This window comes from Nocardiopsis sp. CNR-923 (assembly GCF_001942255.1).
GTDB lineage: Bacteria > Actinomycetota > Actinomycetes > Streptosporangiales > Streptosporangiaceae > Nocardiopsis.
The window spans coordinates 1-57,671 of record NZ_MKKC01000062.1 but is presented as its reverse complement, the minus strand read 5'-3'; the positions used below and the strand labels follow the sequence as shown (position 1 = coordinate 57,671).

General features: G+C 71.5%; 45 protein-coding genes and 9 pseudogenes (1 of these 54 running past the window's edge). 30 read left to right on the top strand and 24 right to left on the bottom strand.

Going from position 1 to position 57,671, the window contains the following annotated elements; genetic code table 11:
* A protein-coding gene (locus BJF83_RS05080) for an isochorismatase family protein (protein WP_075925368.1) crosses the window boundary here: on the bottom strand, positions 1-162 show its start. Its footprint begins 444 nt before the window's first position; only the first 162 of its 606 coding nucleotides appear in the window; its start codon is at positions 160-162; its stop codon lies beyond the left edge, outside the window.
* 349 nt (positions 163-511) lie between these two features.
* Here BJF83_RS05080 and BJF83_RS05075 point away from each other — a divergent pair.
* The 3 genes and pseudogenes from BJF83_RS05075 (at position 512) to BJF83_RS05065 (ending at position 4,251) form a co-directional block, all read left to right on the top strand.
* Positions 512-1,520: pseudogene (locus BJF83_RS05075) on the top strand (NADP-dependent oxidoreductase).
* A gap of 519 nt (positions 1,521-2,039) precedes the next feature.
* A pseudogene (locus BJF83_RS05070) lies at positions 2,040-3,630 on the top strand (BCCT family transporter).
* Between the two features lie 195 nt (positions 3,631-3,825).
* Positions 3,826-4,251, top strand: coding sequence for an Hsp20/alpha crystallin family protein (locus tag BJF83_RS05065; protein WP_075925367.1), 426 nt, complete (start codon positions 3,826-3,828; stop codon positions 4,249-4,251).
* A gap of 58 nt (positions 4,252-4,309) precedes the next feature.
* On the opposite strand, the gene BJF83_RS05060 is transcribed toward BJF83_RS05065, so the two are convergent.
* The 3 genes from BJF83_RS05060 to BJF83_RS05050 all read right to left on the bottom strand — a co-directional run bounded on the left by BJF83_RS05060 (position 4,310) and on the right by BJF83_RS05050 (position 6,039).
* Positions 4,310-4,663, bottom strand: a complete 354-nt coding sequence (locus BJF83_RS05060) for an antibiotic biosynthesis monooxygenase (RefSeq protein ID WP_075925366.1) — start codon at positions 4,661-4,663, stop codon at positions 4,310-4,312.
* 46 nt (positions 4,664-4,709) lie between these two features.
* Entirely contained in the window at positions 4,710-5,150 is a 441-nt protein-coding gene (locus BJF83_RS05055; protein WP_075925393.1) for a VOC family protein, read from the bottom strand.
* 82 nt (positions 5,151-5,232) lie between these two features.
* Complete coding sequence (locus tag BJF83_RS05050; protein ID WP_075925365.1) at positions 5,233-6,039, bottom strand: SDR family oxidoreductase; 807 nt, start codon at positions 6,037-6,039, stop codon at positions 5,233-5,235.
* A gap of 158 nt (positions 6,040-6,197) precedes the next feature.
* Between BJF83_RS05050 and BJF83_RS30880 the strand changes: the two are divergent.
* From BJF83_RS30880 to BJF83_RS05030, 4 genes and pseudogenes are all read left to right on the top strand, one after another.
* A pseudogene (locus BJF83_RS30880) lies at positions 6,198-6,308 on the top strand (FAD-dependent oxidoreductase); the annotation flags it as partial.
* A gap of 1 nt (position 6,309) precedes the next feature.
* Positions 6,310-7,599 (top strand): FAD-dependent oxidoreductase, encoded by a 1,290-nt coding sequence (locus tag BJF83_RS05040; protein WP_316042209.1) that lies wholly within the window; start codon positions 6,310-6,312, stop codon positions 7,597-7,599.
* A 43-nt stretch (positions 7,600-7,642) separates the two neighbouring features.
* Positions 7,643-8,242: a TetR/AcrR family transcriptional regulator gene (locus tag BJF83_RS05035; protein ID WP_075925363.1), complete on the top strand. Its 600-nt coding sequence runs from the start codon at positions 7,643-7,645 to the stop codon at positions 8,240-8,242.
* Between the two features lie 19 nt (positions 8,243-8,261).
* Positions 8,262-8,909 carry a hypothetical protein gene (locus tag BJF83_RS05030; protein ID WP_075925362.1) on the top strand — a complete coding sequence of 216 codons (648 nt, stop codon included), beginning with the start codon at positions 8,262-8,264 and terminating at the stop codon, positions 8,907-8,909.
* Here BJF83_RS05030 and BJF83_RS28525 read toward each other — a convergent pair.
* From BJF83_RS28525 to BJF83_RS04970, 13 genes and pseudogenes are all read right to left on the bottom strand, one after another.
* Positions 8,860-9,249: a hypothetical protein gene (locus BJF83_RS28525; protein WP_262391331.1), complete on the bottom strand. Its 390-nt coding sequence runs from the start codon at positions 9,247-9,249 to the stop codon at positions 8,860-8,862. The two genes, BJF83_RS05030 and BJF83_RS28525, sit on opposite strands and share 50 nt — an antisense overlap.
* Positions 9,250-9,517: 268 nt before the next feature.
* Positions 9,518-9,679 (bottom strand): hypothetical protein, encoded by a 162-nt coding sequence (locus tag BJF83_RS28520; RefSeq protein WP_262391330.1) that lies wholly within the window; start codon positions 9,677-9,679, stop codon positions 9,518-9,520.
* Entirely contained in the window at positions 9,664-10,584 is a 921-nt protein-coding gene (locus tag BJF83_RS28515) for an NAD(P)/FAD-dependent oxidoreductase (protein WP_262391329.1), read from the bottom strand. The genes BJF83_RS28520 and BJF83_RS28515 overlap by 16 nt, the downstream gene beginning before the upstream one ends.
* Positions 10,581-12,293: an NAD(P)/FAD-dependent oxidoreductase gene (locus BJF83_RS05020; RefSeq protein ID WP_075925361.1), complete on the bottom strand. Its 1,713-nt coding sequence runs from the start codon at positions 12,291-12,293 to the stop codon at positions 10,581-10,583. Before BJF83_RS05020 ends, BJF83_RS28515 begins: the two co-directional genes overlap by 4 nt.
* The gene (locus BJF83_RS30355; RefSeq protein WP_316042210.1) at positions 12,280-12,726 is read right to left on the bottom strand and encodes a hypothetical protein; all 447 of its coding nucleotides are present in this window, start codon (positions 12,724-12,726) and stop codon (positions 12,280-12,282) included. Before BJF83_RS30355 ends, BJF83_RS05020 begins: the two co-directional genes overlap by 14 nt.
* Before the next feature lie 337 nt (positions 12,727-13,063).
* Positions 13,064-13,192 (bottom strand): annotated as a pseudogene (locus BJF83_RS30350) (phosphopantetheine-binding protein); the annotation flags it as partial.
* Positions 13,165-16,716, bottom strand: a complete 3,552-nt coding sequence (locus BJF83_RS30875; protein ID WP_394329293.1) for an amino acid adenylation domain-containing protein — start codon at positions 16,714-16,716, stop codon at positions 13,165-13,167. The gene BJF83_RS30875 and the pseudogene BJF83_RS30350, both read right to left, overlap by 28 nt.
* 141 nt (positions 16,717-16,857) lie before the next feature.
* Positions 16,858-18,836 (bottom strand): annotated as a pseudogene (locus tag BJF83_RS30870) (KR domain-containing protein); the annotation flags it as partial.
* A 218-nt stretch (positions 18,837-19,054) separates the two neighbouring features.
* A pseudogene (locus tag BJF83_RS30865) lies at positions 19,055-21,927 on the bottom strand (type I polyketide synthase); the annotation flags it as partial.
* Between the two features lie 764 nt (positions 21,928-22,691).
* Positions 22,692-24,194 (bottom strand): SulP family inorganic anion transporter, encoded by a 1,503-nt coding sequence (locus tag BJF83_RS04985; RefSeq protein WP_075925355.1) that lies wholly within the window; start codon positions 24,192-24,194, stop codon positions 22,692-22,694.
* Between the two features lie 413 nt (positions 24,195-24,607).
* Positions 24,608-25,002, bottom strand: a pseudogene (locus BJF83_RS04980) (MerR family transcriptional regulator).
* A 197-nt stretch (positions 25,003-25,199) separates the two neighbouring features.
* A complete protein-coding gene (speB, locus tag BJF83_RS04975; RefSeq protein ID WP_075925354.1) occupies positions 25,200-26,201 on the bottom strand; it encodes an agmatinase in 1,002 nt (333 codons plus the stop codon).
* The gene (locus BJF83_RS04970) at positions 26,198-27,478 is read right to left on the bottom strand and encodes a cytosine permease (RefSeq protein WP_262391328.1); all 1,281 of its coding nucleotides are present in this window, start codon (positions 27,476-27,478) and stop codon (positions 26,198-26,200) included. Before BJF83_RS04970 ends, speB begins: the two co-directional genes overlap by 4 nt.
* A 277-nt stretch (positions 27,479-27,755) precedes the next feature.
* On the opposite strand from BJF83_RS04970, the gene BJF83_RS04965 reads away from it, so the two are divergent.
* Positions 27,756-28,439, top strand: a complete 684-nt coding sequence (locus BJF83_RS04965; protein WP_075925353.1) for a TetR/AcrR family transcriptional regulator — start codon at positions 27,756-27,758, stop codon at positions 28,437-28,439.
* A 121-nt stretch (positions 28,440-28,560) separates the two neighbouring features.
* Here the strand turns inward: BJF83_RS04965 and BJF83_RS04960 are convergent, their stop codons facing one another.
* Positions 28,561-30,201 (bottom strand): glycoside hydrolase family 10 protein, encoded by a 1,641-nt coding sequence (locus tag BJF83_RS04960; protein WP_075925352.1) that lies wholly within the window; start codon positions 30,199-30,201, stop codon positions 28,561-28,563.
* Positions 30,202-30,629: 428 nt separating this feature from the next.
* On the opposite strand from BJF83_RS04960, the gene BJF83_RS04955 reads away from it, so the two are divergent.
* Entirely contained in the window at positions 30,630-31,799 is a 1,170-nt protein-coding gene (locus BJF83_RS04955; RefSeq protein WP_075925351.1) for a glycosyltransferase, read from the top strand.
* A gap of 146 nt (positions 31,800-31,945) precedes the next feature.
* A complete protein-coding gene (gene argG, locus BJF83_RS04950) occupies positions 31,946-33,397 on the top strand; it encodes an argininosuccinate synthase (RefSeq protein WP_075925350.1) in 1,452 nt (483 codons plus the stop codon).
* A gap of 59 nt (positions 33,398-33,456) precedes the next feature.
* On the opposite strand, the gene BJF83_RS04945 is transcribed toward argG, so the two are convergent.
* Positions 33,457-34,515, bottom strand: a complete 1,059-nt coding sequence (locus tag BJF83_RS04945; RefSeq protein WP_075925349.1) for a TSUP family transporter — start codon at positions 34,513-34,515, stop codon at positions 33,457-33,459.
* A 166-nt stretch (positions 34,516-34,681) separates the two neighbouring features.
* On the opposite strand from BJF83_RS04945, the gene BJF83_RS04940 reads away from it, so the two are divergent.
* From BJF83_RS04940 to BJF83_RS26540, 3 genes and pseudogenes are all read left to right on the top strand, one after another.
* A complete protein-coding gene (locus BJF83_RS04940; protein WP_075925348.1) occupies positions 34,682-35,113 on the top strand; it encodes a Fur family transcriptional regulator in 432 nt (143 codons plus the stop codon).
* Positions 35,114-35,153: 40 nt separating this feature from the next.
* A pseudogene (gene katG, locus BJF83_RS04935) lies at positions 35,154-37,356 on the top strand (catalase/peroxidase HPI).
* An 82-nt stretch (positions 37,357-37,438) separates the two neighbouring features.
* On the top strand, positions 37,439-37,735 hold the full coding sequence (locus BJF83_RS26540; protein ID WP_143831790.1) for a hypothetical protein: 297 nt from the start codon (positions 37,439-37,441) through the stop codon (positions 37,733-37,735).
* Positions 37,736-37,951: 216 nt separating this feature from the next.
* On the opposite strand, the gene BJF83_RS28500 is transcribed toward BJF83_RS26540, so the two are convergent.
* The 3 genes from BJF83_RS28500 to BJF83_RS04920 all read right to left on the bottom strand — a co-directional run bounded on the left by BJF83_RS28500 (position 37,952) and on the right by BJF83_RS04920 (position 39,650).
* The gene (locus tag BJF83_RS28500) at positions 37,952-38,230 is read right to left on the bottom strand and encodes a polysaccharide lyase (RefSeq protein ID WP_262391327.1); all 279 of its coding nucleotides are present in this window, start codon (positions 38,228-38,230) and stop codon (positions 37,952-37,954) included.
* Positions 38,227-38,832, bottom strand: a complete 606-nt coding sequence (locus BJF83_RS04925) for a polysaccharide lyase (RefSeq protein ID WP_262391326.1) — start codon at positions 38,830-38,832, stop codon at positions 38,227-38,229. The genes BJF83_RS28500 and BJF83_RS04925 overlap by 4 nt, the downstream gene beginning before the upstream one ends.
* Positions 38,833-38,975: 143 nt before the next feature.
* Complete coding sequence (locus BJF83_RS04920) at positions 38,976-39,650, bottom strand: TetR/AcrR family transcriptional regulator (protein ID WP_075925346.1); 675 nt, start codon at positions 39,648-39,650, stop codon at positions 38,976-38,978.
* Between the two features lie 99 nt (positions 39,651-39,749).
* Between BJF83_RS04920 and BJF83_RS28495 the strand changes: the two are divergent.
* From BJF83_RS28495 to BJF83_RS04865, 12 genes and pseudogenes are all read left to right on the top strand, one after another.
* A pseudogene (locus tag BJF83_RS28495) lies at positions 39,750-40,013 on the top strand (NAD(P)H-binding protein); the annotation flags it as partial.
* A gap of 119 nt (positions 40,014-40,132) precedes the next feature.
* Positions 40,133-40,483, top strand: coding sequence for a hypothetical protein (locus BJF83_RS28490; RefSeq protein ID WP_262391336.1), 351 nt, complete (start codon positions 40,133-40,135; stop codon positions 40,481-40,483).
* Positions 40,484-40,562: 79 nt separating this feature from the next.
* Positions 40,563-40,733, top strand: coding sequence for a hypothetical protein (locus BJF83_RS04910; RefSeq protein WP_187347090.1), 171 nt, complete (start codon positions 40,563-40,565; stop codon positions 40,731-40,733).
* Positions 40,734-40,886: 153 nt separating this feature from the next.
* Complete coding sequence (locus BJF83_RS04905) at positions 40,887-41,171, top strand: DUF1540 domain-containing protein (protein WP_075925392.1); 285 nt, start codon at positions 40,887-40,889, stop codon at positions 41,169-41,171.
* Positions 41,172-41,304: 133 nt separating this feature from the next.
* Entirely contained in the window at positions 41,305-42,798 is a 1,494-nt protein-coding gene (locus BJF83_RS04900) for a CYTH and CHAD domain-containing protein (protein ID WP_075925345.1), read from the top strand.
* Between the two features lie 910 nt (positions 42,799-43,708).
* Complete coding sequence (lanKC, locus tag BJF83_RS04895) at positions 43,709-45,523, top strand: class III lanthionine synthetase LanKC (protein WP_262391325.1); 1,815 nt, start codon at positions 43,709-43,711, stop codon at positions 45,521-45,523.
* An 868-nt stretch (positions 45,524-46,391) separates the two neighbouring features.
* Entirely contained in the window at positions 46,392-46,517 is a 126-nt protein-coding gene (locus BJF83_RS04890) for a SapB/AmfS family lanthipeptide (protein ID WP_075925344.1), read from the top strand.
* A 155-nt stretch (positions 46,518-46,672) separates the two neighbouring features.
* On the top strand, positions 46,673-48,430 hold the full coding sequence (locus BJF83_RS04885; protein ID WP_075925343.1) for an ABC transporter ATP-binding protein: 1,758 nt from the start codon (positions 46,673-46,675) through the stop codon (positions 48,428-48,430).
* Between the two features lie 131 nt (positions 48,431-48,561).
* Positions 48,562-50,301: an ABC transporter ATP-binding protein gene (locus BJF83_RS04880; protein WP_075925391.1), complete on the top strand. Its 1,740-nt coding sequence runs from the start codon at positions 48,562-48,564 to the stop codon at positions 50,299-50,301.
* 48 nt (positions 50,302-50,349) lie between these two features.
* Entirely contained in the window at positions 50,350-50,817 is a 468-nt protein-coding gene (locus BJF83_RS04875) for a condensation domain-containing protein (RefSeq protein WP_075925342.1), read from the top strand.
* Positions 50,818-51,030: an MbtH family NRPS accessory protein gene (locus BJF83_RS04870; RefSeq protein ID WP_075925341.1), complete on the top strand. Its 213-nt coding sequence runs from the start codon at positions 50,818-50,820 to the stop codon at positions 51,028-51,030.
* Between the two features lie 91 nt (positions 51,031-51,121).
* Positions 51,122-52,465, top strand: a complete 1,344-nt coding sequence (locus BJF83_RS04865) for an MFS transporter (RefSeq protein ID WP_143831789.1) — start codon at positions 51,122-51,124, stop codon at positions 52,463-52,465.
* A gap of 45 nt (positions 52,466-52,510) precedes the next feature.
* On the opposite strand, the gene BJF83_RS04860 is transcribed toward BJF83_RS04865, so the two are convergent.
* Together BJF83_RS04860 and BJF83_RS27805 are read right to left on the bottom strand one after the other, a co-directional pair.
* Positions 52,511-52,750 carry a hypothetical protein gene (locus tag BJF83_RS04860; RefSeq protein WP_075925340.1) on the bottom strand — a complete coding sequence of 80 codons (240 nt, stop codon included), beginning with the start codon at positions 52,748-52,750 and terminating at the stop codon, positions 52,511-52,513.
* Entirely contained in the window at positions 52,714-53,502 is a 789-nt protein-coding gene (locus BJF83_RS27805) for a protein kinase (RefSeq protein WP_187347092.1), read from the bottom strand. The genes BJF83_RS04860 and BJF83_RS27805 overlap by 37 nt, the downstream gene beginning before the upstream one ends.
* A gap of 193 nt (positions 53,503-53,695) precedes the next feature.
* On the opposite strand from BJF83_RS27805, the gene BJF83_RS25910 reads away from it, so the two are divergent.
* The 5 genes from BJF83_RS25910 to BJF83_RS04830 all read left to right on the top strand — a co-directional run bounded on the left by BJF83_RS25910 (position 53,696) and on the right by BJF83_RS04830 (position 57,072).
* Positions 53,696-54,418 (top strand): hypothetical protein, encoded by a 723-nt coding sequence (locus tag BJF83_RS25910; protein ID WP_143831787.1) that lies wholly within the window; start codon positions 53,696-53,698, stop codon positions 54,416-54,418.
* Between the two features lie 13 nt (positions 54,419-54,431).
* The gene (locus BJF83_RS04845) at positions 54,432-54,863 is read left to right on the top strand and encodes a hypothetical protein (protein ID WP_075925339.1); all 432 of its coding nucleotides are present in this window, start codon (positions 54,432-54,434) and stop codon (positions 54,861-54,863) included.
* A 14-nt stretch (positions 54,864-54,877) separates the two neighbouring features.
* Positions 54,878-55,369: a DUF885 family protein gene (locus BJF83_RS04840; RefSeq protein WP_075925338.1), complete on the top strand. Its 492-nt coding sequence runs from the start codon at positions 54,878-54,880 to the stop codon at positions 55,367-55,369.
* Positions 55,370-55,564: 195 nt separating this feature from the next.
* Positions 55,565-55,780, top strand: coding sequence for a hypothetical protein (locus tag BJF83_RS04835; protein ID WP_143831786.1), 216 nt, complete (start codon positions 55,565-55,567; stop codon positions 55,778-55,780).
* A 587-nt stretch (positions 55,781-56,367) separates the two neighbouring features.
* Positions 56,368-57,072, top strand: a complete 705-nt coding sequence (locus BJF83_RS04830; protein ID WP_262391324.1) for a thioesterase II family protein — start codon at positions 56,368-56,370, stop codon at positions 57,070-57,072.
* Positions 57,073-57,671 lie beyond the last annotated feature (599 nt).

Genomic DNA, 57,671 nt, shown 5'->3' with positions numbered 1-57,671 from the left:
GGGTTCGGTGTGCAGGACCCAGGCCACCAGGTCGCCCTGGTCGCGGGCGTGGTCGACCAGCGTGGCGATCCGGTCGGCCACGTCCGGGTCGGAGGCGGCGGTCCAGCTCTCGCGCTGGAGGAAGGACTTTTGGGCGTCGATGACGAGGAGTGCGTGTGCCATGCGTCGATCGTGTCAGTGGACCCCGGGCCGCGGCAGACACGATCGGGGCCGTTGGCGGACCGATCCGGTCACAGCAGCGGGTCCGGGCTCCATCGGCGATGGCCTTCCCGGACCGGCGGTGCGGACCGTGGCCGGGACGAGGGCGTGTCCCGTGGCGCACCCCAGCCCGACGCCCTCGCCGCGCTCGTCGGAGCGCATCCGGAGGGCCTCGGAGGACCCATCGGAAAACCTATGACCTTACCATGCATTTCTATTGGTCATGTGATCAGAGTGGGGTCTACTGTGGGCGGGTGCGCGCATTCGGACGCGTACGTCGAAATCCCAGGTCCGAAAGGTAAGAGGAAACACCATGTCCGTCACCAGCAGGGAAGTCCGTCTCGTCGCGCGTCCGGTCGGCGAGCCCAAGCCCGGGGACTTCTCCCTGGCCGAGAGCACCGTCGCCGATCCCGGTCCAGGCCAGGTCCTGGTCCGCAATGACTGGATGTCCGTCGACCCGTACATGCGCGGCCGGATGAACGACGGCGCGTCCTACGTTCCCCCCTTCCGGCTGGGCGAGGCGATGGAGGGCGGCGCCGTCGGCACGGTGACGGCCTCGGGCAGTGACGCCGTGCCCGTCGGAGCGACCGTCCTGCACATGGGCGGCTGGCGCGAGTACGCCCTGCTCGACGCGGACGCGTGACCGGGGTCGACGCGGACCGGGCACCGGCCGAGGCCTACCTGGGCGTCCTGGGCATGACCGGTCTGACCGCCTACGCGGGTCTGACCCGGATCGCCCCGGTCAAGGAGGGCGACGTCGTGTTCGTCTCCGGCGCCGCGGGCGCGGTTGGCAGCATCGCCGGACAGATCGCGCGCCACCTCGGCGCTCCCGGGTGGTCGGTTCGGCGGGCGGACCCGAGAAGAAGCGCCGCCTGCTGGAGGAGTTCGGCTACGACGCGGCGATCGACTACCGCGAGGGCGACCTGGAGGGCCAGTTGGCCGAGGCCGCCCCGGACGGGATCGACGTCTACTTCGACAACGTCGGCGGCGACCACCTGCGCGCGGCCATCGGCGCCATGCGCACCCACGGGCGGATCGCGCTGTGCGGCGCCATCTCCATGTACAACGCGACCGAGCCGGTGCCCGGCCCCGACAACCTCCACCTCGCGGTGGGCAAGCGGCTCACCCTGCGCGGGTTCATCGTGGGCGACCACTACGACCTGTTCGGCGAGTACGCCCAGCGCGCCGCGACCTGGCTGGCCGAGGGCTCCCTGCGCGCCGAGCAGACGGTGGTCGAGGGGATCGACCACGCCGTCGACGGCTTCCTGGACATGATGCGTGGAGCCAACACCGGCAAGATGCTGGTGCGTCTGGGATCCTGACGGCGCCGGCCGGGTCCGGCGACCCGGGTCCGGCCGTCCCGCCACCCCCACCTCGACAGGCGCACACGCGCGACGTCCCGCCGAACGGCGGACACGCCGTGCCCGCGGCTCGGTCTCGGCGCCCGACGGTGCTCCGAGGACGAGGCCGGGTGCCTGGACCGGCTGGTCGCCGAGGCCGACGTCTCCCCAACGGGCGACCAGATCGAGTCGCACCCCTACTCCGCCCAGGGCGCGATGGGTGCCGCCAACGTCGCGCTTGCCTTGCGAATGGCATGACATTTCCGGAAAAATCATCCACGAAATGGATGAGTGCTCCGGTAAGATTCCCTCCCCGGGGAAATGGGGTGCGATGTCCCCGGGTGTCTTTCCGCGGTTCGGGAGAGATCGCACGCGACGCCACGGCGTCGGAACGGTGTCGATTCCCCCTTCCCCGTCCGTTGTATCGTGCGAGTCCGGAGCGGATGAGCGAAACCGCTCCGGCGCGGTGGAGCTGGCCACGGACACCAGAAAGCACACTGAATGATCCAAAAACTGACAGCATGGCTGGGGCTGCGGACGGACCCCGTCATCTTCGCCGTCTCCGCCGGACTGGCCATTCTCTTCGTGGTGTCCGCGATCCTCTTCACCGACGCGTCGACACGGCGTTCGGCGCGGTCTCCGACTGGATTCTCATCAACCTCGGATGGCTCTACATCCTCGGTGTCACGACCTTTCTCATCTTCCTCATCGGGGTCGCGCTCAGCCGGTACGGACACGTCCGGCTCGGGCCGCAGGACAGCGAGCCGGAGTACCGCGACTTCATCTGGTTCTGCATGCTGTTCGCCGCGGGGATCGGGAGCATCCTCATGTTCTGGGCCGTCGCCGAGCCGATCAGCCACTACGCGGACCCGCCCCGGGGGGACGTGGCCCCCGAGTCGGTGGAGGCGGCCCGGCAGGCTATGGGCTTCACGCTCTACCACTTCGGCCTGCACACCTGGACGATCTTCTGCCTGCCCGCGCTCGCCTTCGCCTACTTCGTGTACCGCAAGGGTCTGCCGTTCCGGGTCAGTTCGGTCCTCCACCCCTTCATCGGCGACGGGATCCACGGACCCGTCGGGCGGGCCGTGGACATCGTCGCGTCCTCGGCACCCTCTTCGGGGTGGCGGTCACCATCGGCCTGGGCACGATGCAGATCAACAGCGGGTTGAACGAGCTGTTCGGAGTCCCGGAGACCCGGTTGACGCAGGTCGTGCTCATCGGTGTCGTCACGTGCATCGCCGTGGCGTCGGTGGCCTCCGGCCTGGACATCGGCATCAAGTGGCTGTCGACCCTCAACATCGTCCTGGCCGTGGCGCTGCTCGTCTTCGTCTTCGTGACGGGGTCGTCGGTGTACCTGGCCCGCGGCATCATCGAGACCACGGGCGTGTACCTGGAGGCGCTCGTCCCGCTGTCATTCTGGAACGACACCTTCGACAACACGGGATGGCAGGGCTCCTGGACCGTCTTCTACTGGGCCTGGACGATCACCTGGTCGCCGTTCGTGGGCATCTTCATCGCCCGCGTCTCCAAGGGACGCACGATCCGGGAGTTCGTGGTCGGGGTCCTGTTCATCCCCACCGCGTTCAGCATCGTGTGGTTCAGCGTGTTCGGGCTGTCGGCGTTCGACATCGAGAGGCACGGCGGCGGGGGCCTCGTCCAGGCGGTGGTGGTCGAGGAGGACCTGCCCGGGGCCCTGTTCGCCTTCCTGGAGCACTATCCGCTGACGGTGCTCCTGTCGGCGGCGTCGATCGTCATCGTGGTCATCTTCTTCACCACCTCCTCCGACTCGGCGTCCCTGGTGGTGGACATGCTGTGCTCGGGGACGGCGAAGAACCCCACACGGCAGCGCGTCTTCTGGGGCGTGGCCGAGGGGGTGGTGGCCGCCACCGTGCTCACCGCCTCCGGAGTCGGCGGACTGGACGCCCTGCAACAGACGATCATCGTGTTCGGGCTGCCGTTCTTCGTCATCGCCTTCATCATGATGGCGGCCCTCCTGCGCTCCCTCAGGAGGGAGACCGTGGCGGGCCCGGGGAGAGTGCGCCCGCTGTCGGTTCGGCGGCGCGGACGGCCCGACGGCGGAGGTGCGCCGTGATGGGTCCGTGACGGCTCCGACACGCGCCCGGCGGCCCCGGTGGACGAGCGGGCCGCCGGACGTCCCGCCGTCCCGACGACGGGACTTCACCGACCAGTGCGGGACCTTCTTACCCGCGTTCCGGTTAGTCCGACGCCTGACCCTGGAAGGATGAGGACATGAGGGCAGTCCGACACGCAGACTCTGGAGGTCGTCATGATGCTCATGCGTACCGACCCGTTCCAGGAGTTCGACCGGATCACCCAGCGTCTCCTCGGCGACGTGATGCACCCGGTCGTCATGCCGATCGACGCCTACCGCGAGGGTGACGAGTTCGTCGTGCACTTCGACCTGCCCGGCGTCCGCGCCGACTCCATCGACCTGGAGATCGAGCGGAACGTCCTGACCTGTAGGGCTGAGCGCCGGCTGTCGGTCCCGGAGGGCAGCGACGCGGTCGTGGCCGAGCGTCCCACGGGCAACTTCTCGCGGCAGCTCTACCTCGGGGAGGAGCTGGACACGGAGAACCTGTCGGCCGACTACGCCGACGGCGTCCTCACCGTCCGAGTCCCGGTGGCGGAGCGGGCCAAGCCGCGCAGGATCAGCGTCACCGGCGGTGCGGAGGCACGGCAGATCAAGGGCTGAGCGCCACGCGCGCCCGGGGCCGGAACCGACCGGGGTTCCGGCCCCGCGTGCGCGGCTGCTAAGGCCCGCAGACCCGCTGGACGACCTCGAAGCCCCACAGTTCGCTGCCGGTCGCGGCGGGCGCGGCCGCGCCCTCGCCGCCGTGCCCGTGCCCGGTCCGTCCGGATTCCCGGGCGGCTTGGGCGTGCCCGTGCCGGAAGTCCTGGCTGTTCACCCAGTTCTGGAAGTCCTCCTCCGCGCGCCACCGGGTGTAGACCAGATACCGGTCGGTGCCCTCGACCGGCCGCAGCAGCTGGAATTCCTCGAACCCCGGCTGGTTCTCCACCAGGCCGGCGCGCTTGGCGAAGCGCTCCTCCAGAGTGGCCCCCGACCCCTCCGGGACGGTCAGGACGTTGAACTTGACGACGCTCATGTCGCACCCTTCGCGTTGTTCGATCCGGGCCCAACCTATCGGCCGGTCAGCCGAAGACCACGTCGCCGTTCTCGTCGATCCGCCACCCCGGGTTGTGCGCGATCTCCCACACCACCCCGTTCGGGTCCTGCACGTGGGCGTGGAAGATGCCGCCGAACTCTCCGGGCTGGGGGCGCTTGAGCACCGTCCCGCCCGCGGCCAGCATCAGCGCCACGGTCTCCTCCACCTCCTCGGGCCCGCCGACGTTGTGCGCGAGCGTCACCCCCGACGCGCCGGTCGTCCCGGTCACGCCCGCCGCGCCGCCGAGGTCGCGGTCGAACTTCTCGGCGTCGAACAGCCCCAGCACCACACCCGGCGCGATCTGGAAGAAGACGATCTCGCCCGGCACGTCCAGCAGGCGCTGCCAGCCGAGGCCGTCGCAGTAGAAGGACCGGGCCGCGTCGAGGTCGGCGGTGGCGAGGGTGATGAAGTGGACCTGCTGTTTCACGGTGGACTCCCCGAGTCGCTGTGGGTGGCCCACCACATCCTGCCGGAGACCGCCGACGCCCCCGTGGAACCCGCCGCCCGTGTCAGAGCCCGTGCCTGCGCGCGACCATCCGCAGCACCAACGAACGCGGGAACAGCCGCCGCAGGGCGAACACCAGCGGCGCGTTGCTGCCCACGGCGTAGAACGGGCGCGGCGGGTCGGACTCGACCGCGCGGACGATCGTTCGGGCCACCGCGTCCGCCGGGATCCCCCGCGCCTCGTTGGCGTTGAGCGCGCCCAGCATCGTCCGGTACTCGTCGGCGAACGGGGAGGCCGCCCCCACGTACTCGGTGCGGCGCTCGCTGATGCCCGTGCTGATCGACCCCGGCTCCACCGTGGTCACACCGACCCCGTACGGCGACACCTCCCGGCGCAGGGCGTCGGCGAACCCCTTGAGCGCCGCCTTGGACGCCACGTACGACGACCGGAACGCCAGCGGGAAGCTCGCCAGCATCGATCCCACCATCACCACGCGACCGTACCGGCGCTCCCGCATCCCGGGCAGCACGAGTTGGGTCAGGCGCACCGCCCCGAACACGTTGATCCGGAACAGCCGCTCCACGGCGTCCGCCGGCAGTTCCTCCAGGGGGCCGCTCTGGCTCTCCCCGGCATTGTTGACCAGTACGTCGACCGGACCCGCGGCGGTCGCGCACGCCTCGATCGAGGCGGGGTCGGTCAGGTCCAGGGCCAGGTACTCCACGCCGGGGACCGGGGCCGCGACCGCCTCGGGCGCGCGGCTGGTCCCGTACACGCGGTACCCGCGCTGGACCAGGGCGGCGGCGACGGCCGCGCCGATACCGGACGACGCACCGGTCACGAGCGCGGTTCTGGCGGGGCTGGTGGGGGTCATCGGGGCTCTCCTCGGGGTCGTGGGGTGGCGGCCGGTGCGCACCGCCTCCATTCCTACCGTCCGGTAGCCCCGCCCGCGCCACCCCGAAGGGCCGTTTCCCACCCGTCCACGCGGGCACTGCACCACCACGGGGTTTGGTCACCGAAAGGATTGCTCTCATGACAGAGGGTATGAGTCGGGTGCTCGTCGTCGGCGCGGGCGTCGCCGGCCTCAACGTCGCCCACCAGTTGCGCCGCCGCGGGATCGACGTGGCGGTCGTGGAGTCCCGCCATCCGGGGGCGGCGCCTCCCACGGCAACGCGGGCTGGGTCAACCCCGCCCAGGCCGGCCCGGTCCCCGACCCCGTCCTGCTCGGCGACGCCGTGCGCGCCTTCCGCGACCCGGACGCCCCGCTGCGCATCGCCCCCGACGCGCTGCCCCTCCTCACCCCCTGGTTCCTGCGGTTCCTGCGCAACTGCACCCCCGCCCGCCACGCCCGCGCGCCCGCGCCCTGGCCATGCTGGGCAGACGCACCTTCCCCCTGCTGGACCAGCTCGCCGAGGACGGCGTGGAGTTCACCCGCACCCGCACGGACTTCCTCGCCGTCGCCCAGGACCCGCGCGCGGCCGAGGCCTACCTCGGCTCCCTCGACCCCCTGCGCCAGGCGGGATTCGACCTGCCCGCCACCGTGCTGGGCGGCGACGAACTGCGCGAGGTCGAACCGGCGCTTTCCGGCCGGGTGCGGGCCGGGGTGCTCCTGCGCGATCACGTCCAGACCGAGCCGGACAGTCTCGTCGCCGGTCTGACCGCCCACCTGCGCGCCGAGGGCGTCCGCGTGGACGAGGGCGTGGCCGTGACGGGGGTGAGCGCGCGGGGCGGGGAGGTGGAGGCGGTCACGACCACGGCTGGGGAGCGTCGGGTCGGCGCCCTCGTCATCGCCACCGGCGCCAAGGCCGGCGCGCTCGCCACCCGGCTGGGGCGGCGCCTGCCGGTGGTCGGCGGCCGGGGGTACAGCTTCGACGTGCCCGCCGAGCGGTTGCCGCACGCGTCCACCCTGCTGCTCGACGCGCACGTGGCGTGCGCCCCGATGGGCGGCAGGCTGCGCGTGTCGGGCGGGATGGACTTCCGGCGCGGTCCCGCACGGCCGGTCCCGGAGCGGATCGACGCCATCACGCGCGGCGCGGCGCCCATGGTCGTCGGGGTGGACTGGACGGACCGGCGGCACGCGTGGGCGGGGGACCGACCCCTGGCGCCGGACGGCCTGCCCGTGGTCGACCGTGTGCCCGGGTACGCCAACGCCTACCTGGCCACCGGCTACTCCATGCTCGGCCTGACGCTGTCGGGCCCGGCGGCCGAGGCGCTCGCGACCTTCCTGGTCGACGGGTGCGCCCCGCGGTCCTGGAGCCCTTCCGTGCCGACCGCTTCGGCCCCCGGCGACACACTCCCTAAGCGAACCGATCACGTCGGCGGCACGGGCGACCGGGCGACCGGGCGGCGGGGTGGCGCGCCCGGCGCGCACGCTAGCGCGACCCCCCTGACCGGTACACGCGACGCGATGCGTGCGCACCGACACCCGGAGTGACGGATGTGGTGCAATGCGGGTGTACGGGAAGGACGGGGGAGCCATGCCCAAGCAGGTCGACCACCAGCAGCGGCGGGTCCAGATCGCGGAGGCGGTGTGCGCGCTCGTCTCGGCCCGGGGGCTGGAGGCGGCGAGCCTGCGGGACGTCGCGGCCCAGGCGGGGGTGTCGATGGGCCGGGTGCAGCACTACTTCAGGACCAAGGGCGAGATGCTCGCCTTCACGCTGGAGTACGCGGGCGAGCGCGACATGGCCCGGGTCCGCGCGTCGCTGGAGGAACGGCCCGGCCCCCTCTCCCCCAGGGAGGTGGTGCGACTCATCCTCGGCGGGCTGCTCGGTGAGGACGCGCGGCGGGTGGACGGCCTGAGGGTCGGAGTGGCCTTCCAAGCGCGTGCCCTCGTCGAACCCGAGCTGGCCCGGCGCGTGCACCGCGCCTACACCGGTGTCCGGGAGACGCTGGAGTACCTCATCCGCCGGGGGACCGACGAAGGCCGGACCGGGACCGAACCGGACGCCGGTCTGGAAGCGGCCGCACTGCTCGCGCTGGTGGAGGGGATGCGCGCCCAGTTGCTCCTGGGACAGGTGACGGGGGAGGAGGCCGCTCGGGTGCTCGACTCGCGGTTGGACGCGTTGTTCGTCGACTGACAGGAGCGGAACCGGGCCTGTGGAAAGCCGTCACCGTTTCTCCTGCCTGCACGGCCTGGAGCAGGCGGGGCCGCCCGCCGACCTCAGGCGGCACGTCACGGCGGTCGTCCCCACCCGGGCCATCGCCGAACTCCTCGGTGTGCCCGCCGAGGGGCACACGGAGTTCGTCGCGCTCGCCGAGGCGGCCGTTGACCCCGCGCGGGCGGCGGAGGGCCTGCGCGCGCTCCTCGGGTACATCCACCGGTTGGTGGCGGCGTGCCGGCCCGGGGCCGGCGAGAACGTGATCTCCGGCCTGCGAGCCGCGGGCGGCACCAGCGGCGAAGGGATCGTCCGACTGGCCATGGTGCTCTTCTTCGCCGGGGAGGAGACCACCAAAATGGCCATGACGACCGGCGTCGCCCGGCTGATGGCCCACCGCGACCAGTGGGAGCGGCTCCGCAAGGAGCCCGCACGCATCCCGGACGCGGTGGAGGAGATCGTGCGCACCATGGGCCGGAACGGAGGCGGGCTGGTCCGGTACGCCCGGACCGACTTCGAGTCCCGTCACCTGGTGAGGAACCGCGGACGGCACGCCAGGGCGGCCGCGTCAGGAGACGCGGCCGCCCGGACATCCGTCGCTACGTCCGCGCCTTCGGCCTCGGCCCCGAGCGCGGTCCGACCGGGATGAGCCGGTGGGTGGGCGGGGGCGCGTTCTCGTCCACCTCCGCGCGGAACTCACGTCCGTCGTCACGGCAGACGAACTGCATCACGTGCCGACCGGCCGCGGCGGCGCGGATCAGCCCGCCGGTGGTCGCCCACACTCCGGACATGTAGAACCCCTCCAGGCCCGGCAGTCCGGGGCCATACTTCTTCACCAGCTCCTCCAGCGTCTCGCCGCCCTCCACGAACGGTTGCCAGCCGAGCACCGTTCCGTCCAGGTTGCCCGTGTAGCGGACCTGGGTGAGCGGCGTGGCGATGTCGCGCACCCTGACCGCCTCGCGCAGCCCCGGATGGCGACGGTCGACCATCTCCACCAGGCTTCGGCCACCCGTCGCTTGGCGCGGACGTAGTCCCGGCCGCGTCGCACCGGCAGCGTGTGCACCTCCTCACCCCGGTGCAGTCGGCTCGACCGTTCGGGACCGGTGCTCAGCTCGCGCCACGGTTCGATGTCGCAGAAGTACGTCGCGTAGACCACCGCCGTCCCCGGCGGCGACAGCTCCGGATAGTGGGTGCTGCGGAACTGGACGTTGACGCTCGGGTGCCGGATGCCGAGCAGCGGCGCGGCCTCCTCCTCAGTCAGCAGATAGGTCGTGCACGGGTCGCGTCGGCGAACTCCTCGCTCAGGCCCAGGAAGATCGAGAAGTACCCGGGGAAGACCATCTCCGGTTCGTGGATGGTCCGCGTGTAGAGGCGGTGGTACTCCTCGTTGAGGTAGCGGCCCTTCAGCAGCTCGTGCATGGTCGTGTACCCGTCGCACGCCGCCACCACGATGTCCGCGCGGTGCTCGCTGCCGTCGCTGAGCCGTACGCCCACGGCACGGTGGTCCTCCACCAGGATCTCCTCGACCCGGGCGTGTAGCTGATCTCACCGCCCAGCCGCCGGTAGCGGTCCTCGATCGAGCGCGCCAGGCCGAGCGAACCGCCCTCGGGGACGCCCGCGGCGCGCCCGGCGTGCGCCGCGAGCTGGAAGTAGAACGGCAGCACGGGGAAGTTGGGGTGCTTCTCGTACAGGATGTGGTTGAACGCGTCCGTGAGCAGCGGGTCGGTGAACCGCTGGGAGTAGTCGCGCATCAGCACCGTGATCGACTTGCGGATGACGTTGAAGTACGGGATGAACTTCGACATCATGCGCGTGCGCTCCACCGGACCCATCAGTCCCACCGGCTTCAGGAACGGGTAGACGCGCAGGCACCGGATGAACCGCCGCAACCCCTGACAGAAGTCGCGGATGACCCGGGCGTCGGCGGGGGACAGGTCGAGCAGGTGCGCCTCCAGCCGGTCCGGGTCCGAGTAGAAGTACACCTTCCGCCCGTCCTGCCCCCGCACGACGTTGAACACGTCGAAGTGGCGCATCTCCTTGCCCTGGAGCGCCCCCAGTTCCATCCAGATCTGGTGCATCTCGCTGCCGGGTCCGTTGCCGAGCAGCCAGCTCACGCACCAGTCGAAGGTGAAGTCGCCCTTGTCCCAGGCCGTGCAGCACCCGCCGGGGATCTCGTGCATCTCGAAGATCCGCGTCCGGTACCCGTTCATCCGCGCGTACACGCCGGTGGACAGCCCGCCCAGCCCGCCGCCGACGATGATCATCGACTCCCGGGGCCGCGCCGCGGTTCCGCCGCGCGTCGTGCTCTGACGCCGATCCCTCATCGTGCCTCCGCCCATCGTTCGTCCCACGCGTCCAGTTGGGGCAGGTCCCCCCACTTTCCGGGATGCCAGGGCTCGCCGCCCTCGCTCTCCCACGCCCGAAAGCGCAGCCCCAGATCGCGGCAGAGGAACTGCGTCGCGAACCGGCCCGAGGAGGCGGCCAGAATGAGGCTGCCGCCGCTGAACCAGTGTCCGGCCAGGGTGAGTCCGGCCAACCCCGGGATGCTCATCCGGTCCTTGTTGACCAGCTTCGTCAGCAGGTCGTCGGCCTCCGTGAACGACTTCCAGCCCAGGATGCTGCCGTGCCGGTTGCCGGTGTAACGCTCGGTCGTGACCGGGGTGGCCACGTCCACCAGCTCGATCCGCTCGCCCAGACCCGGGTGCCGGTCCTCCAGGAACGCCCGCACGAAGTCGGCGACCTCGGCCTTGCGCGCCCGGTACCCGCGCCGGTCGTTCGTGCGCAGCTCCTTCCAGTACCCGTAGTCGCTGAAGTAGGTGCAGTGGATGACCGATTTCCCCGGTGGGGCGAACCCGTCCGCGTACCGGGATCGCAGCTGCACCACGAGGCTGTTCTGGGAGCAGGACGGCAGCCGCGCGGCCTCCCGTTCAGGCAGCAGGTAGGTGGTGCTGTGCGCCGTCTCGGGGGGCAGGTCGCCCTTGAAGCCGACGAACGCGGACACCACCCCCGGGTAGAGCACCTCGGGTTGGTGCAGCAGCCGCTCGAACAGGGCGTCCAGGGTCGGGCTGGTGTGCTCGCCGCCGAGGAGCTTCTTCAGGACCGTCACCCCGTCGCACGCGCACACCACGTGCTCGCCGTAGAACCGGCGGCCGTCCCTCAGCTCGACCCCCACCGCGCGTCCGTCCTCCACCAGTACCCGCGTGGCCCGGGCGCGGTAGGCGATCTCCCCGCCCAGGGACGTGTACCGCTCGGCCACCGACCGGGCCAGCCCCAGCGATCCGCCCTGTGGGAACCCGGCGTTGTGGTGGTGGGCGCTGGCCAGGTTGAACAGGTACGGCAGTACCGGGAACACCTCGTGGTCCTGGAAGAAGATGTTCGGCAGGGCGCGGCGCACCAACGGGTCCTGGAACCGCTCCGCGAACTTCTCCATCGGTGTGGTGGCGGTGCGCCACATCAGCCGGAACCCCGGCAGGATCTCCCGGGCCGCCCTCAGCCGTTCCCGGAACGTGCGCAGCACGGGCGGGGTGAGGAACGGGTAGTGGTTGAGCCGGACGAACCCGCGAAGGTCGCGGCAGAGCTCGCGGATCGGACCCGCGTCACCGGGGGACACCTCCAGGAGGTGTTCCTCCAGCCGGTCCGGGTCGTGGTAGAACACCACCTCCCGGCCGTCCTCGCCGACCACCCGGTTGAACATCTCGAAGTCCGTGACCGTCTTGCCGTCCAGGGCTCCCAGCTCGCGCCAGATACGCGCCGCGTCGTTGCCCCGACCGGTCCCGGTCAGCCACTCGATCGTGTAGTCGAAGACGTAGCCCTCCCGGGACCAGGCCGTGCAGCATCCGCCGGGCAGGACGTGCTTCTCCAGGATCAGGGTCCGTGCCCCGCTCATCCGGGAGTAACAGCCGGTGGACAGGCCACCCATGCCGCCCCCCACGATGAGCACCCGGGGCGGCGTACCCGCGTCCCGTTCACGGCGGGTCCAGTCGGTGGCCGCGGTTCCGTCCGCGGCCGGGTTCGGAGTCTCAGACGGTGCCATGGTCGGCCTCCTCGGCGAGGACCTCGCGGATCAGCCCCGCGTTGAACCGCAGGTGTTCGTCGTCGAGCATGTCGGCGTGCTCGCCGGACCCGGCCAGCACCACGGTGGCCGTGGACGAGGACCCGTGCCAGGCCCCCTCCTCGCCCTCCGCGAACAGGTCGGCCTTCTTCTCGTCCGCCACGACCGTGATCCGCGCCGCCACCGTTCCGGTGTTGGGCCTGCGGGCGCAGAAGCCGATGTACTCGCGTGCCTGCTCCAGCGTCTCGGCCGCCACGACCTCCGACCCGGTGTGCTTGCGCAGGTGCTCGCCGAGTTCGAGCTCGAACACCGCCAGGTGCTCCTCGCCGAACTCGAACTCCTCGCGGACCCGGTAGGCGTCCACGGCGACCACGTCCCGTACCCGCCGCCCGCGGCTCTCCAACTCCTTGGCCACCTCGAGGCCAGGTTCCCGCCGAGCGAGTAGCCGAGGAGGCGGTAGGCCCCCCGTCCTGGACGGACTCGACGAGATCGGCGTAGCGGGCCACCTTGTCGTCGCCTCCCAGGTGGTTGAACGCCACCAGGCGGTGGTTGGGCAGGTGCTCGGCCAGACGCCGGTACACCAGCCCGTGGCCCCCGGCGGGCGGGAAGCAGAACACGTGCGGCCCGTCCACGTCCCTGTTGAAGTCCAGATAGGGTCCGGCCCCGTCGATCCGCCCGGTGACCACCCCCTCCAGGGTGGCCGCCATACCGTGCAGGGTGGTGGCCCGGAACAGGTCGCTGACCAGGATCGTGGCGTTGAACTCGTGCTGGAGGCGGTGGACCAGTTCGATCAGCAGGACCGAACCGCCGCCGAGTTCGAAGAAGTCGTCCCGCTGCCCGATCTCCCCGACGCTCAGCAGCTCCCGCCAGTGCTCGGCCATCCGGGTCTCGTAGAGGGTGACGGGTGGTTCGTGCGCCCGGTCGCGGGTCTCGGGCGCGGGGCGGGTAGGGCGTTGGTGTCCACCTTTCCGTTGGCGGTCACCGGCAGCTCCGCCATCTCCACGAACGCCGCGGGGATCATGAAGGTCGGCAGCGTCGCCGCCAGGTGTCGGCGCAGCTCCCGTACGTCGAGGACGGTCCCCGGCATCGGGACGCAGTACGCGCGCAGGCTGGTGTTTCCGGCCGCGTCGGCGCGCACCGTCACCACCGCCTGCTCCAGCCCGGGCCAGGCGGCCAGCCGCGACTCGATCTCACCGATCTCGATCCGGTGGCCACGCACCTTGACCTGGGAGTCGGCCCGGCCGATCAGGTGCAGGACTCCGGTGGCGTCCCATCGGGCGAGGTCGCCGGTCCGGTACAGGCGCACCCGCTGCTCCGGAGCGTCCCCCTGGGCGGTGGAGGGAGAGGGGAGGGGGAGGGCGACGAACCGCTCCCGCGTCAGCTCCGGGTCACCCGCGTACCCGTGGGCGACGCCGGTCCCCCCGACCCACAGCTCCCCGGTCACGCCGGGCGGCACGGGTTCGCCGCCACCGTCCAGGACGTAGACCGCGCTGCCGGGGAAGGGCCGTCCGATCGGCACCGTCCTGCCGGGGTCGGCGGAGTCCACCGCCCCCTCGAACCATGTGGTGTCGATGGTCGCCTCGCTCAGCCCGTAGGAGTTGACCACCCGGGTGTCGCGCCCGCACACCGCTCGCAGCCGCAGGTACTCCTCGTTCTTCCACACGTCGGAGCCGACCACCAGCAGCCGCATGAAGTCCAGGGAACGGCCGTCGCGCTCGCAGTGCGCCATCAGTCCGCGCACCACCGAGGGGACGAACTCACCGCAGTCCACCCGCTCGCGGACCATCGTGTCGTAGAGCAACGCCGAGTTCAGCAGGAGTTCGCGCGAGGCCAGCACCAGCGTTCCGCCCGAGCACAGGGCCCGGACCAGGTCGCCGGTGAACACGTCGAACGCCGGGCTCGCCATCTGGAGATGGACGCGCGCGTCATCCTCCAGACGGTAGGCGTCGCGCCAGCCCGCGTAGGCCGCGGCCAGGTTGGTGTGGCCGACGCGGACCAGCTTCGGCCGGCCGGTGGAGCCCGAGGTCGACACCAGGTAGGCGGTGGGGTCCTCGGAGTCCTCGTCGGCGGGCGTCGGCTCGGGGGCCGCGACCGCTCGACCGGCGGTGGGCGCCTGACAGGTGAGCAGGAGGTCGGCCGCGGACACCACCGTGACCGGCGCCCCGGCCAGCCGGTCCGCTCCCTGGTCATCGGTCACGAGCAGCCGTGCCTCGGACGCCTCCACCAGGGCTGAGAGCCGCTCCACCGGGTACCCCGGATCCAGGGGGAGGTAGGCGGCCCCCGCTCGGAGCACCGCCAGCACCAGGGTCACCAGCTCCGGTGACTTCTCCATGCACAGCGCCACGACCGATCCCGCCCCCACGCCGCTCGCGCGCAGGTGGGCGGCGAGGCGGGCCGACCGCTCGTCCAGCTCCCCGTAGGAGAGCACGCTCGTGTCGCCCGACTCGGTCGGAGCCGACACCGCGACGGCGTCCGGCGCCGCGGCCGCCGCCCGTTCGAACAGGACGTGGACGGGCTCGGCGCGCTCGGCGGGCACGCGCCGCCCGCTCCAACGGTCGACGATGAGCTCCCGCTCCGCGTCCTCAAGCATCGACAGACGCGACACCGGCTGGTCGACGGGGCCCCGCGTCAGTCCCCGGAGCAGGTTCACGTAGTGCGACAGCATCCGCCGCACGGTCTCGGCGTCGAACAGGTCGGTGTTGTACTTGAACACGCAGTGGAACAGGCCGTCGGCCGCCTCCTCGTAGGCGGAGAGGGTCAGGTCGAACTGGCCCTCCTCCTCCGGCAGTTCGACGTACTCCAGCCGGTACCCGTGCCGTTCCGTGGACACGCTGTGCGTGAGCAGGATGAACATCGCCTGGAAGACGGCGGACCGGCTGGGGTCGTGTTGCAGTCCCAGCTCGTCCACCAGCAGCACGAACGGGTACTCCTGGTGGTCCAGACCGCCCAGAACGGTCGTGCGCACCCGGTCGAGCAGTTCGGCGACGGCGGGATCGCCCGACAGGTCGGTGCGCAGGGGCAGCGGGTTGACGAAGTACCCGTACACCGACGCGAACTCCGGGCTGGTGCGGCCGGTCACCGGGCTGCCGACGATCAGGTCGTCCTGGCCGGAGTAGCGCTGGAGGAACAGGTAGTAGGCGCTGAGCAGGACCACGAACACCGTGACGCCGCGGTCCTCGGCCAGCGCGCGCACGCGTGCGCTCAGGTCGGCGTCGAGCGTGAAGAACTCCGAGGCGCCGTTGTTGGTCTGCACGAGCGGGCGCGGCCGGTCCGTGGGCAGGTCGAGCGCGGGAGTCTCCTCCGGCAGGTGGTCGATCCAGTACTCGCGCATCCGCGCCGCGTCGGGACCGGCGAGGAACCGGTTCTGGTGGTTGAGGAAGTCGAGGTAGGTGGCCGCGTGGTCGGGCAGTTCGATGGGGTGCCCCGACCGCAGCCCCTCATAGACCGCGAACAGCTCCTCGATGAACGTGAACGTGGAGATCGCGTCCGAGACGATGTGGTGAACCGCCTTCATGATCACCCAGTGGTCGTCCGCCCGGCGGTAGAGCCGGAACCGCACCAGCGGGTCGCGCTCCAGGTCGTAGGGCTCGCGGTAGGTGTCGACGATCAGCCGGTGGATCTCCTCCCACGGCCGCCCCTGGACGTCGACGAGCGCGTGGTCGTGCAGCGCGTCCTCGACGGGGCGGACGCGCTGCACGGGGCGGCCGTCGCGCATGGACACGTTGGTCCGCAGGCTCGGGTGGCGCTCCACGACCGTGCGGAAGGCCGTGAACAGGGCGTCGGGGTCGATTTCGGCGCGCACCTGGACGGCGCCGCCGATGTTGTAGGCGAACCCGTCCGGGTTGAGCTGCTTGAGGAACCACAGAGCCTTCTGGTTCTGCGTCAGCGGGTACTCGGCGGGGTCGGAGAACAGCTCGACCGCACCCGTGCTCACGCCGCCGACCACGCCGTCGGCGACCAGCTCCGACAACCGCCCGCCCAGTTCCTGGACCAGGGCCGCGACCGACCCGGAGCCCAGGAGGGCGACCACCGGCACGGTCACCCCGATCTCGGCCTGGATGCCGGAGCGCAGCTCCATCGCCAACAGCGAGTCGACCCCCAGGGAGCTCAGCGTCGCCGCCGGGTCGACACGGTCCTCCGACACGCGCAGGACCCGCGCCACGACCTGCCTGAACCGCTCGGTGAGCAGGTCTTCCCGGGACTCGGCGGGCGTGGCGGCGAAGACCTCGGGGAAGGCGCCCGCAGCGCCTGTGGAGTCGCCCGACACCGCCGACGCCGCCTCGGCGAGGTCGGACACCAGTGGCGGCGGTGGCGAGTACCAGGCCAGGAAGGTCGGCCAGTCGACCACGGGGCAGATCAGGAGCTGGGCTCGGTCCTGCTCGACGACGCGTTCGAGCACGGCCATGCCCGCCTCCGGGGACAGCGAGCTCATGCCGCGCGCGGTGCGGTAGTGCTCGACCAGACCGAGTTCCTCGATCATGCCGGTCGCCCACGGGCCCCAGTCCAGGCTGATCGCGGGCAGTCCGCGCGCCCGGCGGTGGTGGGCCAGGGCGTCCAGGAGGGCGTTGCCCGCCGCGTAGTTGGTCTGACCCGCGGTGGTGAGCAACCCGGCCACGGAGGAGAACAGGACGAAGTGCTCCAGCGGCTCGTCGGCCAGGAGGCGGTGCAGCAGACGGGCGCCGGTGGCCTTGGGAGCGAACACCGCGTCGAACACGGTCCGGTCCATGGCGGGCACCAGGGTGTCGTCGACGTGTCCGGCCAGGTGGAACACCCCACGCAGCGGCTGTGCGTCCCGCGCGCGCCGGGCGGCGAGCCAGGCGGAGAGGCCGTCGCGTCGGTGAGGTCCAGGCAGACCGGTTCGACGTGGGCGCCCAGCCGCTCCAGGTCGCGGACGAGACGGACGTCGCGGCCCGCACGGGTGTCGGGGTCGGTCTCCCGCCACTGCGCTCGGTCGGGCAGGGGCGTGCGGCCGACCAGCACGAGGCGGCGTGCCCCCCGCTGGACGAGGGTCCGGCACAGCAGACGGCCGAGCGCTCCGAACGCGCCGGTGACCAGGTAGGCGCCGTCGGCGCGCAGCCGCAGCGGCAGGGGGCGCGGCAGGTCGGTGACCGGGAGCAGACGGCTGACGTAGCGCCCGCCGTCGCGCAGGGCGACCTCGTCGTCGCCGGTGTCGGCGGTCAACTCGGCGAACAGGGCGGCGGCCTCCGCGCCGTGGTCGTCCGGCCGGGGGCCGAGGTCGACCAGGACGCCCCGGTGGTCGGTCAGCTCCTGCTGCCACAGGACCCGGCCCACGCCCCAGGCCGGAGCGCCGAGGGGCTCGACCTCCTCGCCGGGGACCACCCCCTGCGCCTGACGGGTCACCACGTGCAGGGCGCCGCCGAGCTCGCGTGCGCCCAGGGTCTGGGCCAGTGCCACGAGGGAGTAGGCGCCGGTGCCCGGGAAGGCGTCGGCTTCGGCGTCGTCGGCCCCGTCGAACGACGGTGCGTCCAGGTTCCACATGTGGACGACGCCCGCCAGGGCGCCGCCGCGTTCTCCCAGGTCGTCGAGGAGGCGGTGCAGGTCCTCGGCCGAGTCCGGCCGGACCTCGAAGGCCCGACCGCTTTCCTCAGCGACCGAACGGATCTCGTGTGCCGCGTGTTCACCACCAGCCCCACTGTCCCCGTCAACGGCGTGGTTCGTGTCCCTGTCATGGCCCGTGCCCCCGGTCCGCGTCGCGCGGTCCGCCCTCGCCGCGAGGGACTCCCGGGACCCGCGGACCTCGCCCAGGGCATGGAAACCGGCGCCCGGCCGGACCAGGTGGCACCGGCCGCCGCGTTCGGTCACCAGCGCCGCGAAGGCGTCGGCCAGACCCCCGGCATCGGCCAGGACGAGCCACTCGCCGCCCGGCCGGGCGGCGACCCCCACGGTTCCCGCCGCCTCGTCGCGCTCCTGCCCTGGGGTCCGGGAGCGTTCGTCGGTCCCGTCCGGGACCGACGCTGGCCGCACGGTCTCGCTCGTCGCGTCAGCGTCACCGGTTCCGGTGGACACGGCTCCCTCGTCGGCCGCGTACGAATCGACCGGCAGGAGGTCCGGGGCGGGCACCCACGCGACGTCGGACAGCCAGCCGTCGATCGTGCCCGTGCCCACGGACGTCGACGCCCGCTCCACGTCCACCGCGCGCAGGCCGGTCACCGCGCCCAGCGGGGTCCCGTCCTCGGCGTAGAGCCGTATGTCCCCCACCAGTCCGTCCGCGTCCTCGCCCGCGACCCTCGCGTGCGCCCACACCGGCCGGTCGCCGATCGGGTCGATCAGCACCTCGGCCACCGACACCGGCAGACGGATCCCCGTACCGCTCGCCCCGGTCAGCCGGGTCGTCAACAGGGTCTGGAAGCAGGAGTCCAGGATTACCGGGTGGATGTGGTGGTCGGCGGCCTCGCCCCGGACCGGCGCGGTCGGCCGGACGAGCGCGAGTGCCTCGTCCGCGCCGGTCCACACCCGCTCGATGCCCTGGAACGCGGGCCCGTAGTGGTACCCCAGCTCACCCAGCGCCGCGTAGCACGCGTCGCGTCCAGACTCCGGTCGGCACGCCCGCGGACCGCGTCGACGTCGAGGTCCGGGCCGAGGCGGCGGGGCTGGCCTCCGCGCACCGTTCCGGCCGCGTGCACCGACCGCTGGTCGATGGAGCCGGTGGCGACGGCGAAGGCCGCGTCGTGCGGAGCGAAGGACACCCGCGCACGGGTCACCGATCCCGTGGGCAGGAACAGCGCCCGTCGGAACTCCACGTCCGCCAGCCCCGCGCGCTCACCGCCGGTCAGCGCGCGCGCCGCCTGGATCGCCATCTCCAGGTAACCGGCGGCGGGGAACACCGCTTTGCCCTGGATGCGGTGGTCGGCCAGGTAGGGCGTGGTCTCGGTGTCCAGGGACGCCTCCCACGCCGGATCCGCGCCGGGCAGCCGTCGTCCCAGCAACGGGTGGTCGACCCGGCCCAGCCGGACCCGCGCCACGTTCTCGGGCTCCACCCAGTACCGGTCCCGTTTCCACGGGTAGGGCGGCAACGGGACGGGCGCGCCCTCCGGGTGCAGGGCGCTCCAGTCGATCTCGACACCCAGTCCGTGCAGCTGCGCCAGGGACGTGGCCATGCGCTCGGGCTCGTCCTCCCGGCGTCGGATCGAGGGCAGGCAGCGGCCCTGGGAACCGCGGGCGTCCAGGCCCTCCCGGATCGCGTGGCCCAGGACGGGGTGCGGTCCGATCTCCAGGAACACGCTGTGTCCGTCCTCGGCCAGCCGGTTGACCGCCGCGTGGAACCGCACGGTGCGGCGGACGTTGTCCCACCAGTAGTCGGCGTCCAGTTCCGGCCCCTCGGCCCTGCCCTCGCGCCCGGTCAGGTAGAGCGGGACCTCGGCGGGTTTGGGACGCAGGTCGGCGAGAGAGGTGAGGAGTTCGTCCTGGATGGGGTCCATGCGGGCGCTGTGGTAGGGCACGAGCACGTCGAGGAACCGGTGGAAGACTCCCTCGTCCGCGAGCTGGTCGGCCAGCTCCTCCAGCGCGTCGGCGTCGCCCGCGAGGGTCACGCTCGCCGGGGCGTTCACGGCGGCGACGGAGACGCGTGCGCCGAACGGCCGGACGCGCCGCTGCGCCTCCTCCTGGGTCAGGCTCGCCGCCATCATCGTGCCGGTGCCCACCAGGGTCTGCTGGAGTCTGCTGCGGTGCACGATCACCGTGACCGCCTCCTCCAGTGTGTACACCCCGGCCTCGTAGAAGGCAGCGGCTTCTCCGGTGCTGTGACCGACGACGCGTCCGGGGCCACCCCCCAGGACCGCCACAGCGCGGCGAGCCCCACCTGGACGGCGAAGTTGGCTGGTTGGGCGAGCCATGTCTGGTCCATCCGAGAGGCGTCCTCGTCGGCGGACATCTCCTCGATCAGCGACCAGCCGGTCAGGCGGGCCATCTCCCGGTCGCACCTCTCGACCGCCGCGCGGTACACCGGCTCGGTCTCGAACAGCTGGCGGCCCATCCCCCACCACTGCGGGCCCATCCCGGTGAAGACCCACACCAGCCGCCGGTCAGCGGCCGGGAGGACGCGGCCGTCGACCGCACGCGGGTGGCTCTCGCCCCGGGCGCAGGCGTCCAGCGCCTCGACCAGGGACTCGCGTGAGGAGTACACGACCGACAGTCGCGACTCCAGGTGCTCGCGGCGGTGCGCGAGGGTGTGCGCGACGTCGGCGAGGACGGCGTCACCGGAGGCCAGTTCGTCCCGGATGCCGGCCGCGATCTCGGGAAGGGTCCCGGGGTCGCGAGCGCTCAGCGGGAGGATCGCGGTCCCGTGGGAGCGGGGCGGCCGTGCGGCCAGGACGGGGGCGTCGTGTCGCGGGGGCGCCTCCTCCAGCAGCACGTGTGCGTTGGTGCCGCCGAATCCGAACGAGTTGACCCCGGCGCGGGCCGGGCCGTCCTGCGCGGGCCAGGGGGTCGCCGCGGTGGGGATCGTGTAGGGCAGGGCTTCGGCGTCGATCTCGGGGTTGAGCTCGTCCAGGTTGATCTGCGGAGCGATCACGCCGTGCTTGAGGCTCATCACGGTCTTGATCAGTCCGGCCACACCGGCGGCGGACTCGGTGTGGCCGATGTTGGCCTTGACCGACCCCACGTAGCAGGGCGCCCCCGCCGCCCGGCCCACGGCCAGTGCGCGGCCGAGCGCGCCGGCCTCGACCGGGTCGCCGACCGGCGTGGACGTGCCGTGCGCCTCCACGTACTGGAGGTCGCCGGGCGTGATGCCCGCCTCGGCGCACACCTGCTCGACCAGGCGCGCCTGGGCGTCCGGGTTCGGGACGGTGATCCCGTCGGTGCGCCCGTCCTGGTTGACGCCGGTCGCGGTGATCACCGCGTGCACGGGGTCTCCGTCGGCCAGGGCCCGCGACAGGAGCTTGAGCGCGACCATCCCCACGCCCTCCGCGCGGACGTAGCCGTCGGCGGAGGCGTCGAAGGTCCGTGACCGGCCGTCGGCGGACAGGAACCCGCCCTTGGTCTCGGCGATGGTGTACTGCGGGGTCATGTGCAGTAGGGAGCCGCCCGCCAGGGCCACGGTGCTCTCCCCCCGCCGCAGGCTCTGGCAGGCCATGTGCACGGCCACCAGGGACGAACTGCACGCGGTGTCGAGGGAGACGCTGGGCCCGCGGAAGTCGAAGCAGTGGGAGATGCGGTTGGAGACCATCGTCATCATGGTCCCGGTCGCGGTGTGCGCCGCCAGGGTGTCGAAGTCCAGGTCGGCGAACTGGAGGATCTTGTAGTCGAGGGTGAAGGCGCCGACGAAGACTCCGACGTCGGTTCCGGCGAGGCCGAACGGCTTCTGGCCGCCGTCCTCCAGCGCCTCCCAGGCCACCTCCAGCAGTTTGCGCTGCTGCGGGTCCATGTGCTCGGCCTCGCGCGGGCCGATGCCGAAGAACTCAGGCTCGAACCGGTCGAATCCGTCGATGTACCCGCCGCGCCCGCCGACCAGGCGTCCCGGCTTGGCCCTGTCCTTGCTGCCGAGGGTGGCGACGTCGTACCGGTCGGCCGGTGTGGGGATCAGACAGTCGCGGCCGTCGACGATGTTCCTCCAGAATGTGCGATAGTCGGACGCGCCGCCGGGGAAGCGGCAGCCCATGCCGATGATCGCGATCCTGTCGTTGGCGAAGGATGATTTGGGGATATTCAGCATCGTTTCCTTCTGGATTCTCGGATGTGCGTGGTGATTCCGCCCGTTCCCCGTCATAGCGGGATTTTTCGGGCACGCGGGCACCGCGGAGGGGTCCAATTCCAGTGAAAGGCGTGCTCGTGCCGTGCGCCGTCTTCCGAGTTCGGCCTTGCGGCGGCGGGCATGACCCGGGGCTGCCGCGTGGCTGTGCGGGGCGTGGGGCGGTGGTGGAGTCAGCGGTCCGTGCGGACTGGGTGCGGTCCGCGGCGGTGGATGGTGGACCGGAGCGTCGGATTTCGGCGCGGCGATAGGAAAGTACCAGGTGGACCCTCTGTGTGCTCGACGTCTCAATTCGTTTCGTCCGGATATGCTCCATATGTAGGCATGTAAAATGGCAGAAGTGGTGGAATTAGGGTGTTATGTGATCACTTAACGGTCAGGGGGGACAAGGGAATGATCACGCCCGGATTGTTTATGGTTCCGCGCGCCTCAGGCGGGGCGGCCCCAGCCGCACCGCGCTGAGTGGGGCGTGCAGGGCCAGGGAGGCCTCGGCGATCAGGAGTGCGCGGCCGTCGGCCGGCTCGTGGCCGGTCCGCTCCCGCGTGGCGAGGCTGGCGCCGAGGTCGAGTCGCGGCTGGACCGGGAGGCGCCCCGACCGGGACTGCGGCGCCGGAAACGGGGGGCCGCCCCGGGGAGTCCGGGGCGGCCCGTGTTCGCGCGTGTTCCGCTGAGCGTCAGTGCCCGCCGGACAGGGTGCCGGTCAGCTCCTTGTGCAGTCGCTGGCTGGGCTGGTTGAGCCCGGTGATCTCGACCTCCACGCCGTGCCTGCGGAAGTGCTCGGCGACGTGGTCCAGGGCGGCCACGGCGGAGGAGTCCCACACGTGCGCCTCGGACATGTCCACGACCACCCTGGTCAGGTCCTCCTCGGCGTAGTCGAACCGGCCCACCAGCTGGTTGGTGGAGGCGAAGAACAGCTCGCCGTGCACCGTGTACACCCGTGTGCCGCCCTCGGGGTCCAGCACACTGGTCACGTCGGCCTGGGTGGCGGCCTTCTGGGCGAAGAGCACCATCGACACGATCACCCCGATGATCACGCCCAGAGCGAGGTTGTGGGTGTAGACCACGACCGCGACGGTGACCACCATGACCAGGGTCTCGGTCCACGGCATCCTGCGGACCGTGGCCGGGGCGACGCTGTGCCAGACGAACGTGACGACGGACACGAAGATCATCACGGCGACCAGGGCCGCCATCGGGATCATGCCGACGACGTCGCCGAGTCCCACGCACAGGACGAGCAGGAACACACCGGCCAGGAACGTGGAGACGCGGGTGCGGGCGCCGGAGGAGACGTTGATCATCGTCTGGCCGATCATCGCGCACCCGGCCATTCCGCCGAAGAAGCCGACGATGACGTTGGCGATGCCCTGGCCGCGCGCCTCGCGGGAGTGGTCGGAGGAGGTCTCGGTCTGCTCGTCGACGACCTTCGCCGTCATCAGCGACTCCATCAGACCCACCAGGGCGAGGGTGAGGGAGTAGGGGGCGAGGAGGGTGAGGGTGTCCCACGTGAACGGCACGTCCGGCAGGAAAGGCACCGGCACACTGGCGGGCAGCTCTCCCATGTCCCCGACGGTACGGGCCTGCAGGCCCAGGGCGATCGAGGCGACCGTCAGGACCACGATCGCCACCAGCGGCGCGGGCACTGCCCTGGTGAGGCGGGGCAGGCCGAAGATGATCGCCAGGCCGACGCCGACCATGACGTAGACCGGAAGGCCCACGTCCACGAGATGCGGCATCTGGGCCAGGAAGATGAGGATGGCCAGGGCGTTGATGAACCCGGTCATGACGCTGGGCGGCACGAACCGCATCAGCTTGGCCACCCCGAGCAGGCCCAGCACCACCTGGAGGAGACCGGCGAGGATGGTGGCGGCCAGGAGGTGGTCGACGCCGTACTCCATCGACAGCGGCGCCGCGACCAGGGCCATCGCGCCGGTGGCAGCGGAGATCATCGCGGGGCGACCGCCCAGGAAGGCGATGGAGACGGCCATGACGAAGGACGCGTACAGGCCGACGCGGGGGTCGACCCCGGCGATGATCGAGAAGGCGATGGCCTCGGGGATCAGGGCCAGAGCCACCACGAGCCCGGCGAGCACGTCGGCGCGGAGCTGGGCCGCGTTGGGGACGCGGGACTTCCACGTTCGTGCGGAGGTCTTCAGCGGCAGATTCATGGAACCCATCTGGGGTCGGGTAGCCCACAGCCAGGGCCGCGGTGTTCGGGGCTGGTGGCGCGGTGCGGCGCGCGCGGCGGACCGGCACCGCGTGGGTGTCGGGTGGCGCCCGGTGCTCCGGTGCTCCGGTGCGGGTGGTGCTCCGGGGCGCGGCTGCGTCGCCCCGTGCCCGACCGAGGCCTCCGGGGAGCGTGTCGCCGGGAGGGTCGGGAAGTCGTCGGTGGACCAGCGGAGGGTGCGTGGGTCCAACGGGACCGACTCTACCGTTACGTGAGGGTTTGCGTCACTGTGCGCGACTGAGACAACCCTCACAGGAGGACGTCGTCGGGCGCGTTCCCGCTGACGGGACGGGAATCAGGGCGCGACACCCGTCGCGGACGCGTTGACCCGGTGTGACGATCGGTGAGGCGGTGCGGGGATGTTCACACCGTCGGGTCGGCGTCGCGGCCCGCGCGCCGCTCACGCAGGCGCTCGGCGAACTCCTCGGCCATGTCCAGCTCGCGGCGCAGGGTGACACAGCGGTCGGCGATGGCCGCCTCGAAGGCGTCCAGGCGCTCGGCCAGCGCGGCGCGTTCGCCCTCCCCGACGCCGGGCGCTTCAGACCGTCGACGGCCGTGAGCAGGTCACGGGTCTCCTCCAGGCTGAACCCGAGCGGCTTCATCCGCTTGATCAGTTGGAGACGGTCGACGTCGCTCTCGGTGTAGAGCCGGAAGCCTCCGGGGGAGCGCTCGGAGGGAACGACCAGGCCGACCTCGCCGTAGTAGCGGATCGAGCGCAGGGACAGCCCCGTGCGCTCGGCCACCTCGCCGATCCGCAGGCGGTGTTGCACGCAGCTCCCCCTCCCGCCGGTGTTCACCCCACGTTAGCGGCGGATTCGCGGATCCTGGTCGCACGGGCGGGGGCGTGGCAGGTCACATCCGACGAACGCGGGTGCGGGGCCACCCGGTCGGCATGGCGGCCCCGGGGCGGTGTGCTCCGGGGCCCGGCGAGCCGTGTCGTGACGGTCGGGTTCGGTCAGCGGCCGTCCAGCAGCGGCCGGGCGGGGTCCCAGCCCTGCCCCTTGCGGCGGGCGGCGATCCCCGACAGCGCCTCCAGCACGACGCGGTTGCCCAGCATCGCGGTGATGTCCGCGTGGTCGTGGTCCGGTGACACCTCCACGATGTCCACCCCGACCACGGGCAGCTCCACGCAGATGCGGCGCACGGCGTCCAGCAGCTGGCGCGAGGTGAGGCCGCCCGGCTCCGGGGTCCCGGTACCCGGGGCCATCCCGGGGTCGACGACGTCCACGTCGACCGACAGGAACACGCCCTCGCACTCGTCGGTGGCCAGGGCGAAGGCCTCGTCCAGGCAGGTGTTGAGGCCGCGCGCGTCCATCTCGCTCATCTCGTAGCAGCGCATGCCCTGCCGGGCCATCCAGGACAGCGTCTCCTCCTCGGGCCAGTAGCCGCGCAGCCCCATCTGGATGAACCGGTCGCCGCGCACGGCGCCCGACTCGATCAGCCTGCGCATGGGCAGCCCGTGGCCGAGCAGCGACCCGAAGTCGATGTTTCCGGTGTCGGCGTGCGCGTCGAAGTGGATCACCGACACGCGCCCCCACCCGTGGTGGCTGGCCACACCCTGCACGTCGGGCAGGGCGATGGTGTGGTCGCCGCCCAGCATGACGGGGATCTTCCCGGCCGCCGCGACCTTGGCCACCGCCTCGCGGACGTTCTCGACCATCCCCTCGATGTCGCCGTTGAAGCAGTCGACGTCGCCCGCGTCCCTGACGTTCAGCTCGACCAGGCCGTCGGCGCGGACCGCCAGGTGCGGGCGTCGCCCGTCGTGCGGCAGGTAGTCGGTCCCCCGGAGCGCGCGCGGGCCGAAGCGCGTGCCCGCACGGTAGGACGTGCCCCCGTCGAAGGGCACCCCCATGATGACCGCTTCGGAGTCGGCCCAGGTGGCGGGTTGGTCGAGGTCGCACCGGTCGATGCCGAGAAACGTGATGTCGGGGCCGAACAGCGGGGCGAAACGGGTCATGGACGGTCTCCTTCGATGGTGGACGAGGTGGTGCTCGTGCCCGGGTCGGCGGTCGGGCCCACCCGGCCCCGGACGAGCAGGTAGTAGGAGGCGCCGGCGATCGGACCGCCCAGCAGCGACAGGTCGGCGCCGGCGGCGGCGGCCAACGGGCCGAGCCACAGTTCGGAGTCGGCGGCCAGCGCCGAGAACACGGTTCCGATCGTGAGGGCGATCAGGCCCGAGCGGTGGAACCCGCGGGTGTAGCGGTAGGGGCCGCCGTGGAGGTCGTGCAGCCCGGCGGTGTCGTAGCGGGCGCGGCGCAGGGCGGCGTCGGTGAGGAACACCCCGGCCCAGGGCGTGAAGACCACGACCATGACCGACAGCAGGGACAGGACGGCCGCGGTGAAGTCGACGACGAACAGGGCGACCGCCGACCCCGAGGTGACCAGGACGACCTGGATCAACACGGTCCGGGCGCGCCTCAGCGGCACGCCGAGGACCTGGAGGTTCAGCCCCGAGGAGTAGAGGGTCATGATCGTGTTGGTGACCGATCCGCCCACCACGACCAGCAGGAACGGAACCTGGAACCAGACCGGGAGCAGGCCCGCGACGGCCTCGACGGGGTCGGTGTCCGCGTCGGTGCCGACCCTGGTAGCCGCGGCGACGCCGATGACGCCCAGCGCCACGGAGGGCAGCATCGCGCCCAGCCCGGTGGCCAGGGTGATCCCGCGTGCGCGGCTGTCGGCGGGCAGGTAGCGGGTGAAGTCGGCGCAGATGGCGATGTAGGACAGGGCGCCGCCGGAGACGGCGACGACCAGGCCCAGGCTCCACGCCCACAGGCGGGGCTCGGTCGGGGCGGTGACGGACAGGTCGGCCTGAGGCAGGACGAGGACGCCGAGCACTACCGTGCACACGACCAGGCCCACGCCCAGCCAGCGCTGCATGACCTCGACGGTGGCGTGTCCCCAGACGGCGACGCTGGCGGTGCACGCGATCATCAGGACCAGGGCGGTGACGCGGACCGCCGCGCCCTCGCCCAGTCCGAGGGTGTCGGCCAGGACGGCCAGGGCGAGGACCCCGACGACCGTGTTCAGGATGATGTAGCCGATGCTGACGAGCCAGTTGAGTACGGCCACGGGGTAGTTGCCCCAGCGCCCGAACGGGGCACGGGCGACGACGAGGGTGGGCGAGCCGGTGCGGGCGCCGGTGATCGACGCCGCTCCGACCGCGAAGAAGGCCAGGTTGCCGATGAGGAAGATCGCGGTCGCCTCCCAGAAGGAGAGGCCGAAGCCGACCACGAGGCGCCGTTGATGACGAAGGTGAAGGTCAGGTTGGCGCCGAACCACACCCAGAACAGCTCGCGCGGGCCGCCGTGGCGGTCGCTGAGCGGGATGCGGTCGGCGCCGTGGGTCTCGACCTGGAAGACCTCGTCCGTGGCCACTCCCGTGGACGGGCGTCGGATGCCGTGGGGGTCTGGCATGTGCACTCCTCGGGTCCTGACTTTAAAATCAACTTGACTGATTTTAAAGTCAGAGTGAACTGCGACACAAGCGCCCGATGGTAAAGAATGGCGCCATGACCTCCAGCGACAGCCGCATTCGCATCCTCGACGCCGCCGTCGAGCTGATCGCCCGGGACGGATACGACGGCGTGCGCCTGGCCGAGATCGCCCGGCGCGCCCGGTCCTCCACGGCCCTGATCCACTACCACTTCGCCACCCGCACCCAGCTGCTGGCCGCGGCCATCGCGCACTCCCTGGACCGCGAGCACGCGCGGTCCGCCCACCTGGCCGAGGACGTCGGCCGCACCTCGCCGCCGGAGCGCGTCGCCGACCTGGTCGACTTCTGGCTACCGCTCACCCCCGACGACGTGCGGGAGTGGATGCTGTGGTCGGAGCTGGAGAGCCGTGCCGTGCGCTCCTCAGACCTGGCGAACGCGCTGACCAGCCTCTACGCGCGAATGCGCGAGCCCTTCTCCGAAGCGGTCCGCGACGGCGTCGCCTCGGGCGACTTCGGCCCCTGCGACCCTGATGAGGCCGCCGCCATGGCCCACGCCCTCCTCGGCGGACTGGCCGTGCGGCTCCTGGCCCGCGATCCGGTTCTGACCGTCCCGGCGGCGCGCGAGCTGGCCGGGCGGCACGTCGCCCTGGCCGTCGGCTACCCGGGAACGCTGCCCTTCACCGATCGCGACGTCCCCGAGCACGTGCCCGACCCCGGCATCGAGCCCGCCCCACCGCGCCGCAGAGCCACGCGCGCGTAGGCGGAGCCGTCCGCGCGCGGCCGGATCACGGTCCGCGGCCGGTACCGGGCGACGGGCGCACCGCCCGAGGAGCGCAGGAGCGCCGCGACCCTGCGTGTCCCTTGGCGGAGCCCGTCCGCTCTCAGGGCAGGCGGCGCGGGTTGCTCGGGTCGCTCTCGTGGTGGAGCCGGTCGACCGCGGTCACGAAGTACGTGTGCGCACCGCTGCCTCCCGGCACGGTCAGCACCGTCTCCCTGCCGCGCGCGGCGCGCACGGTGGTGACCAGCGAGCGGGGGTCCTCGAACCGGCACGGCGTCGGTCTGAACCCGTCATGGCCCTCGAACGCGTACACCGCGTAGTAGGCCGGCGCCATGCCCTGCCCGGCGCGGACCCTCAGCCGGACGTCGCCGCCCGCCGACTCGGCCCCGACCACCACCGGCCGCCCGGGCGTGGCGCCGCCCCGGTCCGGCGTCACCGGAACGAGGGCGGGGCGCGCGTAGTGCTCGCTGGCCAGGATCGCCATGGCGTCGGCCGCGTTGGTGCGCAGGGACGTGGCGCTGAAGTAGACCTCGCCGTGCACACCGGGGTGCGCGCGGTCCATCTCGACGTGTCGGGCGAGTTCGCGGGGGTTGGACCAGGCGCCGTCGTTGCCGACCTTGTAGGCGGCCTGCCCGATGTACAGGTGGGTTCCCGTGCCGGCGGTGACCCTCTCCCACCAGGGGACCAGTACGGCGTAGTCGGCCACCGGCAGACCGATCTCCCAGTAGACCTGAGGGTTGACGTAGTCGAGCCACCCCTCGCGGACCCATCGGCGGCTGTCGGCGTAGATGCCGTCGTAGGACTCGAAGCCGCGGGTGTCGGAGCCGTCCGGGTCGCTGGACGCGTTCCGCCAGATCCCGAACGGGCTGATCCCGAACCGGGCGTGCGGTTTGGCCGCGTGCACCGCCGCGCTCATCTCCCGCACCAGGCGGTTGACGTTGTCGCGCCGCCAGTCGCCGATGTCGTCGAACGCGCCGCCGTACCGCTCGAAGGTGTCCCGGTCGGGGATCGGCGCACCGGACGAGGGATAGGGGTAGAAGTAGTCGTCGAAGTGCACGCCGTCGAGGTCGTAGTTCTCGACCGCGTGCATCATCGCCTCGATCACGAACGAGCGCACCTCGGGGATGCCCGGGTCGTAGTAGAGGCGGCCGTTGTAGTCGAACACCCAGTCCGGGTTGCGCCGGGCCGGGTGGCCCTCGACCAGCCTGCCAGGGTCGTCGTGCATGGCCACCCGGTAGGGGTTGAACCAACCGTGGAACTCCAGGTTGCGGGCATGGGCCTCCTCGACCGCGAACTCCAGGGGGTCGTATCCGGGGTCGCGGCCCTGATGGCCGGTGAGCCATTCCGACCACGGTTCGTGCGGTGAGGGCCAGAAGGCGTCGGCGGTGGGGCGGATCTGCACGAACACGGCGTTGAGGCCGTTGGCCCTGGCCTCGTCGTAGAGGCCGACCAGTTCGGCGCGCTGTTGCTCCGGGGCCAGCCCCTGCCTGCTCGGCCAGTCGATGTTGTGGACCCCCGCGATCCACTCCGCGCGCATCTCGCGCTTGGGAGGGGCGAGCGGGTCGGCCTCGCACTCCGCGGGTCCGCGTCGGAGCCCGTCCGGTTCGGCCGCGGCGGGCGGCGCGTGGAGCAGGGTCGTGGTGAGCGCTGCGGCGAGCGCGCCGCTCAGGAGGGCGGTCCGCCGTCCGCGGATCCGGGCCGTCGCGGCCGCGGGGGCGGGCTGGTTCCGGTTCGGTCGTGCCAACGTGGCTCCTTCCGGCTTCCTCCTGGAAGCAGTGCGTGGGCCAGACACCGCATGCAGTCTCATCGTAGCTTTTCTGACACGAAGGGTGACGAAGTGCGGAGGGTCTGTGAAAAACCTTCATGAACTTCTCGAAAAGCGCAAGAGTTCTCCGCCAGGTTGGCAAGGGAGTTGACGATGGGCGAGATGGGGCCGTCCGGAGTGGACTCCGCGCGGCATGGCCTCGGTCGGCTCCAGGGCTGGCTGAGCCCGGCGGCGCACCGGGCGGGTTCCCGTGCACTTCGGCGGGAATCCCGTGTGCGGCGGGCTCCGCGGGCGGCTAGCGTGCATGTCGACCCCCGCATGACCCGATCGGTCCGACGCGGGGTCCCCCTCGACCGAAGACACCCTCGACCCGCGCGCGCCAACGGGCGAGCACAGATGGGACACCCTTGAACAACAGTCGAACCCAGGAACTGCGTCTGATCGTGACCGGAGGGGGAACGGGCGGGCACACCTATCCCGCGCTCACGGTCGTCAACACCCTGCGTGAACGGCTGGAGGCCGAGGGGAGGACCCTGAAGGTCCTGTGGGTGGGCGCCGCCGACAGCCTGGAGCAGCGGGTGGCCGGGTCCAACGGGATCGCCTTCGACTCGGTCGAGGTCGGCAAGATCCGTCGTGCGGCCAACCCGCTGAGGATGCTCACGAAGGAGAACCTCCGCGACATGGCCAACGTGCCGCGCGGCGTGCTCCAGGCCCGGCGGATCATCACCGGCTTCGCGCCCGACGTCGTGCTGGCCACCGGCGGCTACGTGGCCGTTCCCGTGGGCGTGGGCGCGGCGATGTGCCGCCGCCCCCTGGTGGTGCACGAGCAGACCGTGCGCCTCGGGCTGGCCAACAAGGTGCTCGCCCGCCGCGCCGCGCGGGTCGCGGTGTCCTCTCCGTCGAGCACGGGCCTGCTGCCGGACGACGTCCGCGACCGCGCGGTGATCACCGGCAACCCGGTCCGCCCCGAGGTGCTGCGCGGGCGGGCGGACCGGGCCGCCGAGGGGCTCGGATTCGAGGGGCACGACCCGTCGCTGCCCACGGTCTACGTGACCGGAGGCGCCCAGGGGTCGGCACAGATCAACGGCACGGTCCGCGACCTGCTGCCGTGGCTGCTCTCGCGCGCCAACGTCGTGCACCAGTGCGGCGCGGCCAACCTGGACCCGCTGCGCGAGGCCACCCGCGACCTCGACCCCGAGCTGCTCGTCCGCTACCACCTCACGGACTTCGTCGGGCCGGAGCTGCCCGACGTGCTGGCGCTGGCCGACGTCGTGGTCTCGCGCAGCGGAGCGGGGACGATCGCGGAGCTGACCGCGCTGGGCAAGGCCGCCGCGTTGATCCCGCTCGCCACGTCCGCCGGTGACGAGCAGCGGCACAACGCCCGGCACCTCCAGGAGTCGGGAGCGGCGGTCGCGCTGCTGGACGAGGTCGGCGCCGACCGGCTGCGGGAGGCGGTCGAGCCACTGCTGGCGGATCCCGGGCGCCGCCGTCGGATCGAGGAGAACGCCCGCGCGCTCGGACGCCCGGACGCGGCCGACCGCCTGGTGGACGTGGTCCTGTCCGCCGCCCGCGCCTGACCCGCGTTCCCGACGGCCTTGGCTGAGGGCCGTCCACTCCCGACCGCCTCCGGCTGGCCGCGCGCTCACGGGCGCCGCGGTCACCCGGAGTGCCTGGTCCGACGCGCGCCTTGCATGATCATTCATTTTCGCGCATACTTATTGCCATGTCCAAGGTACTCACCTCTCTCCCTGTCGGTGAACGCGTCGGCATCGCCTTCTCCGGTGGTCTCGACACCTCGGTGGCGGTCGCGTGGATGCGCGAGAAGGGCGCCGTCCCGTGCGCCTACACCGCCGACATCGGCCAGTACGACGAACCCGACATCGCCTCGGTGCCGGGGCGTGCCGCCGACTACGGGGCGGAGGTCGCCCGCCTGGTCGACGGTCGCGCCGCCCTGGTCGAGGAGGGGCTCGCGGCTCTCGCCTGCGGGGCGTTCCACATCAGGACCGGTGGCCGCGCCTACTTCAACACCACCCCGCTCGGGCGGGCGGTCACGGGCACTCTGCTCGTGCGCGCGATGCTCGAAGACGGCGTGCAGATCTGGGGCGACGGCTCCACGTTCAAGGGCAACGACATCGAGCGGTTCTACCGCTACGGCCTGCTGGCCAACCCGGCTCTGCGCATCTACAAGCCCTGGCTGGACGCCGACTTCGTCAACGAGCTCGGCGGTCGCAAGGAGATGTCGGAGTGGCTGACCGAACGCGGTCTGCCCTACCGGGACAGCGCGGAGAAGGCCTACTCCACCGACGCCAACATCTGGGGCGCCACGCACGAGGCCAAGGCCCTGGAGCACCTCGACACCGGCGTGGAGATCGTCGACCCGATCATGGGCGTGCGGTTCTGGGACCCGGAGGTCGAGATCCAGGCCGAGGACGTCACCATCGGCTTCGAGCAGGGCCGACCGGTGAGCATCAACGGCAAGTCCTTCCCCGCCGCCGTCGACCTGGTGCTGGAGGCCAACACCGTCGGCGGACGCCACGGCCTGGGCATGTCCGACCAGATCGAGAACCGCGTCATCGAGGCCAAGAGCCGGGGCATCTACGAGGCGCCGGGCATGGCGCTCCTGCACGCGGCCTACGAGCGGCTGGTCAACGCCATCCACAACGAGGACACCATCGCCGCCTACCACAACGAGGGGCGGCGGCTCGGCCGGCTGATGTACGAGGGCCGCTGGCTGGAGCCGCAGGCCCTGATGCTGCGCGAGTCGCTGCAGCGCTGGGTGGGCACCGCCGTCACCGGGGAGGTGACGCTGCGGCTGCGGCGCGGCGAGGACTACTCGATCATGGACACGCGCGGTCCCTCGTTCAGCTACCACCCGGACAAGCTGTCCATGGAGCGTACCGAGGACTCCGCGTTCGGCCCGGTCGACCGGATCGGCCAGCTGACCATGCGCAACCTGGACATCGCCGACTCCCGCGCCAAACTGGAGGAGTACGCCAGCATCGGCATGGTCGGGGAGAACGCCCACCCCACCAGCATCGGCGCGGCCCAGGCCGCCGCGACCGGGCTGATCGGCGCGATGCCCGAGGGCGGCGCCGAGACGATCGCCTCCCGCGGCGAGGGCTCCGGCGACGGCGACCTGCTCGACCACGCGGCCATCGAGTCCGGCAACGACTGATCCGCGGCTTCGCGTGTCCGGCGGTCCGCTCCTGCTGGGAGGAGCGGACCGCCGCGTCCTCAGCCGGCTCCGGACCTCAGCGGGGCCCTGGCCTGGTCGTCCTCTCCCGGCGGGCGTCCACCGGCCGCGTACCGGTCGCTTCGGATGAAGGCCACGCACAGCACGGTGAGGACGGTGAGGGTCGTCAGGCCGAGGACCGTCAGCAGGGGCGTGAACGGCACGAACAGCAGCGTGCTCACCAGCTCGCTTGCGATCAGCGCGAACAGGATCATCCGGATCGTGAACGGCGTGAGCCGCGTGCAGATCCACGCGCCCAGCGGCGCGCCGACCGCGACGACGGGTGCCGCCGCGACCCAGTAACCGACCACCGCCCCGGTGAAGTCGCCGATGACGAACACGTGCGCGGTGAACGCGCCGATCGAGACCACGGTCATCATGATCACTGTCGTGGGCGTGCTCACCTTCTCCGAGACCCGGAACAGCAGGACCAGGAGGAGGAACATCACGCAGTTCTCGCCCACGCCCGCCACGCCGCTGAGCACTCCGCCCGCGAAACCGGCGCCGACCACCAGGGCCCGTTCCCGGACGGTCCACTCGGGAACGGCCGGGTTCCTCCGGTACCCGCGTTGGAACAGCTGGAGGAGGAGCGCGACGGCGAGTGCCACGAGCAGCATCGTGAACAGCACGCGGACCAGCGGAAGCGGTACCAGCGGCGCCAGGTACACGGCGCTGACGACCACGCCGACCACGCCCGCGGCCGAACCGTGGACCACCACCCGTCGTTCGACGGGCACCCGGCACGCCAGGATCGAGATCGAGGCCGCCGTCATGCCGACCGACTGGATCGCGAACGTGAAGACGCGGGCCTCGTCGGCGGGAACGGACAGCAGCTTGGTCATGACGGGGAAGGAGACCGCCCCGCCTCCCTCACTGGTCCCGCCGCCGATGAGCGAGCCGAACACCATCGTGAGCGCCACCGGCCAGTTGGCCTGGAGGGCGTCGAGGAACCGCGGCCCCCACACGAGAGCCCACACCAGCCACACGCAGGCGGCCAGCGCGGCGTTGACGACGACGACCCTCGGAACTCTCGTTCCCGGTTGATCTCCCGTGACGCGCATACACCGTTCTCACCGTTTCTGGGGGGAGGGCGCTGGCGACTCTACCGAAGCGTCCCGGTGCGGCGGTTCTCCTGACCTGCCCACCTCCCGGTCGACCGTTTCCCATCCCACAGCGGAATCTCTACATCATTTGACTTACTCCAGAAAAGCGACCAGACTGAGGACCATGCCAAGCCCTTCGGATTTCGAGCGAATGCTGCGCGAGTCCGCCCTGCGGGTGACGAGCCCTCGGCTCGCCGTTCTCGCCACCGTTCACGAGCACCCGCACTCGGACACGGAGTCGATCATCGGCCTCGTGCGCGGCAGCCTCGGGACGGTGTCCGACCAGGCCGTCTACGACGTGCTCAAAGCGCTGACCAGCGCGGGTCTGCTACGACGCATCCAGCCGCAGGGCTCCGTGGCCCGTTACGAGACCCGGGTCGGGGACAACCACCACCACATCGTGTGCCGGTCGTGCGGGGCGATCGCCGACGTCGACTGCGCCGTCGGCCACGCGCCGTGCCTGACCGCCTCCGACGACCACGGTTTCTCGGTCGACGAGGCCGAGGTCGTCTACTGGGGGATCTGCCCCGACTGCTCCGTGGCACCCGGTTCCTGAATCAACGTTTCACCTCTCTCCCTTAGGCGAAAGGATCTCCATGCCTGACAGTCACGAAGCGGCCGCAACAGGCGGCTGCCCCGTCGCCCACGACCGCGCGCCGCACCCCACGGCGGGCGGCGGCAACCGAGGCTGGTGGCCGAACCAGCTCAACCTGAAGATCCTGGCCAAGAACCCGGCCGTGGCGAACCCGCTCGGTGAGGGGTTCGACTACGCCAAGGCGTTCGGGGCCCTCGACCTGGACGCCGTGAAGGCGGACATCGCCGAGGTCCTGACCACCTCCCAGGACTGGTGGCCGGCCGACTTCGGGCACTACGGGCCGCTCATCATCCGCATGGCCTGGCACAGCGCGGGCACCTACCGCTCGCACGACGGCCGCGGCGGCGGCAGCGCCGGTCAGCAGCGTTTCGCGCCGCTGAACAGCTGGCCGGACAACGTCAACCTGGACAAGGCCCGCCGCCTGCTCTGGCCGGTGAAGAAGAAGTACGGCCAGAACATCTCCTGGGCCGACCTGATGATCCTGGCCGGCAACGTCGCGCTGGAGTCGATGGGCTTCGAGACCTTCGGCTTCGGCGGTGGCCGCGAGGACGTGTGGGAGCCCGACGAGGACGTCTACTGGGGTCCCGAGACCACCTGGTTGGACGACCAGCGCTACACGGGCGACCGTGACCTGGAAAAGCCGCTGGCCGCTGTCCAGATGGGCCTGATCTACGTCAACCCGGAGGGCCCGAACGGCAACCCGGACCCGGTCGCCGCCGCGCGCGACATCCGCGAGACCTTCGCCCGCATGGGGATGAACGACGAGGAGACCGTCGCCCTCATCGCCGGCGGCCACACCTTCGGCAAGACCCACGGCGCCGCCCCGGACAGCAACCTGGAGGCCGACCCCGAGGCCGCCGGCCTGGAGATGCAGGGCCTGGGCTGGAAGAACAACCACGGCACCGGCAAGGGCGGCGACACCATCACCTCGGGCCTGGAGGTCACCTGGACCACCACGCCCGCGCAGTGGAGCCAGGGCTTCTTCAGGAACCTCTTCGAGTTCGAGTACGAGCTCACGGAGAGCCCGGCCGGCGCGAAGCAATGGATCGCGAAGGACGCCGCGGAGATCATCCCCGACGCCCACGACACCGCCAAGAAGCACAAGCCGACCATGCTCACGACGGACCTGTCGCTGCGCTTCGACCCGGTCTACGAGCGGATCTCGCGCCGCTTCCACGAGCGGCCCGAGGAGTTCGCGGACGCGTTCGCGCGTGCGTGGTACAAGCTGACCCACCGTGACATGGGCCCGAAGGCGCGCTACCTCGGCCCGGAGGTCCCGGAGGAGACGCTGATCTGGCAGGACCCGCTGCCCGCGTGGGAGGGCGAGATCGTCGGCGAGGCGGAGATCGCCGCGCTCAAGGCCAAGGTGGCCGAGTCCGGCCTGTCCGTCGCGCAGCTGGTGTCCACGGCATGGGCCTCGGCGTCGACCTACCGCGACAGCGACAAGCGCGGCGGGGCCAACGGCGCGCGGATCCGGCTGGAGCCGCAGGTCGACTGGAAGGTCAACAACCCGACCGAGCTTCGCGAGGTGCTCGGCGCGCTTGAGGAGATCGCCAAGGAGTTCAACGCCTCGTCCGACACCAAGGTCTCGCTCGCCGACCTGATCGTGCTCGCTGGCGGCGTCGGCGTCGAGCTGGCCGCCAAGGCCGCCGGTCAGGACGTCGTCGTGCCCTTCACCCCCGGTCGCGTGGACGCCACGGCCGAGCAGACGGACACCGAGATGTTCGCCTACCTGGAGCCGGTCGCCGACGGCTTCCGGAACTACTACGGCGAGGGCAACCGCCTTCCCGCCGAGTACCTGCTGCTGGACAAGGCGAACCTGCTCGGCGTGAGCGCTCCCGAGATGACGGTCCTGGTGGGCGGCCTGCGTGTGCTGGGCGCCAACCACGACAACTCCGACCTGGGTGTCCTCACCGACCGGCCGGGCGCGCTGACGAACGACTTCTTCGTCAACCTGCTCGACCTGGGCACCGCGTGGGCCCCGACCGGCGAGACCTCCGAGACGTCGCGGACGTTCGAGGCCAAGGACGAGTCCGGCGCGGTGACGTGGACCGGCAGCCGTGTCGACCTGGTGTTCGGCTCCAACTCCGAGCTGCGCGCTCGCCGAGGTGTACGCCTCCGACGACGCGAGGGAGAAGTTCGTGGCGGACTTCGTCGCCGCGTGGACCAAGGTCATGAACGCGGACCGGTTCGACCTCGTCTGATCCGCACCCGGGTGCGCGGCACCCCCCGGAGCCGGCTCGGTCCCACGGCCGAGCCGGCTTTTGGCGCAGGCCGGTCATCCCCATGACGTTGGCCGACGTGGACGGCATCGCGCCGGGTGTGTCCGCGCACGTGAACAGGTGCGGCTACCTGCCCGCGGCTCCCGTAGCGGCCCCCGGGCGGACCCACCGCCTGTTCGTCCTGTGGTTGGACGACGCGGAGCTCGACGCGCTCGACGCCACGGAACCCAACTACCGCGGCCGCTGCCGGTGGACCGCCACCCCGTCACGTTCGTGTCCGGTGCGCGGCTCCCGCCCTGCTCCATCTACGTCAGCGGGCACGGCTGCCTGGTGGACGGCGAGGGACGGCCGCGGAGGCTGACCGATCAGGCGACGCTCATCCGGTCCCTGCTGGCGGAATCACCCGAACTCCGCCGACTGTGCGGCCCCACACCGGACTCCTTCGTGGACCGGGCCAGGGATCGGGCCGTACGGGACGCCGTGCGCGGACTCCTCCGGGCCGAGGGACGCGTGAGCGCCCAACCGGGGTTGGCGCCGTGACCGCCCGGGTCCACGGGTCCGCGGGGGGCCGGAGCCGTCACACGCAGCCGCCGAATCCGCAGACGCGCCCGGGCAGGACCGACACCTTCAGGTCGTCGTACCAGACGTGGCTGTCGTTGGCCGGGGCGAACCCCTCGGTGGAGCCGCCGAAGAAGGACGAGAAGTAGGCCTTGTCCACCAGGTCGTCGTTGGAGACCAGTCGCAGGCCGGTGACCTCGGCGGCGGGCGCGCCGTTGTAGTGGACCTCGATCTCTCCGTCGGGGTTGGCCCGGCCCTCGGTCACGGTGTTCACCCTGAGCCGCTGCACGATGTTCACCCACTCGCCCCGTGGGTAGTGCACGTCGCGCCGTCGACGCGCAGGAACTCCTGGTCGCCGAAGGCGCCCTTCTTGTCCATGTGGTAGTAGTACACGGCCGCTCGGCCGTCACGGCGCCAGATCATGCGCGAGCTGAAGCCGTTCTCGCCGTCGCAGACCCGGCCGCCCGAACACGCGCCGCCGCCCGCCAGGCCCAGGCCCAACTTCCCGCCGTACGAGGTGGTGCCCCAGCTGAAGTCGTCGCTGAACCGCACCCAGAAGGACACGTGGTACTCGCGCGCGGGGGTGAGCCGGAACGGGGCCTGCGCGCCGGACTCGCGCGGACCGATCCTGCCCCGCGGATAGGACACGCGCAGGGATTGTCCGCCCGTGTGGGCGGGGACGCGGTCGTCGATCAGGGTGCGCTCGTCCATCCCCCGGCCCCGGGGGGCGTGCCACCCGTCCTTGGCCCATTCAGTCAGGGGATAGGCGCGGCCCGCGGCCGGGCGCTCGAAGGTGTTGAGTCGGAACTCGGCCGACGCGTCGGCGTTGGCGGGGACCACCACGGTCACCAGGACGGCGGACACGAGGGCGCAGGCGAGCAGGGCGCGGGCGACCGGCATGCGGCGTCTCCGTTTCACGGCGGCGGCGTCGCAGCCATCCTCCCCGTCGGGCCGCGCTCAGCCGGTGCACGACACGGGGATCTCCCGCGCGTGCTCGGCCGAGGGCGGGCCCGCCACCGCCGTCCGGCGCCCGCGCCCTGCTCCTACCGCCACGTTCCGCGCCGCCGTTCGAGGCCGTCGAGGATCAGGTCGAGTCCGATGTCGAACTCCTCGGCGTACGCGTAACCGGGTCTGAGGGCGCGGTCGGCGATCATCTCGGTCAGGTGCGGGAACTCGTCGCCCGGGATGCGTTCCAGCATGGCGCCCGCCACGTCCCCGAGGTCGGCCGACGATGTGAAGGGCAGGCTGAGCTCCTGGAGCGTGAACCCGTAGACGTAGCCGTCCAGCACGGACAGCGCGTGCGCCGCTCCGGAGATCGAGAAGCCTCCCGACCGCAGGCAGCCGATGACCGCGTCGTGATGGCGCAGGGTCGCCCGACCGGGGCTGGTCCGTGAGTCCATCAGGCTGATCGCCCACGGGTGTCGGGTCAGTGCGTCGCGCATCGAGGCCGCCCGACGTCGCATGGCCGTCCGCCAGCCGACGTCGACCGAGGGCAGTTCGATCTCGCCGAAGACGAGGTCGACCATGCCGTCGAGGATGGCTTCCTTGTTCCGGAAGTGGTGGTACAGCGACATGGCCTCGACGCCGAGTCGCTTGGCGAGACCGCGCATGCTCGGAGCATTGGTGCCTGCCTCGTCCGCCAGTTCGACCGCCGTGCGGAGCACCGTCTCCTTGCTCAACGGGTCGCGGCGAGGCGTGTCGGTCGGCTCCGCGGTCACGGGGTCCTCCAGTCGGGGCTGTTCGGATGCTTGACAACCTTACACCGCAAGGCTGTACCTTACACCGTAAGAGGCAACTGCCGAGCGAAGGAGAGGGCCATGGGACCGACCGCCGCGGACGGAGCCGGGAAGCCGGGAGCGGGGAGGAGGGTGTGCGTCGTCGGCGCGTCGGGCAAACTCGGGCGCCACATGGTCCGGCACGCCCTGGACCGCGGATACGAGGTCGTGGGCGTGTGCCGCGAGCGGAGCGTGCACAAGCTCGCCGGGTTCGGGGAGCGGATCACCGTGATCCCCGGGATGACCGACGACCGTGAGGTCATCGCGCGGGCGGTCGACGGGTGCGACGCCGTGCTCACCGTGCTGGTGCCGTGGGGGGTGAACCACTACGCCACCGGTACCGCGCAGGCCGTGCTCGACCACGCGCGTCCGGGCGCCGGCTGGTGTTCTCCTGCGGCTGGCACATCACACGCGACGGGAAGGACGTGTACAGCCGGAGGTTCAGGCTGTACGCGGCCGTGTTCGGGCGGCTGGCGAAGCTGGCGCGCGTCGTCGACGTGGACGACCAGGTGGAGGCGTGTCGGCGGATCTTCGCCAGTGACACCGGATGGACGGTCGTGCGGGGCAGCGACCTGGAGGAGGGAGAGAGCCAGGGCCTGCCCGTGTGGAGCCGGCACGTGGGCGACCCCGTCCTGGCGAGCAACCTGACCCGGCGTGTGGACTACGCCCAGTTCATGGTCGAGGCGGTGGACGACGACGCCCTCGTCCGCGAGGCCCCGGCCATCGTCGGCCGGCTGACCCCGTCGGCCCTCGCCCACGCCGGCGGTCCGGCGTGAACGGCGCGACCCCGAACGCGGTGCGCCGACGCGGCCGGGTGCGGCCGAGCGACGGCCGGGACCAGGGGAGGACCACACCGTGACGGAACCGAAGAGGCTCGCACGGGTCGCGGGGTTCCTGTACCTGCTCGTCGCCGCGTTCACCATCTTCGCCGGGGTCGTGAACACGCGCGTCGCCGCGTCGGGAGCGGCGGGCCGGACCGCCGACGCATCGACGCCTCGGCCACGCTGTACCGCGTCGGATTCGTGAGCGAGCTGGTCGGGGCGACGGCCTTTTCCGACGCGGACTGCGAGCGGCTCGCGAACTCGACACGGAGCGATGTTCTGGCCGCGCGGAGTCTGGCGTGGGAGGCTCTGGAGCGTCGCCGTCGTCCCCGGAGGGATCGCCGTGAACCTGCCACTGATGAACATGCCCTTGGTGAACTCGTGCGAGGCGCACGCCTGCGCGTACAACACCGACCACTCCTGCCACGCTCTCGCCATCACCGTGGGCAACGAGCCCCGTGCCCACTGCGACACCTTCTTCGGCGACGACAGCAGTGGAGGCGACCCCGTCCAGACCGGGCACGTCGGCGCCTGCAAGATGTCCGACTGCGAGCACAACGTCCACCTCGAATGCCAGGCCCCGGGTATCAACGTCGGCTACGTGGAGAACCAGGTGGACTGCCTCACCTACGCGCCCGCCTGAACCCGGCCGGTCGGCCCGAAACCCGTGGCGACGCCTTTCCCGTGGCGTCGCGCGGGTAGATGGTAGGCACGAGGCTCCACCGCTCTCGCCCGCCCGTGCGGCTGCGAGGCGCGACGCCGGAGGTGAACCACCGGTGCCCGACCACATCGAGATCGAGACCACCTACTCCGTCGACACCCGCGTGCGGCTGCCGGACCTGGCCGACCTCGCGCCCGGCGGGATCGAGGAGCGGTCGCATGAGCTGGACGCCACGTACTACGACACCGACGACCTGCGTCTGGCTGCACGCCGCATCACGCTGCGCCGACGCACCGGAGGCACGGACGCCGGGTGGCATCTGAAGATCCCGTGGGGCACGGACGCCAAGCGCGAGTTCCACGCTCCGCCAGGCCCGGACACCGGCGCCGTCCCGCCCGAACTGGCGCGGCTCGCCGCCTCGGCCGCCCGGGGCGAGCCGCTGCGTCCGGTGGCCCGGATCGGCACCCGGCGCACCGAGTACGAGCTCCGCGGCGCCCGGGGCGAGCCACTGGCCCTGGTCGCCGACGACACGGTCACCGGTGAGACGACCGCCACCGCGGTGTGGCGGGAGATCGAGATCGAACTCGTCGAGGGCGGCCGTGAGATGCAGCGGGACATCGGCCGACGCCTGACCTCGGCCGGGGCCGCCCCCTCCGCGACCGGCGCCAAGCTGCTCACCCTGCTCGGGGACCGGGTCGCGCGACCGGTGCCCCGCCCCGAGGGCGAGACCGCGGGCGACGTGGTCCTGTCCTACCTGTGGGACCAGGTGGAGCACCTGCTGGAACACGACCCGAAGGTCCGCCTCGACGAACCCGACGCCGTGCACCAGATGCGTGTGGCCACCCGAAGGATCCGCGCGGTGCTCCAGGTGTTCCCCTCCGTCCTGGACCGCGGGTCCACTCGGCCGGTCGCGGACGAACTCCGCCGCCTGGCCCGCGTACTGGGGCTCGCCCGGGACCTGGAGGTCCTCCGGGACAGGTGCGCGCGGTGGATCGACTCCCTCCCCGACCACGCCGCCGGGAACCGGCTCACGGACGTCTGGCTCGACGCGGTCGAGGACCACCGCGAAGCGGAGATGCGTCGGATCACCGAGGAGTTGTCGAGCCCGCGCTACTTCGCGCTGCTGGACGATCTGGACCGCCTGCGCGCCGCCCCGCCGCTGACCGGGGCGGCCGAGCGCGGTCCGCGTTCCGTCCTGGCCCGTGACCTCGGACGGGCCTGTCGCCGGATGTCCGCCGCACACGATCGCGCGGAGACCGCCGGGGACGCCGACACGCGCCTGGCAGCCTGGCACGAGGTGCGCAAGGCCGCCAAACGCGCCCGTTACGCCGCCACGCTCGCCGTCCCCGCCCTGGGCGAGCGGGCCGAACGCGTGCGCACGTGGTCGTCCCGTCTGCAGGACGTGCTCGGCGAGCACCAGGACGGCGTGGCCCTGCGGACCTACCTCGACGAGCACGCACCGGCCCTGCGGGAGGGGGCGGACGCGGACGCGGTCCTGGTGACCCTGGGCGCGGTGGCCGGGGCCGAGGCCGTGCGGGGAGAGGCGCTCATCGACGAGGCCGCGCGGGTGTGGCGGTCGGGGCCGAAGGCGCGCGACCGGTTCGTCTGAGGACCGGCGGCGCTCGGGCCGTCGTCGGTGCGAGCTCCCCGCCGTCGGCCACGGCCGGACGACGCCCGGACCGGGGGTCCCGACGGACGCGGGCGCGACAGCCGCACCGGGGTCGTGCCCCCGGTCCGGGGCCGGGGCCGGGAGGCGCGCCGTACGACGACGGGCGGAATCCGGGTTCGTTCCCGAGAAATCGCGGGCGTCATCCACCCGGCGCCGAAGAACCTTCCCGGGGGCGCGTCTGGGCGGTCAGGGAGAATTCCTTGCCCGAGTGCCGGCGGGGTCGCCGGGCAGTTCCGGATGCCCGGTCCCGGGCCCAACGGGGAAGGTTCATCACGAATTTACTTACCAGATTAGTACAACATCGCTCCCGTGGCGCCGGGCAAGTTCGCGACGAGAAATCGGCCGTGCCTTCCCGCGGGGCGCTGATTCGCATCCGGGCGCCGTCGATCGCCGGCGAAGAATTCGCCGTCCGGCGGATGCCTCAGCTCGGCGTGGCTCCGCCGCCGCCCAGCCCCGGGTCGCCCTCGCGAGCCCTCTTGTCCCTGTTCACAGCTGTTTACATACCTCACAGGCAACTCGAAACCAGGAGATGATCGACAAAATACTAGCAACCGAAAAAACACTACATAAGGGACCTTGGGCGGCTCTGGTCTGCCGTTATTCGTTCTGACGTGGAAGTCAGGCTCCCGGCCTGGGAAGCGACAACGAGATCCCCGGGTTCGCCTCCGAATCGATGAACGGGGAGGGCGGACAAACGCAAAAGGGCGCTGGGTGGGAGCCGTCTCCCGCCCTAAGTTAATCGCGAGTAATCAGTGGTCCGAAAAAGAGTATGTAAAGGTATGGACCCGGGGATGACCCCTATGTCATCATCTGGAATGTCGCTGACCAAGACGACCGCGAGGGAGTTCGTATGATCAAGGGGTACGGTGTATTTTGCGACGCCGACCGCTATTTCTACGACACACCCCACCGTCTCTGGTCGGGGGCGGGCGCCTCCGGAACGGTCGGCTCGCGCGACCAGGTCTTCGAGGCGGCCGAGCGGCCCGCTCCCGAAGGATGGCAGAGCCACCGAGCCGGCGACTGGCTGGCACTGCGCCCCATCGAGCACCGCCTGCCCGACCAGGGGTGGAAGATCCACCTCTCCGCCTGCCTGGACAACGCGGACTCGATCCTGAACCGGGTCTGGGACTACTGCGTGGCGCGCGGCGTCTCCTTCAAGTTCGTCCCCACGCGGTATCTGCTGCACAACCGGAACGCCAAGTACGCGGACCGCGGGGGAAGCGGGAAGTTCATCACCGTCTACCCGGCGGACGACGACGAGTGCGCCACGGTCGCCGCCGGACTGGACGCGCTGGTGGGCGGTGAACCCGGCCCCTACATCCTCAGCGACGTGCGCTGGAACGAGGGTCCGGTCCACCTGCGCTACGGGAGCTTCACCAGGAGGCACTGCTACGACGAACACGGCGAGGCGGTGCCCGCACTGGAGAACGCCGAGGGCGTGCTCGTGCCCGATCGACGCGGGCCGGTCTTCCAGACCCCGCAGTGGGTGGCCCCGCCCGAGTTCCTCCGCCCGCACCTGGAGGCGCGCGGCGCCGTCGACGTCACCGGTCTGCCCTACCAGATCGAGCAGGCCCTCCACTTCTCCAACGGGGGAGGCGTCTACGCGGGGCGGGACCGGCGCACCGGTGAACGGGTCGTGCTCAAGGAAGGCCGGCCCCACGCGGGACTCGCCGCGGACGGCGCTGACGCGGTACGTCGGCTGGAACGGGAGCGCGGCGCCCTGGAGCGCCTCTCCGGCCTGGCCTGCACGCCCGAGGTGAAGGATTCCTTCACCCTCGGAGACCACCACTTCCTGGTGATGGAGTACATCCAGGGCCGACCGCTGAACTCCTTCTTCGCCCACCGGCATCCGTTGGTCGAGCCCGATCCCTCCCCCGAGGCGCTCAGGGAGTACGGGCGATGGGCGATGCGCCTGTACCACCTGGTGGAGGAGGCCGTCGAGGCGGTGCATGAGCGCGGCATCGTCTTCAACGACCTGCACCTGTTCAACATCATGGTCTCCGACGACGAGTCCTCGGTGGTGCTGCTCGACTTCGAGGCCGCCCGGGACGTCGACGAGGGGGGACGCCAGACGGTCGCCAACCCGGGGTTCGTCGCCCCGCGCGGGCGCCGGGGCTTCGACGTGGACCTGTACGCGCTGGCCTGCCTGCGCGTCGCACTCCTGCTGCCCCTGACCAGTGTGCTGGCCATGGACCGGAACAAGGTCCGGCACCTCGCGGAGGAGGCCGCGCGCGTCTTCCCGGAGGCCCGGGAGTTCCTGGAGCTCGGCGTGGCGGAGATCCTGCGGGATCCGGACGGCGAACCGGACACGGGAGCATCCTCGGAGGGCGCGCGTGCGTCGGTCATCGGGGCGCACGACCCCTATCCACCGGTCGAGCCGGGGGACTGGCCGCGCAGCCGGGACTCGATGGCTCGTGCCATCCTCGCCTCGGCCACCCCCGACCGCGACGACCGCTACTTTCCCGGCGACATCGCCCAGTTCTCGACCGCGGGAGGCGCCTCTCCTTCGGATACGGCGTATCCGGGGTGCTCTACGCCCTGGCCGAGAGCGGCGCCGAACGGTGCCCCGACGCCGAGGAATGGCTGCTGCGGCACAGCAAGGAGCTCCCGTCCGGGACCCCCCTGGGCTTCTTCGACGGGCTCGCGGGCCTGTCCTGGGCCCTGAACCGCCTCGGCCACGGGGAACCCGCCCTGGACCTGGTCGATCTGCTCCTGTCACAGTCGTGGGAAGAGCTCGGACCGGGACTGCACGGTGGGACGGCCGGAATCGGCCTGGCCCTGGACTCCCTGGCCGCCGACACCGGCTCGACGGAGATGCGCGCGGGCGCCCTGCGCTGCGCGGAGCTGGCGACACGCCGATTCCTGGACGCCCCACCCGAGCGGAGGCGGGCCGGACTGCTCCACGGAGGCGCGGGCGTGGCCCTGCTCTGCCTGCGTCTGCACCGGCGCAACGGTGACACCGCGCTGCTGGACCTGGCGGAAAGGTCGCTCCGTGCCGACCTGGACCGCTGCGTCACCAGCGTCTTCGGCTCGCTTCAGGTGGACGAGGGGCGGCGGACCATGCCCTATCTCGGTGCGGGCAGCGTAGGAGTGGGGATCGTGCTCGACGACTACCTGGAGCACCGGTCCGACGAGGCGATCGAGCGGGTCCGTCCGCACATCGTCCGGGCCGCGCGGTCCTCCTTCTACGTCCAGCCGGGCCTCTTCCGCGGGCTGGCGGGCATGGTGCTGTACCTGAGCCGGACCACGACCCCGGGAACCGGGAACGCGCAGGTACGGCGCCAGATCGACGCCCTGTCCAGGTACGCCATGCGCTACCGGGGACACCTGGCCTTCCCGGGAGAGCAGCTGATGCGGCTCTCCATGGACCTTTCCACGGGCACAGCGGGCTGCCTCCTCGCGCTCGCCGCGACGCGGCGCGAGCGGCCCGCACAGCTGCCCTTCCTCCCTCCGCTGCGGCGGACCCAGAACCGGCCACTGCCATGGTCCGGAACAAATGAAGTGAAGTAGATCGCATCGAAAGGATATCAGCCATGACCCTGCTCGACCTGCAGTCCCTGGAGACCGTTCAGAACGAGGCGGCCGGCGAGGTGGCCGGCGGCAGCGTCGCCAGCCTCCTGCTGTGCGGCGACAGCAGCCTGAGCCTCACCACCTGCTAGGCGGTACGCCGCCGACACGCGCGGTGTGACCGTGCCGTGGGGTCGGTGAACCCGGCCCCACGGCGTCGGGTCCTGTGCAAGGACCCTCCCTTCCGTCCGGCGGCGCCCATGGGCGCCGCCGGGCTCAGCCACGAGCCAAGCAGGAAGGCGGCCGGATGGCGTCCACCCGCCCGCGTGACGCCGGGACCGACGACGACGTCGCACGCGCGGCGGACAGCCTGCTCGCCCGTGTGATGCGGGCGAGCGCCGGGCGCACGGTGGGAATACTGCTGTGCGCGGCCGCCGCGGCGGCCGCCTCACTCGCCCTGCCCGCGGTGCTCGGACACACCCTCGACCTGCTTCTGGAAGGCCACCCTGACGCCGGAACCGCATTGGCGGTCGCCGTGGCGCTGACCGCGGTGGAGGTCGCCCTGGACGCGGCCGTCGCCCTGCTCGCGGGAACGGTCGGCGCGCGGTCCACCGCCTGGCTGCGGCTGCGGGCCGTCCAGCGGCTGGTGGCCGCCGCGCCCCACGACGTGAGCCGGTTCTCCCCAGGCGACGTCGCGACCCGGCTCTCAGCGCACGCCACGGAGGCCGGGGCGGCCCCGGCCGCGGCGGCGCAGATCGTCGCGGCGGTCCTCGCCCCCCTCGGAGCCCTGGTCGCACTGTTCCTGATCGACCCGTGGACCGGGCTGGCCTTCGTCCTGGGTCTGCCCCTCCTCGTCCTGCTGCTGCGGTCCTTCGCCCGCCACTCCTCCGACAGCGTCTCCCGCTACCAGCGGGTGCAGTCGGTGATCGCGACACGACTGACGGACGCCCTGGGCGGTGCACGGGCCATCGCCGCGGCCGGGACCGTGGACGAGGAACGCGCCCGCGTCCTGCGTCCCCTGGCCGATCTGGGCGTCGAGGGCCGACGCATGTGGTTGGTGCACGGCTCCGCGACGGCACGCAGCGGCGTGCTCATGCCCCTGCTGATCACCGCCGTGCTGGCGGTCGGCGGGCTCGGCCTGGCGGACGGGCGCATCAGCGTCGGCGACCTGCTGGCGGTGTCCCGGTACGCCGCGCTGGCCGCCGGCCTGGGATCGGTCGCGGGTCCGCTCGGCGCACTGGTCCGGGGGCGGACGGCGGCGCGCCGTGTCAACGAACTCCTCACAGTCCCCCCGTTGTCCCACGGACGGGCGGGGCTCCCCCCCGAGGGGCCGGGAACACTGGAGCTGCGCGGGATCGGAGTCAAACGCGACGGCGCCTGGGTGCTGCGCGGGGTCGACCTGCGCGTGCCCGGCGGGCGGACGGCGGCCGTCGTGGGACGTTCCGGCTCCGGCAAGTCGACGCTCGGCGCGGTCGCCGGGCGGCTCACCGCGCCCGACGAGGGCGAGGTGCGTCTGGACGGGGTGCCCCTCCACACCGTGGCGGCCGACGTGCTCCGTCGCGAGGTCGGGTACGCGTTCGAGCGCCCGTCGTTGCAGGGGGGCACCGTCGGGGACGCGATCGCGGCGGGGGCGCGGACCGCGCCGATCGAACGTGTGCGGTCGGCCGCCCGGTCCGCGGGAGCCGACACCTTCGTCCGGGCGCTTCCCCACGGATACGACACTCCGCTGGAGGACGCGCCGCTCTCCGGTGGGGAGCTGCAACGGCTGGGCTTGGCGCGGGCGTTCGCCCACGCGGGACGCCTGATGATCCTGGACGACGCGACCTCCAGCCTCGACACGGCGACCGAGCGGCAGGTGGACCGGGCCCTGGCGTGCGAGGTCCGTCCCGGCACCCGCGTCGTCATCGCGCACCGGCTCTCCACCGCGGCGCGCGCTGACCTGGTGGTGTGGCTGGAGGCAGGCCGTGTCCGGGCCGTCCGGACGCACGCCGAACTGTGGCGGGACCCCGACTACCGAGCGGTCTTCGGCCACACCGACTCCTCCGACGGTCAGGAGACCCGGTGAGGCCCGGGACGGCGGTGGACGCGGCCGGGGCGAGGGCCCCCGGCCCTGCCGAACCCGGGCGCGTCCGCCCGCGGCGCCGTGACGCGACACGGCGGCGCTCCGGGGGCCACCGCGGCGCGTTGGGCGGGCTGATGCCGCATGCCCGCTCCTTCCTGTGGCGTCACCGGGGTGCGATGCTGCGTCTGGGCGCCTGGTCGCTGATGGAGTCCGCGCAGACCTTCCTCGTCGGTTTCGGCCTGGCGCGTGCCCTGGATCAGGGGTTCCAGGCGGGGCGGCCCACCGTCGGCCTGGCGTGGCTGGCGGTCGCCGCGGCCTCCGTCCTCCTCGCCGGGCCCGCGCTGCGCGGTGTGTTCGGCCAGCTCTCCGGGCTGGTGGAACCGTTGCGGGACGGGCTGGTGCGGCGCGCGGTCGACCAGGCCCTGCGCCGAGCCGTGGCCGATCCGGCGCGGGCCGCGGGAGCCGAACGAACCGCTGTCTCGCGGCTCACCCAGCAGACGGAGATCGCGCGGGACAGCTTCGCCGGCCTGGTCCTGACGGTGCGGTCCTTCCTCTTCACCGCGGTGGGAGCGCTCGCCGGAATGCTCACCCTCGCCCCCGAGCTGTTGCTGGTCGTGCTTCCGCCCATGCTGCTCGGGCTGGTGCTCTTCCTCCTCACACTCGCTCCCATGGCCGCGGCGCAACGCCGCTTCCTCGACGCCGACGAAGCGTTCACCGACCGTGCGGGAGCGCTGCGGGGCCAGCTGCGCGACGTGGTCGCCTGCGGGACCGCGGGCACGGCGGTCGCCGGAGCCGGCGCACTGGTCGACGAGGCCCGGGAGTCGACGCGTTCCCTGGCCCGGTGGACCGCGGTCAGGACGCTGGCACTCGGGGTGGCGGGCCAGCTCCCCGTCGTCCTGCTGCTCGTGGCGACCCCGTGGCTGCGCGACCAAGGCGTCACCACCGGGGCTCTCATGGGCGCCCTGGCCTACCTCGTCCAGTCCCTGTTGCCGGCGCTGCAGACGATGATGGCCGCCGTGGGCGCCGCGGGAAGCCGCCTCGTGGTGGTCCTCGACCGGTTCGTGTCCGTGGACGCGGGCGGCGCCGACGAGGGAGATCCCCGGGGCGTGGAGACCGACGACGGCGGATCGTGCGCCGCCGCCGTCCAGGGGGCGGCGCCGGCGGTGTGGTGCCGCGGGCTGCGTGTGTCCTATGGGGCTGGGACGCGACCCCTGGTCGAGCGGTTCGGTGTGAGGGTCGAGGCCGGGGAGCGCATCGCGATCGTCGGGCCGAGCGGGATCGGCAAGTCGACGCTGGCACACGTGTTGTCCGGGTTGCACACGCCGGACGAGGGCGTCGTACGGCTGGGGGGCCGACCGGTCGCGGGCCCCTCCCCCCGGGAACTGGCCCGGATGCGGGTCCTGCTGCCCCAACGGGCCTACGTCTTCGCCGGATCGGTTCGGGAGAACCTCGCCCAACTGGAGCCCGGTGCGGGGGACGACCTCATCGCACGGGCGGTGGCGGCACTGGACCTCGGATCGCTGGTGGACCGACTCGGCGGCATGGACGCCGCCGTGGATCCCGCGGCGCTCTCGGCCGGAGAACGGCAGGCACTCTGCCTGGGCCGGGCGTACGTGTCCCCGGCGCCGCTGCTCATCCTGGACGAGTCGACCTGTCATCTGGACCCGGCGGCCGAGGCTCACGCGGAGGAGGCGCTGGCGCGCCGGCCGAACACGACGCTGATCGTCATCGCGCACCGGCTGTCGTCGGCACTGCGGGCCGACCGGGTCCTCGTTCTGGACGGTGCGGGCACGGCGTTCGGTACGCACGAGTCCCTGCTGCGCGACTCCCCGCTCTACCGGGATCTGGCGGGGCACTGGAAAGTGTCCCCCTGAGCGCACCTGGAGCCGTACGTCGTCTCCGGCCTCTCACCGAGGTCGACGGTGAGCCCCGCCAGGGTCGTGACACCCGAGGCCCGACTCGTCCTACGCGAGGCAGACGTCCACGCCGACGCCGCCTCCGAGGACCCGGACCGGTGGCTGGAACGGCTCGCCGAACGGGAGGCGGCCGATCCCTTCGACCTGGACACCGCCCCGCCGGTGCGCGCCCTGCCGGCACGCCTGGCCGCCGGCCACCACGTACTGATGCTCACCCTCCACCGCGTCGCGACCGACGCCTGGTCCAACACGGTCCTGCTGGAGGAACTCGCGGCACTGTACTCGGCGCACACCACCGGCGCGCGGCCGCCGCAGCTCCCATCCGCCCCGCAGATCGCCGACGTGGCCCGGCAACCGCGACATCGACTTCGCCACGGCCAACCACAATTCCAGCGACGTCACCGTCCTCATCAACAACGGGATCGCCCAGGAGGGGTGACCGGGACCGTCCCACACGAAAGGAGCGCAGCGTAAATGTCAGATCGCGAGGACGAGTGGAACTACCGGGTGGTGGTCAACCACGAGGAACAGTACTCGATTTGGCCGGTGGGCCGGGAGAATACGCCGGGTTGGCGCGATGTCGGCGTCGAAGGGACCAAGAGCGAGTGCCTGTCGTGGATCGACGAGCACTGGACTGACATGCGCCCCCTCAGTCTGCGGCGGGCAATGGCCGCCGACGAGAATTGAGACAGGCACCGGAACCAGCGTCGAAACCGGCATCCGTCCGTGAAACAATCGCACGCGTTCACGACGGATGCAGGCAATGAGAGAAGATCACATGGCAACCTCGGACACCAGTTCACAGCATGAGGAGGAGGGGGTCGGAGGATTGCGCCTCCTCATGTCGAACGCGCCTTTCCGCGCGCTCTTCACCGCGCGAACCGTCTCGTACACGGGTGAGGCGATCAGCCTGGTCGCGCTCATGCTGTTCGTGGCCGATTCGACCGGCCAGGCGATAGCGGTCTCGGTTCTGCCGCTGGTCGGGGACTTCATCCCGGCCCTGCTCGGGCCGGTCACCGGCGCGATCAGCGACCGCTTCGACCTCAAGCGGGTGATGATCGTCTGCGAACTGGTCCAGGGCGCCATGCTGGCGCTGATCGCGCTGTCGATGCCGCCGCTGCCGCTGCTGTTGCTCCTGGTGGCCGCGCGGGCCGCGGCCGGGCAGGTGTTCATGCCGGCCTCGCGTGCTGCGGTGCCCGGTCTGGTGCGGGGACGCGATCTGGAGCCGGCCAACGCCAGCATCGGGTTCGGCACCAACGGGGCCGAGGCCGCCGGTCCGCTGCTGGCGGCGGTGCTGTTCCCGTTCCTGGGGATCCAGGGCGTGCTGTTCGGCGCGGCGGCGGCCTACGTGTTCTCCGCGCTCATCCTCCTCGGACTGCGGCCACTGCCCCCGGTTCGCGAGGAGCACGAGTCGACCTCGCTGCTGGCCGACGCCAGAGAGGGCCTGGGCTACATCTGGTCAGTCTCGGCGGTCCGCGTGATCGCGCTGGGATTCTGTGTCGTGGTCGCCTTCAACGGGATCGACGACGTGGCGCTGGTGCTGTTGGCCAAGGACACCTTCGGCGCGGGGGACTCGGCCGTGAGCCTGCTGCTGGGCGCGGTCGGCATCGGGCTCGTGGTCGGTTACGCGCTGCTCGCGCGCTACGGCATGCGCGGCTCGATGGTCGTGCTGCTGCTCCTCGGTTTCGGTGTGAGCAGCCTGGGCAACCTGCTGACCGGTCTGGCCTGGGCGGTCGCGGCGGCCTTCGCCCTGCAAGCCGTGCGGGGCATCGGCATCGCGGCCATGGACGTGGCGACCAACACGCTGCTCCAGCGCATGGTTCCGGCCAGGATGCTCGGCCGGGTCTTCGGCAACCTGTACGGCGCGGTCGGGGTGGCCGCCGGACTGTCCTACGTGGGCGGCGGGCTGCTGCTCGACGCCACCTCGGCGCCCGTGACCCTCGTCATCGCGGGCGTGGGCGGGCTCGTCGCCACCGTCGCGGTGGCCCTGACGCTGCCCCGGGCCCTGCGGCGGGCCGGGGTCTCCAGCAGAGGAGAAGAGAAGGGTTCCGGCGGAGGGGAGGACCGGGACGCGACCCCGGCCGTCCCCGAACCACACCCGCGCGAATCGAGGGAGGATTAGATGGTCCGCACGCACACCCGCTGGCCGGAGCACGCGCACCGGGCGTCAGGCCTCCACGCGTCGGACGGCCCTGCGATGCCCCGACCGCCAGGACGCGACGAGCTCACCGCGGGAGCCGAAACGGTCCCGGGGGTCGGCCGAGGCGCCACGCACGACGGCCTCCACCACCCGGGCGGGCAGTTCGGGGCGGGACCGCAGCAGCCGGACCGGGTCGGGAAACCGGCCGTCGGCGGCGGGCGTCGCACCGGTCAGACACGACAGGGCGACCAACGCGAGCGAATACACGTCGGCGCGGCGGCTCCGGACCGGGTGTCCACGACGATGCCGAAATCGGTGAGCAGGGCCCTGACGTCGTTCGTGCCGGAGAGCAGGATGTTGCGGGGGTTGACGTCGCGGTGCACGATCCCACGCGCGTGGACGTGGCCGAGGGCGTCGGCGATCTGCTCCGTGACCGAGACGGTCGCGCCCAGGGGCAGGGGTCCGCGTGCGTCGGGCACCGACCTCAGGTCACCGCCGCGGGAATCGGGATCGTGGACGCTCCCTTCGCGACCGTCGGCGGGGGTATGGGATCCTTCGCCATGGCGGACTGCCTGAGAATCGCCGGAGTCCCGGCACGGGACATCAGGGTCCTCACGACATTGGACACTCCCTGGGAGGACTATGCCTATCTCACTGGCGTATCCCAGTTTCCGCCAGAATACAGAATCAGATCTGCCTCCGCCTCCATGCCAGACAATATCTGGGGCTTTCCCAGCTATGCGCTCCAGTCGGATTTCTCCGCGCGTACTCTGCGTGGTTTCATCGCTCCGATTTGGAACGTGTTCACCGAGAACCTCCTCAGTGACTATTGGACGCCGCTCGCGGGCCAGGTGTTCCGGGGACCGCAGCGCGAGGCCGATCGGATCGGCTACTGGAGCTGCGTCGAGCGCGGCCAGGTCCGGATGGTCCGCAGACGGGTCGGCGGCGGATACTCCAGCATCCTCACCCAGGAGGAGGCCGTGCCCCGACGGGTGGCCTTCCGCAGCCGGTTCGTGCATCTGGCCGTCGGCTACCCCAGCCACCGTTTCCTGCCGGAACTCCAGGACTACCGGATGCGCACCGGCGACGCGTCGCGGTTCGTCAACGCCTACGAACCCCACGAACACGTCTACGACCAACCGGTGAAACGGCCCGGGACCGTGCTCGTTCGGGGGAGGCGGCATCGCCGCCTCGGCCATCTCGCACCGACTGATGCGGGACAGGGAGAAACTCGGCGCGCGCACCCGGATCCTGCACGCCGTGCGCACCTACGTCGACGGTCCCGCGGGCTCCTCGCCCTTCATGCGCAGACGGGGCGGCCGAGGCTGGGCGCACCAGGGGTTCGACTGGCCCAAGGCGAGTTGGGGCGGGCAGCTCAAGGCCCGCCTGGAGAAGCTCCAAGGAGAGGAGCGGCGCCAGCTGTGGGAGCTGATGGGGGGATCCACCACCCCGATCCGCCGGGGCTGGCAACGCGAACTGGCCCGCGGTCGGGAACAGGGCTACTACAGCACCTTCGGCGGTGAACTGGACCACGTCGACCCCGGCCCCGAGGGCGGCCTGACGGCCTACTTCAAACCGGGAGCGGCCGTCTCCGCGGGACCGGTCGGCGTCGACTTCATCATCGACGCCACCGGCTTGGTCGGCTCGGTGACCGAGCACCGGGCGCTGTCCGACCTGTTGGCCCACTCCGGCGCGGACCGCAACGTGCTGGGCCGCATCGACGTCGCCCCCACCTTTGAGGTCCGGGCGCCCGCACCCCGGGCGGGCGGCTGTACGCGGTCGGAGCGGCCGTGGAGGGCTCCCACCACGCGCTCGTCGACTCCCTGCTGGGCCTGCGGTACGGGGCACAGCGGGTCTGCGACGACCTCGCGGCCCAGGGCCACTGCCGGCGCATCGGTCCGGGCAGATCGGTCGCCCAGTGGTGGAAGTGGATGAGGAACAGGACACCATGACCCCCACACTGTCCGGCCGCATCCAGTCCCGCCTCTTCCTCCTGGCCACCGTGGGACTCGTCTGGACGCTGGCGCTCACACCGCTGCTGCCGCGCGGGTTCGCCCCCTTGGGCGTGGCCCACACGGGCACGCTGTCCGCCCTGGTCCTGGTCGCCCTGCTCGGGACCCTTCTGTGGGAACCGCTGTACCACCTGCTCCAACAGTTCCGTTGGGAGAAGGACTGGCCGGCGATCATCATCCTGTTCCAGGGCGTCCCCGAGGGAGTCCTCGTCTACCTGGTCCTCCTCCACCGCCTGGAGTTGCCGGTGCAGCCGGGCGCCTTCGCCGTGCGCTTCTCGACCACCTGGCTCCTCGTCTTCGTGTTCTTGCACGGCCCCTTACGCGTTCCCTTCCTTCGTTGGCGATTCCGTGGCGGGAGATCGATATGAGGCGACCAACAGCTATGCGACACACCGATTTCCAGATCGCCGTCCAGGCCGGCGACGGCCTGATCGGCCGCTTCCCCACGGGCGTGATGCTGCTCGTCGGAGACGGGGCGGCCGAGGCCTCGGACCGGCTCATCGAACTGTTCGACGACGCCGCGAGCGCGGGCGTCGACCCCGCCGCGAACCTGGAGGAGAGGTTCGGCGCATCGGACGCGCCCGACGTCTCGGCTTTCGGCACCATGGTCGAGTCCGACGGCGGGACCTCCCTCACCGAGTTCCTGGAGTTCACCGTGCTGCGCGGGCGGTCCTGGCCGGCCCAGGCCCTGGCGTACGCGTGCGGTGAACGCGTGTGGCACGACGCGCGTGAGGACGCCCGCCATCACGCGGGGCGCGCGTTCGGCCAGCGGGCCTTCCACGCCAGGATGCTCACGATCGGCCCGTGCGGGCTCTCGCTGTTGGCCGAGGAAGCACGGCGCCCGGCCCGGAACGCCGAGCCCACGGCCACCTGATCAGCCGGTGGCCGCGCCCAGCGCGTTCCTGGTCGACACCGTCAGCCACACCCGAGCCCACGGAGGCGCGGCGGACCTCCGGCCGAGTCGCGCCGCGACCCGGTCGAGAACGGGCGCGGCGCGGTGGGCATCTCGCGCCGAGACCGTCCTGGCGGTGCCGGGACCGCGTCGAGCGGGGAGACCGAACCGGCCGCGGTGAGGACATGCGTCGCCGAGCCGATCATCGCCACCACCGAATGGGACGGCGGCTCCCAGGGATGGGCCCCCGAGGGAGAACAGGCACGCGACCCGCTCCCGCCCGGCATTCCTCCCGCGAACTACACTCGGATCATTCTCGCCAGGGGCTACGACCTCCGGCTTCACGTCTGCCCGGTGCCCGCCGACCACCCGCGTCTGGAGCTGGTCCAGTGAGGTCAGTCAGCGGCGGTCGGCGCTTCCGGCGTGACGAGACGCCCGGATGCTCCACCGCGGACTGATCGTGGACTCCGACGGGTCGCCATCCAGGGGTGCTCGGCCGCGCTTGGGCGTGGAGGGTCCCGTGACACTCCTTCGCTCACCCGTGGGGCGCGATTGCGTGATTGATCCCGCTGGTCCGGTGGTTCGTGTCCGGATTCGGCCATGGAGCCGGCGGGCAGGCCTTGACGTTCCCTGCGAGTGTTATCTTCCCTGGTCGGGATCGGTGTGGGACCACATGTTGGCATCCGGGTACGTCGGTGCACGACGTGATCGCCGCACATCGGCACCCGCCTGCTGTAACGATGTGATCTCCGTCCGTGGCTGTGAGGATCGCCGGTGTGCGATCGTCGACCTTGTCAGGTGTTGAGTCCTTCTTCCTCGTCGGTCCGCCATGTCCTTGGTAAGGCGAAGTTGATTGCTTGGCCGGACTCGTGTGCTCGCATGAGGGCGGCCCGACGTGACCAGCGGCCGGGGGGTCATGAGTGGAACGCGTCTCAGGTGAGGGGAGCCCCTGGCTCCGCAGTTTCCGTGACCACGACAGGGTGGACGTCGTACTGGTGCTCTTCCCGCACGCCGGTGGATCGGCGAGCTTCTACCGAGGATGGGCCGACCTGCTGCCCGAGGGCTGTGAGCTCTGGGTCGTGCAGTACCCCGGCCGGGAGGACCGGATCACCGAACCGCTCGTTCCCGACATGACCGAGCTCGCCGACGCGATCGCCGCCGAACTCGCGCCCCGGCTGGGCGGCCCCTACGCGGTGTTCGGACACAGCATGGGGTCGGCCGTGGCCTACGAGACCGTGCGCCGCCTCCAGGAGGGCCCTGCCGGGCCGCCGGTCCACCTCTTCGTTTCGGGTCGGCGTGTCCCCTCCCGCCAGGTGAGAAGTCGCGTGCACCTGCTCGACGACGACGGTCTGGTCGAGATCATCGAGGCCATGGGCGCCACTCCCGCCGGGATTCTGGACGACCCCGAGATGCGTTCCCTCGTCCTACCGGTGGTTCGCAACGACTACCGGCTGATCGAGACCTACCGGCCCGTCGCCGTCCCCGCACTGGACACCCCGACCACCGCTCTGGCCGGGGCTGAAGACCCCACCGTGACCCCCGACGAGGTCAAGGAGTGGGCGAGGATGACCACCCGCGGCTGCGACATCGAGGTCCTGCCCGGCGGTCACTTCTTCCCCGTCCACCAGCGGGCGCGGGTCATCGAGACCATCCTGCGCGCGCTCGCCCCCCACCTGGACGGCTGACCCGGCCCGAGCGGCGTCGGGCACGCGGCGCCGATGGAGTTGGCTGCGGGGTCGAGTCGAAGGTGGTGCGGGTGGTGCGGGTGGTGCGGGGCCCTACCAGTATCGTGCTGACCGCCCGCAGCCACGCTTGCGTCCTGCCGGAAGCAGCCAGCGAGACTTCGCTGTTGAACAGATGCCTATCGCGCCCGGGAGTGTCACCTACGAGGCTGAGAACGACACCTATGTTCATCCGGCACCAGCGCAGATCCGAGACGATGCCGGAAACACTGTCAGGACCTACCGGCCTCTGGTCTCCGTGAACAACGACTCACGCGACATCATCACGGCCTTCCCTAGGGTCATGTCCCTTGGAGTGGTGTAACTCCCGGATCAGTGATCTGACCTGCAGGGCTATAGCGACAAGGCGAGCCATCGTGTGACGGTCAAGAGGAAGGCCTAAGTTCCTCGCACAAGGACACGCACACGATGGCTCTGTCCCAGCATGACCTACAACAGCTTCTGGAGTCACTACAAGCCGCTGAGAACGTGGACATGATCCGCCTCGTCCTGGAGCGCATGCTCCAGGAGCTGATCGAGGCCGAGGCCACCACCGTGATCGG

Excerpts from the sequence above, each read along its gene's own strand:
- BJF83_RS05065 (WP_075925367.1), top strand. The coding sequence starts at position 3,826 with ATGATGCTCATGCGTACCGACCCGTTCCAGGAGTTCGACCGGATCACC.
- BJF83_RS05060 (WP_075925366.1), bottom strand. The coding sequence starts at position 4,663 with ATGAGCGTCGTCAAGTTCAACGTCCTGACCGTCCCGGAGGGGTCGGGG.
- BJF83_RS05050 (WP_075925365.1), bottom strand. The coding sequence starts at position 6,039 with ATGACCCCCACCAGCCCCGCCAGAACCGCGCTCGTGACCGGTGCGTCG.
- BJF83_RS05035 (WP_075925363.1), top strand. The coding sequence starts at position 7,643 with ATGCCCAAGCAGGTCGACCACCAGCAGCGGCGGGTCCAGATCGCGGAG.
- BJF83_RS28525 (WP_262391331.1), bottom strand. The coding sequence starts at position 9,249 with ATGGTCGACCGTCGCCATCCGGGGCTGCGCGAGGCGGTCAGGGTGCGC.
- BJF83_RS28520 (WP_262391330.1), bottom strand. The coding sequence starts at position 9,679 with ATGCACGAGCTGCTGAAGGGCCGCTACCTCAACGAGGAGTACCACCGC.
- BJF83_RS28515 (WP_262391329.1), bottom strand. The coding sequence starts at position 10,584 with ATGAGGGATCGGCGTCAGAGCACGACGCGCGGCGGAACCGCGGCGCGG.
- BJF83_RS05020 (WP_075925361.1), bottom strand. The coding sequence starts at position 12,293 with ATGGCACCGTCTGAGACTCCGAACCCGGCCGCGGACGGAACCGCGGCC.
- BJF83_RS30875 (WP_394329293.1), bottom strand. The coding sequence starts at position 16,716 with ATGGCCGTGCTCGAACGCGTCGTCGAGCAGGACCGAGCCCAGCTCCTG.
- BJF83_RS04985 (WP_075925355.1), bottom strand. The coding sequence starts at position 24,194 with ATGGGTTCCATGAATCTGCCGCTGAAGACCTCCGCACGAACGTGGAAG.
- speB (WP_075925354.1), bottom strand. The coding sequence starts at position 26,201 with ATGACCCGTTTCGCCCCGCTGTTCGGCCCCGACATCACGTTTCTCGGC.
- BJF83_RS04965 (WP_075925353.1), top strand. The coding sequence starts at position 27,756 with ATGACCTCCAGCGACAGCCGCATTCGCATCCTCGACGCCGCCGTCGAG.
- argG (WP_075925350.1), top strand. The coding sequence starts at position 31,946 with ATGTCCAAGGTACTCACCTCTCTCCCTGTCGGTGAACGCGTCGGCATC.
- BJF83_RS04945 (WP_075925349.1), bottom strand. The coding sequence starts at position 34,515 with ATGCGCGTCACGGGAGATCAACCGGGAACGAGAGTTCCGAGGGTCGTC.
- BJF83_RS04940 (WP_075925348.1), top strand. The coding sequence starts at position 34,682 with ATGCCAAGCCCTTCGGATTTCGAGCGAATGCTGCGCGAGTCCGCCCTG.
- BJF83_RS26540 (WP_143831790.1), top strand. The coding sequence starts at position 37,439 with ATGACGTTGGCCGACGTGGACGGCATCGCGCCGGGTGTGTCCGCGCAC.
- BJF83_RS04925 (WP_262391326.1), bottom strand. The coding sequence starts at position 38,832 with ATGCCGGTCGCCCGCGCCCTGCTCGCCTGCGCCCTCGTGTCCGCCGTC.
- BJF83_RS04905 (WP_075925392.1), top strand. The coding sequence starts at position 40,887 with ATGAACATGCCCTTGGTGAACTCGTGCGAGGCGCACGCCTGCGCGTAC.
- lanKC (WP_262391325.1), top strand. The coding sequence starts at position 43,709 with ATGATCAAGGGGTACGGTGTATTTTGCGACGCCGACCGCTATTTCTAC.
- BJF83_RS04890 (WP_075925344.1), top strand. The coding sequence starts at position 46,392 with ATGACCCTGCTCGACCTGCAGTCCCTGGAGACCGTTCAGAACGAGGCG.
- BJF83_RS04885 (WP_075925343.1), top strand. The coding sequence starts at position 46,673 with ATGGCGTCCACCCGCCCGCGTGACGCCGGGACCGACGACGACGTCGCA.
- BJF83_RS04880 (WP_075925391.1), top strand. The coding sequence starts at position 48,562 with ATGCCGCATGCCCGCTCCTTCCTGTGGCGTCACCGGGGTGCGATGCTG.
- BJF83_RS04870 (WP_075925341.1), top strand. The coding sequence starts at position 50,818 with ATGTCAGATCGCGAGGACGAGTGGAACTACCGGGTGGTGGTCAACCAC.
- BJF83_RS04865 (WP_143831789.1), top strand. The coding sequence starts at position 51,122 with ATGGCAACCTCGGACACCAGTTCACAGCATGAGGAGGAGGGGGTCGGA.
- BJF83_RS27805 (WP_187347092.1), bottom strand. The coding sequence starts at position 53,502 with ATGCACGAACCGGCTGCGGAAGGCCACCCGTCGGGGCACGGCCTCCTC.
- BJF83_RS25910 (WP_143831787.1), top strand. The coding sequence starts at position 53,696 with ATGCGGGACAGGGAGAAACTCGGCGCGCGCACCCGGATCCTGCACGCC.
- BJF83_RS04845 (WP_075925339.1), top strand. The coding sequence starts at position 54,432 with ATGACCCCCACACTGTCCGGCCGCATCCAGTCCCGCCTCTTCCTCCTG.
- BJF83_RS04840 (WP_075925338.1), top strand. The coding sequence starts at position 54,878 with ATGCGACACACCGATTTCCAGATCGCCGTCCAGGCCGGCGACGGCCTG.